We start from the raw sequence: 57671 nt of genomic DNA, 5'->3' as shown, positions 1-57671 counted from the left end.
GAAATCTGGACTGACGTCGATGGCGTGTATACCTGTGACCCGCGCCAGGTGCCGGACGCCAGGCTGCTGAAATCGATGTCCTACCAGGAAGCGATGGAACTCTCTTACTTCGGCGCCAAAGTTCTTCACCCTCGCACCATTACGCCCATCGCCCAGTTCCAGATCCCCTGTCTGATTAAAAATACCGGTAATCCGCAGGCGCCAGGAACGCTGATCGGCGCGTCCAGCGACGATGATAATCTGCCGGTCAAAGGGATCTCTAACCTTAACAACATGGCGATGTTTAGCGTCTCCGGCCCTGGAATGAAAGGGATGATTGGGATGGCGGCGCGTGTTTTCGCCGCCATGTCTCGCGCCGGGATCTCGGTGGTGCTCATTACCCAGTCCTCCTCTGAGTACAGCATCAGCTTCTGTGTGCCGCAGAGTGACTGCGCGCGTGCCCGCCGTGCGATGCAGGATGAGTTCTATCTGGAGCTGAAAGAGGGGCTGCTGGAGCCGCTGGCGGTTACTGAGCGGTTGGCGATTATCTCTGTTGTCGGCGACGGTATGCGCACGCTACGCGGCATTTCAGCGAAATTCTTCGCCGCGCTGGCGCGGGCTAATATCAATATCGTGGCGATCGCTCAGGGATCTTCTGAGCGTTCCATTTCTGTAGTGGTGAATAACGACGATGCCACCACCGGCGTGCGGGTAACGCACCAGATGCTGTTCAATACCGATCAGGTGATTGAAGTGTTTGTCATTGGCGTCGGCGGCGTCGGCGGCGCGCTACTGGAACAGCTTAAACGTCAGCAAACCTGGCTGAAGAACAAGCACATCGATCTACGCGTGTGCGGCGTGGCGAACTCAAAGGCGTTGCTAACCAATGTGCATGGCCTGAATCTGGACAACTGGCAGGCGGAACTGGCGCAAGCGAACGCGCCGTTCAATCTGGGACGCTTAATTCGCCTGGTGAAAGAATATCATCTACTCAATCCGGTGATTGTTGATTGTACCTCCAGTCAGGCGGTGGCCGACCAGTATGCCGACTTCCTGCGTGAAGGGTTCCATGTGGTGACGCCAAACAAGAAAGCGAACACCTCGTCGATGGACTACTACCATCAGCTACGTTTCGCCGCCGCGCAATCACGGCGCAAATTCTTGTATGACACCAACGTCGGCGCCGGTTTGCCGGTAATCGAAAACCTGCAAAACCTGCTGAATGCGGGTGATGAACTGCAAAAATTTTCCGGCATTCTTTCCGGGTCGCTCTCTTTTATTTTCGGTAAACTGGATGAGGGGATGAGTCTCTCACAGGCGACCGCCCTGGCGCGCGAGATGGGCTATACCGAACCCGATCCGCGCGACGATCTTTCCGGTATGGATGTGGCGCGTAAACTGTTGATCCTCGCCCGCGAGACGGGCCGCGAGCTGGAGCTTTCCGATATCGTGATTGAACCGGTGTTGCCGGACGAGTTTGACGCCTCCGGCGATGTGACCGCCTTTATGGCGCATCTGCCGCAGCTTGACGACGCGTTTGCCGCCCGTGTGGCTAAAGCTCGTGATGAAGGTAAGGTATTGCGCTATGTGGGCAATATCGAAGAGGATGGCGTGTGCCGCGTGAAGATTGCCGAAGTTGATGGTAACGATCCGCTCTTCAAAGTGAAAAACGGTGAAAACGCGCTGGCGTTCTACAGCCACTATTATCAGCCCTTGCCGTTGGTGCTGCGCGGCTACGGCGCAGGCAATGATGTGACGGCGGCGGGCGTGTTTGCCGATCTGTTACGGACCCTCTCATGGAAGTTAGGAGTTTAACATGGTGAAAGTGTATGCCCCGGCTTCCAGCGCGAACATGAGCGTCGGTTTCGACGTGTTGGGCGCAGCCGTCACACCCGTTGACGGCACGTTGCTGGGCGATGTGGTATCCGTTGAAGCAGCGGACCATTTCCGTCTGCATAACCTGGGGCGATTTGCCGATAAACTGCCGCCGGAGCCGCGTGAAAATATTGTTTATCAGTGCTGGGAACGTTTTTGCCAGGCATTGGGGAAAACCATCCCGGTGGCGATGACGCTGGAAAAAAATATGCCGATTGGTTCCGGGTTAGGGTCCAGCGCCTGTTCCGTCGTCGCCGCGCTGGTCGCGATGAATGAGCACTGCGGCAAACCGTTAAACGACACGCGTCTGTTGGCGCTGATGGGCGAGCTGGAAGGCCGTATCTCCGGCAGCATCCATTACGATAACGTCGCGCCGTGCTTTCTTGGCGGTATGCAGTTGATGATTGAAGAAAACGGCATTATTAGTCAGCAGGTGCCGGGCTTTGATGAGTGGCTATGGGTACTGGCTTATCCGGGCATTAAAGTTTCTACCGCAGAAGCACGGGCCATTTTGCCTGCGCAGTATCGCCGTCAGGATTGCATTGCGCATGGACGGCATCTGGCCGGTTTTATTCACGCCTGTTACTCGCGGCAGCCGCAGCTTGCCGCCGCGCTGATGAAAGATGTTATTGCCGAACCATACCGCGCGCGTTTACTGCCGGGCTTTAGCCAGGCGCGGCAGGCGGTGTCGGAGATCGGCGCGCTGGCGAGCGGGATTTCAGGATCGGGGCCGACGCTGTTTGCGCTATGCGATAAACCGGAGACGGCGCAGCGCGTCGCGGACTGGCTGAGCAAACATTATCTGCAAAATCAGGAAGGCTTCGTTCATATTTGCCGGCTGGATACGGCGGGCGCACGAGTAGTGGGATAATCAATGAAACTCTATAATCTGAAAGACCATAATGAGCAGGTCAGCTTTGCGCAGGCCGTCACGCAAGGACTGGGCAAACAGCAGGGACTTTTTTTTCCGCACGAACTGCCGGAGTTTAGCCTGACGGAAATTGATGAGATGCTCAACCAGGACTTTGTCAGCCGTAGCGCAAAGATCCTCTCGGCATTTATTGGCGATGAAATACCGCAGCAAATTCTGGAAGAGCGCGTCCGCGCGGCGTTTGCGTTCCCGGCGCCGGTAGCGCAGGTAGAAAGCGATGTCGGCTGCCTGGAGCTGTTCCATGGTCCGACGCTGGCCTTTAAAGACTTCGGCGGGCGTTTTATGGCGCAAATGCTGACGCATATCAGCGGCGACAAACCGGTGACGATTCTGACCGCAACGTCAGGCGATACCGGTGCGGCGGTGGCTCACGCGTTCTATGGCCTGGAAAATGTGCGGGTCGTCATTCTCTACCCGCGCGGTAAGATCAGTCCGTTGCAGGAAAAACTGTTCTGTACGCTGGGCGGCAACATTGAAACCGTGGCGATCGACGGCGATTTCGACGCTTGCCAGGCGCTGGTGAAACAGGCATTTGATGACGAAGAACTGAAAACGGCGCTGGGGCTGAATTCGGCTAATTCGATTAATATCAGCCGCCTGTTGGCGCAAATTTGCTACTACTTTGAAGCCGTGGCGCAACTGCCGCAGGGGGCGCGTAACCAACTGGTAATCTCCGTACCCAGCGGCAACTTTGGCGATTTGACGGCAGGACTGCTGGCGAAGTCGTTAGGCCTACCGGTGAAACGTTTTATCGCCGCCACCAACGTCAACGACACGGTGCCGCGTTTTCTGCATGACGGAAAGTGGGCGCCGAAAGCGACGCAGGCGACCCTGTCGAATGCGATGGATGTCAGCCAGCCGAATAACTGGCCGCGTGTGGAGGAGCTATTCCGCCGTAAAATCTGGCGTCTGACTGAGCTGGGCTATGCGGCGGTGGATGACACTACGACACAGCAGACGATGCGCGAGCTGAAAGCGAAAGGTTATATCTCGGAACCTCATGCGGCGGTAGCGTATCGGGCATTACGCGACCAGTTAAACCCTGGCGAGTATGGCTTGTTTCTCGGAACGGCGCATCCGGCGAAGTTTAAAGAGAGCGTGGAGTCCATTCTGGGAGAAACTCTGGCCTTGCCTGAAGCGCTCGCCGAACGCGCCGATCTGCCGCTGCTTTCACATCATCTGCCTGCGGATTTTGCCGCCCTGCGTAAGCTGATGATGACCCGCCAGTAACCATTGCGCCCGGTGGCGCTGTCGCTTACCGGGCCTATGGGGTGGTGTCGATTTGTAGGCCGGATAAGGCGTAACCGCCATCCGGCGATGTCGTTACTGCTCGTAGCGTTTAAAGACCAGCTCGTCTTGTGTGGAGGTTTCTTCATCAAAGAAATACCCTTCACGGTCAAACGCGGTGAGCTGTTCCGGCTTCGTTAAGCGGTTTTCAATAATAAAACGGCTCATCAGTCCGCGCGCTTTTTTGGCGTAGAAGCTTACCACCTTAAACTTGCCGTTTTTCTCATCAAGGAACACGGGCTTAATCAGTTCGGCATTCAGTTTCTTCGGCTTCACCGATTTAAAATATTCCTCGGAGGCCAGATTCACCACCACCCGATCGCCCTGCGCCTCAAGCGCTTCGTTGAGCTTATCGGTAATGATATCGCCCCAGAATTGATAAAGATCTTTGCCGCGCGGATTCTCCAGGCGAATCCCCATCTCCAGACGATAAGGCTGCATTAAATCCAGCGGGCGCAATACGCCATACAAGCCAGAGAGCATACGCAGATGCTGTTGAGCAAAATCAAAATCCGCGTCGTTGAACGTTTCCGCCTGTAGACCGGTATAAACATCGCCTTTGAACGCCAGAATCGCCTGGCGTGCATTATCCGGCGTAAAATGAGGCTGCCAGTCATGAAAACGCGTGGCGTTGAGATCCGCCAGTTTGTCGCTAATTCCCATCAGCCTGGAAATTTGCGGCGCCGAAAGCTGGCGGGCCTGTTGAATAAGCTGCTGGCTGTGATCCAACAGCTCCGGCTGGGTATAGCGGGTCGTGGCCAGCGGGCTTTGATAATCAAGCGTTTTTGCAGGTGAAATCAGAATCAGCATATTCAGTCCTTGCAGGGAATTTTCTGCGACTTTAGCAAAAAAACGCCGCAGAGTTGACCGATGGTTGCGATTGTCGGCTTAATCGCGCGATGCCGCATCCCAGGTATCTGGCGCCAGTTGTGGTTCGATATCCGGGAAGCGCCGCGGATCGAACTGCGGTCTTACGCCCAGTTTCCGTTGTCGCAGATAATCGCTGGCGAGGGTATACACCACCGGTGAGAGCAACAAAATCGCCGTCAGATTGGTAATGGCCATACAGGCCATGATCATGTCAGCGAGCTGCCATATCAGCGGAAAACTGATAAGCGTACCGGCGATAACCATGCCAAGCGTCGCAAGGCGTAATAGCCAGATGGCCTTTGCGTTATGTAACCGCAGAAAAAACAGATTGTTCTCGGCGTAAATATAGTTGGCGACGATAGAACTGAACGCGAACAGAATGACGATAAGCGCGACAAAACTGGCGCCCCATTCACCGGTCAACGAAACCATTGCATGTTGGAGAAGCTGAATGCCTTCTGTTGACGAGTGGGACGCGTGATTCCCCGCCAGCAGGATAATCATCGCGCTGGCGGTACAGATGATAATGGTGTCGCTGAATACGCCAATCATTTGCACAATCCCCTGCGCGACAGGGTGAGGGGGATACGACGTTGCCGCTGCGGCCGCATTAGGCGTTGACCCCATTCCCGCTTCATTAGAGAACATCCCACGCTGAAAACCGCTGGTAATAGCCTGAGTGAGCGTATATCCGGCTGCGCCTGCCGCGGCTTCCTGCCAGCCAAATGCGCTTTTGACTATCGAGGCGATAACGCCAGGCATTTGCTCAATATGCCAGAGGCAAATGAACACGCTGCCGGCGACCCACAATAACGCGATGAGGGGAATCAGCCATTGCATCAGGCGGGCGACGCCTTTTATGCCGCGAATGATAATTAACAGGGCACAGAACGCCAGAGCAATGCCGGAGATAAGCGGCGGAATGTTGAAGGCGAAATGGAGCGCGCGTGAGACGGCATTCGCCTGCACGCTATTAAAAATCAACCCGTAGGCGACGAGCAGAAAGAGGGCGAAAACCACGCCCATCCAGCGCATTCCCAGCCCACGCGCCATATACCACGCCGGGCCGCCGCGGAACTGGCCTGTCGGGTCACGTTCTTTATAAAGCTGGGCAAGCGAACACTCGGCGAAGGAGGTCGCCATGCCAATGATGGCCGAGACCCACATCCAGAATACCGCGCCGGGACCGCCTGCGGCGATAGCCAGCGCCACGCCGGCCAGATTACCGCTGCCAATCCGCGCCGCGAGGCTGGTACACAGCGCCTGAAATGACGTCAGGCCGCCTGGCTGCGGGCTAAGGCTGCCTTTCAGACTGCGGCTAAATTGGCGAATATAACGAAATTGAATGAATCCGGTACGCCAGGTAAACCAACATCCTGCGCCGAGCAGCAGGTAAATCATTACCGAGCCCCAGAGTATTTCGTTAATAAAACTGAAAAACTCAGGCATTAACGTCCCTCTTGTTGATGCCGTCACGCTTTGATGATCCTGTATAAGCGTGACCCATGATGTAGATGACCTTGTCAGACTAATATTAACGGCAGTTTACCATAAATACGGCGGTATCCTTTAATTGCGCATCAACCGTCGGCAGATACGCAAACAGTGCACAAGGGCAGCCAGGTGCATGTAGGCGGTTGCGCTGTGAGTGCGTCGTGTTATCATCAGGGTAGACCGGTTACATCCCCTAACAAGCTGTTTAAAGAGAAACTCTATCATGACGGACAAATTGACCTCCCTTCGTCAGTTCACCACCGTAGTGGCTGATACCGGAGATATCGCGGCAATGAAGCTGTACCAGCCGCAGGATGCTACAACTAACCCTTCTCTCATTCTTAACGCAGCGCAAATCCCGGAATATCGTAAGCTGATTGACGATGCTGTCGCCTGGGCGAAACAGCAGAGCAGCGACCGCGCGCAGCAGGTTGTTGACGCGACCGATAAGCTGGCGGTGAATATTGGCCTGGAAATCCTGAAGCTGGTGCCGGGGCGTATTTCTACCGAAGTTGACGCGCGTCTGTCTTATGACACTGAAGCGTCTATCGCCAAAGCAAAACGTATCATTAAACTCTACAATGATGCGGGTATCAGCAACGATCGTATCCTGATCAAGCTGGCGTCCACCTGGCAGGGCATTCGTGCAGCCGAACAGCTGGAAAAAGAAGGCATCAACTGTAACCTGACGCTGCTGTTCTCCTTCGCGCAGGCGCGTGCGTGCGCCGAAGCGGGCGTCTACCTGATCTCGCCGTTCGTAGGTCGTATTCTTGACTGGTATAAAGCCAATACCGACAAGAAAGACTATGCGCCAGCTGAAGATCCGGGCGTGGTTTCCGTAACGGAAATCTACGAGTACTACAAACAGCATGGTTACGAAACCGTCGTTATGGGCGCAAGCTTCCGTAACGTAGGCGAAATTCTGGAGCTGGCGGGCTGCGACCGCCTGACTATCGCACCGGCATTGCTGAAAGAACTGGCGGAAAGCGAAGGGGCGATTGAGCGTAAGCTCTCTTTCTCCGGCGAAGTCAAAGCGCGTCCGGAACGCATTACCGAAGCCGAGTTCCTGTGGCAGCATCACCAGGACCCCATGGCGGTTGACAAACTGGCGGATGGTATCCGTAAGTTTGCGGTAGACCAGGAAAAACTGGAAAAAATGATCGGCGATCTGCTGTAATCATTAACGCGTGGCCCTGATATGGGTCACGCTACCTCTTCTGAAACCTGTCTGTCCTTCCTTTCGCAGTGTATCATTCTGTTTAACGAGACTGTTTAAACGGAATAATTATGGATACCTTACGTATTGGCTTAGTTTCTATCTCCGACCGCGCTTCCAGCGGCGTTTACCAGGATAAAGGCATTCCTGCGCTTGAGGAGTGGCTCGCTTCTGCGCTGACCACGCCTTTCGAGGTCCAACGGCGCTTAATTCCTGATGAACAGGAAATTATCGAGCAAACGTTGTGTGAACTGGTCGATGAGATGAGCTGTCATCTGGTGCTGACCACTGGCGGTACCGGTCCGGCGCGTCGCGACGTCACGCCGGACGCGACCCTTGCCATCGCCGACCGTGAAATGCCAGGTTTTGGCGAACAGATGCGCCAGATCAGCCTGCGCTTTGTGCCGACCGCCATTCTTTCCCGCCAGGTGGGCGTTATCCGTAAACAGGCGTTAATTCTTAATCTGCCTGGACAGCCAAAATCGATCAAAGAAACGCTGGAAGGCGTAAAAGCGGACGATGGCAGCGTTAGCGTGCCGGGCATTTTTGCGAGCGTGCCGTATTGTATACAGCTGCTTGACGGGCCGTATGTCGAAACCGCGCCGGAAGTGGTTGCCGCTTTCCGTCCGAAGAGCGCCAGACGTGAGAATATGTCATCCTGACCGGAAGAGACTGATAGTAGGGTTATTCCTCCCGGTGCGGGAGGAATAAAAGAGATTTAGTGCGCCTCGCCGATTGGCAGAATAGTGCGGCCAAATTGCTCGTTTAGCACTTCACCCATCGCCAGATAAATAGCGCTGGCGCCGCAAACCAGACCAACCCAGCCTGCGATATGGATAATGGCTTCGTTACCGGTGATATTGCCGACCGCCAGCAGAGCGAACAGTACGGTCAGGCTCAGGAAAACAAATTGCAGCGCGCGGGCGGCTTTCAGCGTACCGAAGAACATAAACAGCGTGAACACGCCCCACAGACCTAAATAAGCGCCGAGTAGCTGAGCGTCAGGCGCATCCGTCAGGCCCATTTTCGGCATCAGCAGGATAGCGACCAGCGTCAGCCAGAACGAACCGTAAGAGGTAAAGGCCGTTAAACCAAAGGTATTGCCTTTTTTATACTCCAGCAGACCGGCAAAAATTTGCGCGATACCGCCGTAGAAAATCCCCATCGCCAGAATAATACCGTCCAGGGCGAAAAAACCGGCATTGTGCAGGTTAAGCAGAATGGTGGTCATGCCGAAGCCCATCAGGCCCAGCGGTGCCGGATTAGCCAACTTAGTGTTGCCCATAATTCCTCAAAATCATCATAATTGAATGGTGAAATAGTTTCCCAGAATAACGAGTTCCGTATTCGGGGCGCGGCATAATAATCAGGGGGAAGAGGACTGTCTATGATCTAATAAGGGGGAAAAGAAAATATTTCCCCCTGTGAGGGCATTCACGCCTGAACGGCTGCCATCATTCGTCGCAGGCAGGCTATTTGCAACACCGCCGGAATAGTCACGCGATACGCGCTGCCGCTCATCGCTTTGACGCCGTTTAACGCCGCGCCGACCGGGCCGCCAAGACCTGCGCCGCGCAGCAATCCGTGGCCCAGGATGCTCATTGCGGCATGGGTACGCAAAATGCGGGTAAGCTGGGTGGAAAGCAGGTGGGAGACCCCTTTTGCCAGACTGCGATCTTTCATGAGCAGCGGCAGCAGTTCTTCCAGTTCAGAAACTTTGGCGTCTACGGCTTGCAGAAATTCCTGCTTATGCGCCGCGTCCATCTTCTGCCAGGTATGACGTAAAAAATGCTCCAGCAGTTGCTGTTCTATTTCAAACGTCGACATGCTTTTATCTGCTTTGAGTTTTAGCCGTTTTGCGACATCCAGCAGAATCGCGCGGTACTGTTTTCCGTGTCCGCGCAATTTGTTGGCGATACTGTCGCCGCCGTAATGCTGAAACTCGCCGGCAATGAGCTGCCAGTTACGGCGGTGTTGCTCCGGGTGACCTTCCATCGCTTTGAACAGCTCGTTATGACTAAGGACGCTCGACAAGCGAGCCTTGCCCTTTTCGTTATGCGTCAGCAAACGGGCGAAATCGGCGAGTTGTTCTTCGCTACAATGCTGAAGAAAGTCTAAATCCTCGTCGTGTAAATAGGTGACGTTCATTTTCAGTCTGGCTTTTGGAATAGAAATAACAGCGATTAATCGTCGCCAATGACTTTAAGTCTCGCCATATCGGAAGAATTTACCGTATGGCCTGAGAAGGTAATCTTTGATACGCAGCGTTTGTTGTCGTTATCGCTATTAATATTGATCCAGCCTGTCGTCTGGCCCTCTTTGATTGAGGAAGGGACGTTCAGGCTTTGGCTGGCGCTACGCGCAGTTTTAAAATAGACGGATGCGCCGCTAAGTTCGATGTCGCCGTGATCCGCCGTGAGTTGAATGCGCTTCACGATGCGGCAGACGGGAATTTTCAGCGTGAGATCGTTCGTTTCATTTCTGGGCATGGCAATAACACCCAGTATTTTATGGTCGTTCGCGTGCGCGACGCTACTTAACGCCAGGCCGAAAAGCAGGCCGGCGGAAATCGTTAACACAGATCGCATGGAATTTCTCTTTGACGGGTTCAATAAGCAATTACCGTCTATCATACTCTGCTCATGGCAACGATTCAGTTTTGTAATCTTTTCTTTTTATTACAATTTTTCTGTGAATAGTATTCGTTGTTTAATTTATTTCATGAATGTTTGTTTGCCTGGTTTTCCATCGCGCCCTCTCGTCACTAAAAAATTTTTTCATCTCCCCCTTGATGACGTGGGTTACGACCCCATCTTGTAGTCAACCGCAGTGGTGAGTCTGAAAAAAAACGATTCAGGGTAGTTGAAACCGCACGTTTCGCCCTTATTACAGATTCACAACCACATGATGACCGAATTTTTAGTGGAGACGTTTAGATGGGTAAAATTATTGGTATCGACCTGGGTACTACCAACTCTTGTGTAGCGATTATGGATGGAACGCAGGCACGCGTGCTGGAGAACGCCGAGGGCGATCGCACTACGCCTTCTATCATTGCTTATACCCAGGATGGTGAAACTCTGGTTGGTCAGCCGGCTAAACGTCAGGCAGTGACAAACCCGCAAAACACCCTGTTTGCGATTAAACGCCTGATTGGCCGCCGCTTCCAGGACGAAGAAGTTCAACGTGACGTTTCTATCATGCCGTACAAAATCATCGGCGCCGACAACGGCGACGCATGGCTTGATGTGAAAGGTCAGAAAATGGCGCCGCCGCAGATTTCTGCCGAAGTGCTGAAGAAAATGAAGAAAACGGCTGAAGATTATCTGGGCGAACCGGTAACTGAAGCGGTTATCACCGTACCGGCTTACTTTAACGATGCGCAGCGTCAGGCTACCAAAGATGCTGGTCGTATCGCGGGGCTGGAAGTTAAACGTATCATCAACGAACCGACTGCCGCAGCGCTGGCTTACGGTCTGGATAAAGAAGTCGGCAACCGTACTATCGCGGTTTACGACCTCGGTGGTGGTACTTTCGATATCTCTATTATCGAAATCGACGAAGTTGATGGCGAAAAAACCTTTGAAGTTCTGGCAACCAACGGTGATACCCACCTGGGTGGTGAAGACTTCGATACCCGCCTGATCAACTACCTCGTTGACGAGTTTAAGAAAGATCAGGGCATTGACCTGCGTAACGATCCGCTGGCCATGCAGCGCCTGAAAGAAGCCGCAGAAAAAGCCAAAATCGAGCTGTCTTCTGCGCAGCAGACCGACGTGAACCTGCCGTACATTACCGCAGATGCCACCGGTCCGAAACACATGAACATTAAAGTGACTCGTGCGAAACTGGAAAGCCTGGTTGAAGATCTGGTGAACCGTTCTATCGAGCCGCTGAAAGTCGCACTGCAGGACGCTGGCCTGTCCGTGTCTGATATCAACGACGTGATCCTCGTCGGCGGTCAGACCCGTATGCCAATGGTGCAGAAAAAAGTGGCTGAGTTCTTTGGTAAAGAGCCGCGTAAAGACGTTAACCCGGACGAAGCTGTGGCTATCGGCGCAGCGGTACAGGGCGGCGTATTGACCGGTGATGTGAAAGACGTACTGCTGCTGGACGTTACCCCGCTGTCTCTGGGTATCGAAACGATGGGTGGCGTGATGACTCCGCTTATCACCAAAAACACCACCATCCCGACCAAGCACAGCCAGGTGTTCTCTACTGCGGAAGACAACCAGTCTGCGGTAACCATCCATGTGCTGCAGGGTGAGCGTAAACGTGCGTCTGATAACAAATCTCTGGGTCAGTTCAACCTGGATGGCATCAACCCGGCGCCGCGCGGTATGCCGCAGATCGAAGTCACCTTCGATATCGATGCTGACGGTATCCTGCACGTCTCCGCGAAAGATAAAAACAGCGGTAAAGAGCAGAAGATCACTATCAAGGCGTCTTCTGGTCTGAACGAGGAAGAAATTCAGAAAATGGTTCGCGATGCAGAAGCGAACGCTGAATCCGACCGTAAGTTCGAAGAGCTGGTTCAGACCCGTAACCAGGGCGACCATCTGCTGCACAGCACCCGTAAGCAGGTTGAAGAAGCAGGCGATAAACTGCCGGCTGATGACAAAACCGCTATCGAGTCTGCCCTGAACGCGCTGGAAACTGCCCTGAAAGGCGAAGATAAAGCCGCTATCGAAGCGAAAATGCAGGAACTGGCGCAGGTTTCCCAGAAACTGATGGAAATCGCTCAGCAGCAACATGCGCAGCAGCAGGCTGGCTCCGCTGACGCTTCTGCAAACAACGCGAAAGATGACGACGTTGTCGACGCTGAGTTTGAAGAAGTAAAAGATAAAAAATAATCGCCCTTTGAACGGGTAATTACTGGCACGGGCGAAGAGGTTTCCTCTCCGCCCGTGCATGCATGTTAAGGGCAGATAAAAAGAGATGGCGAAAAGAGATTACTACGAGATTTTAGGCGTTTCCAAAACAGCGGAAGAGCGTGAAATCAAAAAGGCGTATAAGCGCCTGGCCATGAAATATCATCCGGACCGCAATCAGGGTGATAAAGAGGCCGAAGCTAAATTTAAAGAGATTAAAGAAGCCTATGAAGTGCTGACCGATGCGCAAAAACGCGCAGCCTACGATCAGTATGGTCACGCCGCGTTTGAACAAGGCGGTATGGGCGGCGGATTTGGCGGCGGCTTTAATGGCGGCGCTGATTTCAGTGATATCTTTGGTGACGTTTTTGGCGATATCTTTGGCGGCGGGCGTGGTCGCCAACGTGCGGCGCGTGGTGCTGATTTGCGTTATAACATGGATCTCACCCTGGAAGAAGCGGTGCGTGGCGTGACCAAAGAGATCCGTATTCCGACGCTGGAGGAGTGCGACGTTTGCCACGGCAGCGGCGCGAAAGCTGGCACGCAACCGCAAACCTGTCCGACCTGTCATGGTTCTGGTCAGGTACAGATGCGCCAGGGATTCTTTGCTGTACAGCAGACCTGCCCACACTGTCAGGGACGCGGTACGCTGATCAAAGATCCGTGCCATAAATGTCACGGTCATGGGCGTGTTGAAAAGAGTAAAACTCTGTCCGTTAAAATCCCGGCGGGCGTGGATACCGGCGATCGTATTCGTCTGGCAGGCGAGGGCGAAGCGGGCGAGCATGGCGCACCGGCAGGCGACTTGTACGTTCAGGTCCAGGTGAAACAACACCCTATTTTCGAGCGCGAAGGCAATAATCTTTATTGCGAAGTGCCGATCAACTTTGCGATGGCGGCGCTGGGCGGTGAAATTGAAGTGCCGACGTTAGATGGTCGCGTGATGCTGAAAGTACCGAGCGAAACACAAACGGGCAAGCTGTTCCGTATGCGCGGCAAAGGCGTGAAGTCCGTACGTGGTGGCGCGCAGGGCGATTTGCTGTGCCGTGTGGTGGTTGAAACGCCGGTCGGTCTGAGCGAAAAACAGAAGCAATTGCTAAAAGATCTTCAGGAAAGTTTTGGCGGCCCGACGGGAGAGAAAAACAGCCCGCGTTCAAAAAGCTTCTTTGACGGCGTGAAAAAATTCTTTGACGATTTGACTCGCTAATCTTTTTCCCGTTGTATTTTTCTTCAGCCCGGGTGTATATCCGGGCTTTTTTCTGTCTGTACGCGCCCAGGCTTCTGTTAAACGCATCGTATCCTCTCATTTGTTGATATTTTGTTTTTACTGATAAACAAATTGATGTTAATCAGCAGTTTTGTATACGCTTATTCTTTAAAAAAACGTGATGTGATGACATTAATGATTGCTTTTTTAGATGCTGTGAATTGATTTATCTTGAGTATTATCTATATTGCTTTTTTTAGTTTCCGGAGGCAGACAGCGAATGGGATCGAAAGGTGCCAACAAGAGCTTTGATTATAATTTAATCAAAATTCTTGACGCTGTTATTTTGTCAGGAAATGCGGCTATGGCGGCAAAAAAGTTAGGCATTACACCGGCTGCCGTTTCTCTGGCGTTAAAGCGCCTGCAGAGTTATTACCCGGAAGAACTGTTTAGCAGAGGGAAAGGCGGGCTCATCCCCACAGCTAAGGCTGTCGACATTCACCAAAATTTCAGTCAGGTGATGAAACTGGTGGATGACACCTTTCTCTGTAATAGCAAAAAAGATGAAGCGTTCCAGATAACGTTATTAGGCAGTGATATTGTTGAAAGCTATTATCTTTCTCAGCTCTATAACAGCGATATATTTGACCGTATTTTGATAAATCATTTCACTGTCAGAAATATGAGTCGGGAGCATATCAGCGAACTTCTGTTTACTGCGCAAGGCGATCTGTTGATTAGTGCCGAACCTTTGCTGGAGTCCGGCATAGAGAATCAAATTATTGATAGTTTTAAATCATTTGTTTGTATCTGTAGCAGTAAACACATGCTGAGTACCCTCTCACAACTGTCGCTACATCATTTTTATTCTTCGCGTCATGCGTTATATCAGCCGGGGATGGGGGCTTCAGTGATATATCATGATAGCGAGTTATTTAAGGATGAGCTTTACTATACTGGCAGGCGTATTGTCGGCTATCGCAGTGATTCGATTAATGGTTTGATGAGCATGATCGAACGAACCTCATTGATTGCATTGATGCCTTTGAAATTAGCGCTTTTTTATAAAAACCATCGTAAATATGACATTAAATTTATTCAGCCTCCGCCCGAACTGGCTTTGAAGTCAGTTCAGGTCTATGCATCCTGGAATAAAAATAGTAGAAATATATCGACGATTAATGAGATGGTAAGTATGTTACAAACGCTTTCCTCCTTCCGTCGCTAATACACCTCATTTTTACGCTTTGATTTAATATGGTTTTAAATGATGTGCTTTGATTTTTACCCTTCTGACAGGGCGCTTACACTCCTTGTGTTAATTATTCATTTATAATGATTTCGGAGTGTTAAAATGTCTATTCCCAACCATGTGTCGACAACGGAAGTTGTGCTATTGGAGCTAGAGATCTTACTCACTATTATTTCGATTGGCGCGTGGGGAGGCTTTGTCAGCTATCTTTTACGCAAAGATAAGACAGAATATAATAGTTCTCATGAAAGTATTAAATATTGCTTAACGCAGATCGTGATTTCCTGCTTCACCAGTTTCTTGTTAAGCGCGATTGCAATCGAAAAAGAATGCAGTTTCAACATTGTTCTGTTGGCGGCAGGCTTAGGCGGTGTTTTCGCGAGTCCGATCTTAAAAATTCTTGGGCGGCGGATTAAAAAAATTATCGAAGGAAATAATTCAGATTAATTATCATTCGCAGTATCAGGCTCATCCGTGAGCCTTTTACGCGTTTTTTTTCAGCCGGGTCTAGGTCACTCTATTCTTGATCCAGCCATAAATAAATTGTTCGTTATTGTGGTTTTTCTCAGCAACGTTTAAGTAGTACGTGCCCTGACTGCAATTGAGGGCTTTCACCAAAACGGCTTCCCCTTCCTGGCCTCGCCAGGCCAAATAATGTTCGAGAGCGGCAAGCGTCCGCGGGCCAATATTGCCATCCACATGAATATCCGGGTAGCGTTTACCTTCGTGATTAAAGACGTTCAACCAGCGTTGCAGCCACGCGCTGGGGTGGTAAGCGCCTATGTTGACTGCCGCATCGCACAGCTCGAAGGAGACTGGCCACGATAGCGTCGAGATGACGTCAAAGCCTGGTTTTATCCAGTAATCCTCTTCGAGAATCGCGTAGGCTTCAGCGTGGGTCAGATCCCGCATATCGCCAGCATAGCCATGCGCTCGCGCCGTGGCTTCGGTAATGCCCCAATGGGTGGCGCCGCCTTTATCTTTAGGGTTAAATACGTAACCGCCTTCAAGCGCAATAATTCCATCTATAATTGGATTCATCTTCCCTTTCCTTCGCTTAGTGAATATGCAGATACATGAGAGAACCTAACGTTACTGAAAATACGGTCGTCAGGGCGGCGATGGTTTGCCGTACAATCTGTTTTTTTCTTCCCTTTGTTTCGCTATCCGTCGCGATAATGGCGATATCACTATTCACTTTGAGACCTTGTCTTGGAATGGTAATAAAAAGATCGTTAATACCAAGCGCTTTAAGGTCACGTCTGATCAAATAGAGAATCTGCGTTAGATTTGCATCATTAACATAGTGGCTTCGACTTCCCCATAACGCAGTGGTTATTTTTTGTCGCTCGATAATCTCCAGATGAGCATTCTCGATGATGAAACTGAGACATTTGGCTCTCATCGCAGTCATTTTAATAACCTGTGAATTTGAGACCGTCCTCAGTTCATATTTACCTTCATTGTAAATGCAGTTGCTATTAATGATATAAGTTTTCATAACGTCTTCCTTTAGAAATGTACATCCTGGTTGTCTGTGGTGACTATATTGTATGAGAAATGTCTTAATCCAATAAATGTCACTGGTTTTATTGTATTGTCATTGTCTATAGCGAGTGTAATCACATTATTTCATTGAAATTAAATGATATTTAATTACATGATAAATGATATTTACTATGCTCTCACCAGAACGGAGTAAGCGGGCGCTGAAAGGTATTGTTTTCTCTTCGATAGACGGTGTTGTTAACCTCATTTTTATGATTTTTATATCATCTAAAAAGATGATGTTTTGTGATTAGCTATTTTTTATGCCTGTAACGATTATGGACCCCGCAGAACGAGCTGCGACAATTTTGAAACGTAAAAGGAAATTTGAAAATGGCTACAAGCAAACTGATTCAAGGCGATACAATTACTGAAACTACTCATGCAGCGAATGGTTTTGACCCTGCAACAAGCGATGATAAAATAAGCTATACTTCCGCTCGTGTTGCGAAACCGGTATACAATAAATATAAAAATTCCACGACTAAACCGAAGGTATTCGGTTATTACACCGACTGGTCACAGTATGACAGCCGTCTGCAAGGCAATATGTCCCAACCGGGCCGTGGTTATGATTTAACCAACGTTTCACCGACGGCTTATGACAAACTGATTTTCGGCTTTGTTGGCATCACCGGTTTCAGAAAAATTGATAAAGAAGACCGCGACGTCGTAGCAGAAGCGGCAGCACAGTGCGGCAAAGTGAAATATGAGCCGACCTTCCTCGATCCGTGGGGCGATTTCCAGTCTTATATCAACCTGGGTTTTGAAACCAGCGGCTGGGATGTTGATCCGAAAACCGTGACCCAGGCTAACGCCAAAGGTATGCTGGGCGCGCTGCGTGATATGCAGGCAAAAGCGAAAGCCGCAGGTCACACGCTGGCGCTCTCCATGAGTATCGGCGGCTGGAGCATGAGTAACGGGTTCCACGAAACCGCCGCTTCTGACTCTTCTCGTAAAACCTTCGCCAAAGGCGTGGTGAAACTGTTCAAACAGTTCCCGATGTTCAGCGAAGTGGATATTGACTGGGAATACCCGAACAATGAAGGGGCGGGCAACCCGTTTGGTCCGGAAGATGGCGCTAACTACGCGCTGCTGATTGCCGAACTGCGTAAACAGCTGGATTCCGCGGGTCTGAGCAATGTGAAAATCTCTATTGCCGCTTCTGCTGTCACTACTATTTTTGACTATGCGAAAGTAAAAGATCTGATGGCTGCCGGCCTGTATGGCATCAACCTGATGACCTATGACTTCTTCGGTACGCCGTGGGCGGAAACGCTGGGCCACCACACTAACCGCAAAGCGCTGGAAGAGGGCGGCTGGGCTGTCGAAACTATCGTTGATCACCTGCTGGCGGAAGGTTTCTCCGCTGACCGTATCAACATCGGTTATGCCGGCTATACCCGTAACGCTCGTCAGGTAGAAATTGAATCCCTGTCGCCGCTGAAAGGTTCTTACAACCCAGGTTCTGGCGTTACTACCGGTTCCTTCGAATCCGGTACCAGCGAATGGTATGACGTCATTTATAGCTACCTGGATCTGGAAAACCAGAAAGGCCGTAACGGTTTCAACGTTTACACCGACCAGGTCGCTGATGCTGACTACCTGTATAGCCCGGAATCCAAACTGTTTTTATCCCTGGATACGCCGCGTACCGTCAAAGCAAAAGGCGAATATGCAGCGAAACTGGGCCTGGGCGGCGTGTTTACCTGGACTATCGATCAGGACAACGGCGTGCTGGTTAACGCCGTGCGTGAAGGTCTGGGTTATGAAATCGAATCTGAAGTTATCGATATGGAACCGTTCTACTTTGAAGGTATCAATGTAGAAAAAGATGAAGAGCAGAGCGACAGCGACGACGCGCAGAAGGTCAACCACGCGCCGAAAGCGGCGATTGAACTGCTGGTCGTAGGCGGATCTACGGTACAGCTGTCTGGCGCAGGTTCTTCTGATGAAGATAACGATGAGCTGTCCTTTAGCTGGGGCGTGCCTTCTCAAATCACTGTGGCAGACAAAACGGCTGAAATCATTGAGGTTGTGGTACCGGAAGTTAGCGAAAAAACAGCCTTCCAGTTCACCCTGTTTGTACGCGACTGCTACAACGAACCGTCCTCTCAACAGCGCTTTGTTCTGACGGCTGTGCCTGCGCTATCTCAGGTTCAACCGGAACCGGAAGAGGAAGAAGAGATTATCGTTCCTGTACCGGACGAGGAAGAAGATACCACGCCGGCTGAGGATGATACGTCAGCAGATGACAAAACGTCACCTTACGCGCAGTGGGATGCTTCTACCGTTTATGGCGCAAACTGGGGTTCTTTCGAAATCGTTAGCTGGAAAGGCCATAACTATCAGGTGAAATGGTGGTCTATGGGCGACCAGCCTGACCTGAACTGCGGTGTCGGCGGTGCATGGACCGATCTTGGCGCTTACTAATACACGGCATTAAGCACGATGTATTGGGCTTCATGATTCAAGCCCCGGTTTACCGGGGCTTTTCTCCACCAGGGACAGAGGAAGAGCAGACCATGACCATTTCCATCCATGCCAGCGCATTTGACGTCAACAGCTGGTATCAAAAAATCACCTTAACCTTCATCAATGAGAGCGGTAATCCGGTCGATATGAACCATGCCGCAATATCATTCACGGCTTCCGGGCACATCGATCCATGGGGAAATAGCGGCGGTACGCTCAAAGGGAACCTGCCGCTTACGCTGAATGAGAGTTCGTATGGCACGCTGGAAACTAACAACATCATCATTAATAACAGCGATGCATTACTTCTTCAGCCGGGCGAACGCGGGACGCTCTCTTTCAGCCTCGCGGCGACGCAGGTGCCGGTAAAAATGTCCGCCATCACCTTGACGCTGGCGTCATCGTCATCCGAAGACGCAGAGTCTGAAACCCCATCCGATCAGGAGACGCCAGCGATACCCGCCGCAGACGAACAACCCGCCGAACCCGATGTGCCGGAAAAGGACAATGACCTTCAGGAACGCGGCCTTACGCTTAACGTTAGCGAGTTGAATACCGCGAGTTGGTATCAACGCGTCACCTTTACGCTGACCAACCTCTACGCTCAGGCGGTAGATCTCAATCAGCTTCAACTGAATTTTACGGCCAGCGCGCACCCCGATCCCTACAGTCCGTTTCAGGGAACAATGCTGGGGAATCAGGCCGTGACGCTGGCCAGCGATGGGGGATGGCCCATCGAGAAGAATACCATCACCATTAATCATGACGGCGCGCTGATGCTGGCGGCGGGGGATACCGTCGAATTACAGTGCTATCTGGCTGCCACGCAGATGCCAGTTGCCATCAGCGATTTGAGCGCGACGTTGGCCCATGACCCTGCCCGTCAGGGAAAAATTTGTGTTCATTTTCCTGCCATGACGCAGACCGTGGCGCTCAAACCGGCGATTGAGCTGCTGTTTCCTGCCGGCGAAACCCGGCGCTTTGTCGGTGAGTGGGGAGAGGTTCTGACAATAAGCGATCTTAGCGCAGGAACGTATCGGCTTACCGTACCGGTACTGGCGAATGATGAGATGCAAATCGCGCCAGTCGAGTCCTCTTTTACCGTTACGCTGCAATCCGGCGGTGCCGCCGCGCAGGTCCAGGTATCCTGTCTGCCAATTGTCCGTTATGCCAGCGCGCGTCTGATGATTGACGCCCCTGCGCTTGGTCATGCGAAATTGACCGTTGATATCGCCGATACTACGCAAGCGGATGAGCGTACCGTCACGCTGATCGCCAACCAACCGCAGTTAATCACCCGGCTACTGGCGGGGCATCATTATACGGTCAATCTGCAGCCTGCGATGATTAATAACCGCTTTATATCGGCCCCCATACAGCTTACGGGGTTTATCCCTGCTGCGGCGCAGGTTGCCGAGGTTGCTGTCGCTTACCAACAGTCAGCGCTCGACACGGCGAGTTTCGTGACGGTGGATGCCACTATACTGGGTCTGCCCGATGGCGTCGCGCCGCAGCGTTATCTGTTCAGCAGCGGTAAATATCAATACTCATTAATGCTGGAGAGCGGCAGCGATCGGCAGACGTTGGCATTACGCTTTGCGCCCGGGCTGTATGATGTTCAGACGGACGACATTTTCATCGACAGCGTGCCGTGGCGCTGTGAACAGGCCGGGCCGCTACGGTTGTTGCAAAAGGTCAACCATGTGGCGCTGGAGTTTCTGCCCGGCGTGACGCTACAGGTAAAAGGTTGGCCTGATTACCTTGCTCATGGCGGCGTGACGGTTAACGCGCCAGAGACGGTTTCTCTTTATCGCGATATACCGTTTAGCGCGTTGTTTAAATACGATGGTTTTGACGGCGGCGGCGATCCGGTCCCGGCCGCGGAGGTTGACGTGAACGGGGATGGTTTTCTGGATTACGCGACGTTACCGATCCATAAAACCGTTGCGCTGGTGCGCCAGATAGAAAAAGAAGCCGGGCGTAGCGTCATGCCGGTAATGGTCATTTATACCGCGAATGCCAGCGGCGGTAGCGCGCTGGCGGATTTACAGGATGCGCAAAAGCTACGTAACCATTTTGGTAACTTTATTACCCAGTGTCTGGCAGCGCAGTCATACAAAGATGAGACGCATCCTGTCCCGGCCACCTTTGTGCTTAACCCGGATTTTCTCGGGGCGCTACAGCAAGGACCGTATGGCTATACCGTAGTACGGCAAAAAAACAGTGTGCCGGTGAATGCCCAACTGGCGGCGGCGATACAAGCATTACCGGCGATGGCTGGCTTTATCGCGCCTTCGTTGCCGACGTTTAGCGACGATCTCTACGGCTATATTCAGGCGGTGAACTATCTTGTTCGTCAGTTTGCCCCGGATGTGGCTTTTGGCTGGCAGACGAATGTCTGGGCGACAGGAACGGCGGACTGGGTGCTGCGCGATACCGCTGATCCGGTAGCTGAAGGGCAGGCGATCGCCGGATTTATTCATGAACTGGGCGTTTACAGCGGAGAATATGCGCCGGACTTTATTGCGTTTGATAAATTTGAGCGTGACTGTTTCAGTCCTGATGCGCTTGCCCACTATGGCTGGAATGCGACATGCTGGCTTAATTACCTGGCGATGGTCAAACAGGTGACGAAAGCGCTGCTGACGCCCGCCATGCTGTGGCAAATCCCAGGCGGCCATATGCCTACAGTAGAAGAGGGCGTCAGTAAAATCAGCGCTGCGCACTTTGCATCCGGCGGAACCTTTTTTATGGGTGACGCCCGCATTGGCAGCGATCCTGACACGCTCTCTTTGCAGCTACTCAATACGGCCTTAAATAGCGCGACTTACGGCGTCCCGACCGTCGGCGACTTTTTACGTAAAGATAAAGGGTATGACTGGGGCCAGATGCAGGCGCTGAACCTACCGGACTTTAACGTCTTTTCGATCTTATGGGGCGGTGGTTCTACTATCAGTATTACGACAATCCATTCTAACGGTGAAGACGGCGGCTGGCTGGCGGATAAAATGGTAGAGTATTATGCTGCTCCACGCTATTTCAGATAATATCACTGCTTATTTGCATTAATCTGGACTATTAGTTTGAGATTCGAAGGCGTGCTCTTTCGAATCTCTTTTCTTGCGCCCCCTGACCTCTCATTCTTTATGCGTAATTCGTTATTAATTTTCTGTAATCATTTTGTATTAAGAATTGTCTTAATCTTAAAAATATTGCGTATTAGTGCGTTGTGAATACAGAAATACTGCATAGTGATGTTATTTATTATTAATTTAAGTAATTTTTGAGAGGTTATACTGTGGCGCTACATTGAGTAGACAACCGTTAATGAAAAAAATGATGAACGACGCTTTTGCTAAAGATAATAATGAGAATTCATTACACTCTTTTCTTTTTTCTCAGCAGGCTAAACCTCACGCGGCGATTGATGCCTTATTTTCGGCCTTGTTGCCATTTGGTCAACCGTTTACGCTGGGTATCGGCGATGAGTTTTATTTACAGGCAAACGATGAACACTACATTGTATTACTGGAGTCAGGCGTTGTTTCTTTCTGTCATAATGACAAACGACTCCATATATCTTCATCGTTTGCGCCATCGGTCGTGGGTATGGTTGACAGCTATGGCGCTACCTATAACGTCCCCGCGCGACCGGAACACTTTTTGCTCGCAGAAACGGTTTGTACCGGTAGATTTGTTCGCCTGCCGGATTTTATAAAAATCGCCGATGAATGCGATTTGTGGCACGACGTGGCCCGTTGTCTGGCTTACCGTCTGATGGTGATGAGCGCGCGCGATCGTGAATTAGTCGGCGTCGATTCTTATCTGAAAGTTCGGGCGCTGCTGACTGAAATCTGGGCTTATCCACAGGCCTACCGGGAAAGCATTATCGTGTTGAATTTTATTCAACGGCGTACCGGGATATCGCGCAGTCGGACCATGAAGATTCTGTCTGAACTAAAAAAAGGCGGGTATATTCATATTGATAATGGGCGGCTGACGGCGCTCGGAAAACTGCCAGTGGCGTATTAATGTACTATACGCAACGATATATTTACATATCTCGACTGAATTTGCCTGATATCGTTAATAGAATGTTTTACTGAAGGTTGTTATGAAGATTATTTTTAAAAAGTCAATATGGCTAAAGGAGATAGGCCGAGCGACTGGTGTAAAGTTAATATAAAACAATAAGTTATGCTTGGTCCTATAAAACCAAATGTCGATGATTGCAACTTGCCGTTGGCTTGCTAATAATTAATAACATCGTTATCTCATTATAACGTAAAGATTAACTCACGACGTTGAGTGGCTGTTTTATTGCCTCTGACATTTATATCAGAACAAGAAGACACTTTTTTTCGCATAAGAAAAAGTCGTGATATTGCTGTGAAGAAATATCAGCAGCCGTTTCGTTAAAAAATCTGATTACCCTCATTTTTATATTTAAAAGGAGCTTGAATGAAAAAGCCTGTACTAGCATTAATGGTCTCTGCAATTGCCTTTGGCGGAATGTTGTCCACCGCGCAAGCGGATACTACAACCGTCACTGGCGGTACGGTAAATTTTGTCGGACAGGTCGTTGACGCCGCCTGTTCTGTTTCCGCTGACTCTGTCGATCAGACCGTGACATTAGGCCAGGTTCGCGCCAGTAAATTAACCGAGGCCGGTATGGTGGCGAATCAAAAAGAAGATTTCACCATTAAACTGGAAGACTGCGATACTCAGACCAGCCAGAATGCGGCGGTGATTTTTAATGGCCAACAGGACGCAAACCAGCCGGGGTCGCTGGCGAATACCGCTGGGGCAGGTTCGGCGACGAATGTGGCATTACAACTTTATGGACCAGATGGCCAGGCGCTGAATATCGGTGAATCGTCCAGTACTGTTACCTTGAACGATGGCGAAAACGTTGTTCCGCTTAGCGTGGATTATATCGCTACCGGTACGGCGACTGCCGGTAATGTTACCGCGACGGCGACATTTAGCATGGTTTATTCCTGATTCCTTATCGGGATTTTTTTCTCGTCTGTTGGGAGGCGAGAAAGGGGCGTTACGCGCGTCACTGCGCGTAACAAACCGACGGCATCAGGATATTACGCAGATGAAAAAAAACTTACCGATTTTCCTTCGATTATTGCTACTGCTGTCGGCGGCCGGCCTGTCGTTTGCCGCGCAGGCGGGAGGCATTGCGCTGGGCGCGACCAGGGTGATTTATCCGCAGGGAAGTAAGCAAACCTCCTTGCCGATTATTAATTCTTCTGCCAGCAATGTTTTTTTAATTCAGTCATGGGTCGCCAATGCCGATGGTTCACGCTCGACGGATTTTATCATTACGCCGCCTCTCTTTGTGATCCAGCCTAAAAAAGAAAATATATTACGTATTATGTATGTCGGGCCGTCATTACCGACCGATCGCGAAAGCGTATTTTATTTAAACAGTAAAGCGATACCCTCTGTCGATAAAAATAAATTGACCGGCAACTCCCTGCAAATTGCGACGCAAAGCGTGATTAAGCTATTTATTCGCCCGAAAAATCTGGCGGAGGCGCCAGCTCATGCCCCGTCGACGCTTCGCTGCCGTAACGAGCGCGGCCAGCTAACGATTACTAACCCTTCGCCGTACTACGTTTCGATGGTTGAACTGTACAGCGCGGGGAAAAAACTGCCGAATACTATGGTACCGCCGAAAGGCGCGATCACTCTCCCGGCGACGCCCGGCCAGGTATCTTTGCGCACGGTAAACGATTTTGGCGCAACGACGCCAGCACGCGTTTGTCCAGCTTCATGATGTTATGCGTAATCAGCTTTTCATGACGCGATATTACTCCAGCGTAACTAAACCCGTATTAACCCCGCTGGCGTTGGCTATCGCACTGGCGCCTGCGCCGGGGTGGGCGGAAAACTATTTCAACCCGGCATTTCTGTCTGACGACCCGTCTGCGGTGGCCGACCTATCTACCTTTTCCCGTAATGCCCAGGCGGCGGGGATGTATCGCGTTGACGTTTACCTGAACAATACGTTTCTCGCGACCAGAGACATTGCCTTCCAGGCGGTGAAGACGACGGGAAAAAGCGCGCCCACCGATGACAGCGGATTACGCGCCTGCCTGACGCCTGAAATGCTTAAAAATATGGGAGTAAACACCGGGGCGTTTCCACTGTTGGCGAAGGCGGCGGCGGGAAGTTGTCCGGATCTCGCCAGTGCGATACCGGCCGCCCGGACCCGCTTTGATTTTGCGCAGCAACGTCTCGACATTAGCATCCCGCAGGCGGCGATGGTTGCCAGCGCCAGAGGCTATATCCCACCGCAATACTGGGATGAAGGTATTAATGCGTTGCTATTGAATTACACCTTTACCGGCGCGAATAGTCAGGATCGGAGCCCAGGCGGCAGTGCGGAGAACAGCTATTTTCTTGGATTGAATAGCGGCCTTAATCTGGGGGCCTGGCGGTTACGCGACTACTCCACATGGAACGCGAATAGCGGCGATCAGAATAGCGACAGCGACTGGCAGCACATCAGTACTTATCTGGAACGTGATGTGGTCTTTTTGCAGGGAGAACTGACGGCAGGCGATAGTTATACCCCCTCCGCATTATTCGACAGCCTTCCTTTTCGCGGGCTACAACTGGCGTCTGACGACAATATGTTGCCAGACAGCATGAAGGGCTTCGCGCCGACCATTCACGGCATTGCCAGAAGCAACGCGCAAGTGACCATTCGGCAAAACGGCTACATCATCAATCAGCGCTATGTGCCGCCCGGGGCATTTACTATTAATGATCTCTATCCCACCGCCGCCAGCGGCGATTTGACTGTGGAAGTCAAAGAGTCCGACGGTTCTATTAATCGCTATAACGTGCCCTATTCCGCCGTGCCGATTCTACAACGAGAAGGGCGGCTGAAGTATGCGGCGACGGTGGCGGAGTATCGTAGCGATAGTAGTCAAAAAGAGAAGGTGAAATTCAGTCAGGCGACCTTGATATGGGGGTTACCGCATGGTTTTACGCTGTATGGCGGAACACAACTTTCCAGTCATTATCACGCGCTGGCGATCGGCAGCGGCGCAAATCTGGGCGACTGGGGCGCGGTGTCGCTGGATGTCACCCAGGCTACCAGTACGCTGGCGGATAATAACACCTACCAGGGGCAATCGCTGCGTTTCCTGTATGCCAAATCGCTTGCACAGTCAGGAACCAATTTACAGCTTATGGGCTATCGCTATTCAACCTCGGGCTTTTACACGCTGGATGATACCACGTGGAAACGGATGAGCGGCTATGACGATGACAGTCGGACTGACAGCGATAAAAGCAGGCCGGAATGGGCGGATTATTACAATCTTTATTATACCAGGAGGGGGAAAGTACAACTCGATATCAATCAACAGCTAGGCGGGTTGGGATCGCTTTTTATTACCGGCAGTCAGCAAAGTTACTGGCACACTGATGAAAAGGATTCTTTGTTGCAGGTGGGATACAGCGATACGCTGGCGGGTATTGCATGGAGCGTTTCTTACAACAATAACAAATCCGCAGGCGATGCGGAGCGCGATCAAATTTTCGCGCTGAATATCTCGGTGCCGCTAAGTCAATGGCTGCAACACGATGATGAGGTCACGCGCCATCACAATGTTTACGCTACCTTTAGCACCAGTACGGACAAACAGCATAACGTTACGCAGAATGCGGGCCTTAGCGGCACACTGTTGGACGAAAACAATCTTAGTTACAACATACAGCAAGGCTATCAGAATCACGGTATTGGCGAAAGCGGCGCCGCCAGCCTGGAATACGATGGCGCGAAAGGCAACGCCAACATTGGCTATAACGTTAGCGATAACGGCGATTACCAGCAGGTGAATTATGGCCTGAGCGGCGGCCTGGTGGCGCACACGCATGGAGTGACGCTAAGCCAGCCGCTGGGCAATACCAATATTTTGATTGCCGCGCCGGGCGCAGCCAATGTCGGCGTTGTCGACCAGCCGGGTATTCATACGGACGCGCGTGGCTATGCGGTGGTGCCGTATGCGACGACATATCGCCAAAACCGTATGGCGCTGGACGTTAACGCCATGGCTGATGATGTCGATATTGATGACGCGGTGACTCGCGTTGTGCCGACCGAAGGCGCGCTGGTTCTGGCCAGCTTTAAAGCGCGGGTTGGCGCGCGTGCCCTGGTAACGCTGAATCATAACGGTAAGCCTGTACCCTTTGGCGCAACGGTGACGGTGAATGATCGCCATGCGGAGGCGATTGTTGACGAGGCCGGGGAGGTCTATCTTTCCGGGTTGTCAGCGCAAGGCGTTCTGCACGTTCGCTGGGGGAACCTGCCGGATCAACAGTGCGTCGCGTCCTATCATCTCTCTTCCTCCCGTCAGATTCTGAGTCGACAACATGCGGAGTGTCATTAAATGAAAATACCTCTTTTATTTGCTCTGCTGGCGGGAAGTGTCGTATCGCAGTACGCCTTCGCAGACGTGTGTAAAAACGTTAACGGCGTGCCTTCCAGTATTAATTACGATTTAACGACCACTCTGACGGCAGAACAAAACCAGGTGGGAAAGACGGTTCAACTGGAAAAAAGCCAGGAAGTTAATGTACAGGCGGTGTGTCCCGCCGGCGCGTCGACCTATAGCCAGACTTATCGCTCCTATGTGTCGCCATATCCGGTCGTAGAAACGAGCGGTAACTGGAAATATTTAAAGCTGGACCCGGACTACCTGGAAGGCGGAATGCGAATTGAGGATTCTTCGGCGGGCGATATCTATCCGCCAATGAACAACGTTCTGATGGGATATGATGAAAATGTGAAAGCGGGTCAACCGTTTTACGTTCGTGACTCAAATCTGGAGTTTCAGCTCAAAATTGTTAAACCGTTCGTCGGCACGGTGAATATTAGTCCTAAGACTATGTTCAATGTTTATGTCATGACCGCCGCAGGCGATCCGCTGACAGATGTCGTATACAGCATTCTTTATAGTGGAACGGTGACCGTACCGCAAAGCTGCGAAATCAACGCCGGACAAACGATTCTGGTGAATTTCGGCGCATTATACAGCGGCAATTTCAACCATGCAGGCCAAAAGCCGGAGGGGGTACGAGCGAAAAAATTCAGCGTACCGGTAAAGTGCAGCGGTCTGGATTCGCAGGTCAATTTAACAATGCGTCTTATCGCTACGCCGGATAGCCACTTTCCCCAGGCTATCGCTTCGGATAATGCCGATGTCGGCGTAGTGGTCGAAACCGATGAAGGAAACGCGCTTATCCCCAATGATGTACAGAGCGTCGCGCCTTTTATCACCGATAGCGCCGGACGCGCTAACATCACATTGCAAGCCTACCCGGTAAGTACAACAGGCGAAACGCCTGCGGAAGGGGCATTTACCGCACTGGCCAGCCTGCGAGTGGACTTTGACTAAATGAACAGATCACACTGCGCTCTTTTTGCCATGGGACTAATGCTGTGTCCGCAAATCAATGCCAGCGCTGACGACCTCGCTTATAACCTCGAATTTACCGGCACTATTGTGGCGCAAACCTGCGACATAGATATCTCCAGCCTCAGTCAAAGTATTGATTTAGGACAGTTTGCGGTTGGCGATTTTCCTTCGACAGGAACAACGACAAAATTTAAGCCCTTTAATATCAACCTCAAAAATTGTTCCCGAGGAATTGCCGGGGCGAAGATCTGGTTTACCGGCGAACCCGATCCGGACAATCCCGCGCTACTGGCGATAACCGATACCGGAATGGGAAGCGGAAACATGTTAGCAAGCGGGGTTGGGGTGGAAATTCTGAATGATGATCAGGATACCATCAGTATCAATAATGCCGACTCGGTGGTCTATCCGTTGAAAGCCGGACGCAACACGCTGTCTTTTTATATTCGCTATAAATCGACCCGGCCGACGGTCACGTCCGGGAACGCGACGGCGGTCATGTATTTCGATATGCAGTATGAATGAGGAGCCATCGTAATTATGCGTAACGATATCCTGTACGGCATCGGGATGCTGCTGGCGGCATCCGGCGTCCAGGCGCACGATGGCCGGGTCTATGTCTCCGGAACCATCACGGACAATACGTGTTCGCTCTCTCCAGGCTCGGAAAATATTAACGTGGCGATGGGCGCGGTTTCTCAACGGCAGTTTTATCGCGCAGGCGACGGTTCCGCATGGCAACCTTTTGCTATCGATTTACAAAACTGCGGCAGCACTGCCAGCGGCGTAACGGTCAGTTTTAGCGGTGCGGCGGACAGTCGTAATACGGATTTATTGGCGCTTACCGCAGGGGAAAGCGACGCTTCAGGCATTGGGATTGCGCTTTATGATCAAAATAAAACCTTAATCCCACTGGGGCAGGAGAGTGATGTGGTAACGCTCAGTCCGGGCCAGGCGTCGGCGCATCTGCAATTTTACGCGCGTTATCTTGCCGATGGCGGCAAGATAACGCCCGGGGACGCCAATGCCTCCGCAACCTTCATTCTTGCCTATGAATAAGTTCTTTTTACGCTGCGCGATATATTGGTGCTTGCTTCCCATATCATGGGCGCAGGCTGGCGTGGTAATTGGCGGTACTCGCTTTATCTATCATGCGGGCGCCCCGGCATTAAGCGTACCGGTAAGTAACCATTCAGAAGCGTCCTGGTTAATTGATACGCATATTTTACCTGGTGGCCGCTGGCCTGGAACCAAAAACGAAGGGAATATCACGCCCTTCGTGGTCACGCCGCCATTATTTATGCTTTCAGCGCGCCAGGAAAACTCAATGCGGGTGGTTTATACCGGCGGACCGCTACCCGCCGACAGGGAAAGTCTGTTTACCTTGAGTATCGCCGCTATTCCCTCCGGTAAACCGGAAGCGAACCGTGTACAAATGGCGTTTCGTTCGGCTTTAAAATTGCTCTATCGCCCTGAGGGACTCGCTGGCAATCCGCAGCAGGCCTACCGGCATCTGATCTGGTCGCTTACCCCCGATGGCGCGACGGTACGCAATCCGACACCCTATTACGTTACGCTCTTTTTATTACGCGCTAACGAGCGCGCCCAGGACAATGCCGGGGTTGTGGCTCCCTTTGCAACGCGTCAAACGGACTGGTGCCGGCACACGGTTCGCTGCACTGTGCGCTGGCAAAGTATTAATGACTATGGGCGGGTAATGCCAGCGCAAACCGTGGATCTGACGCGTATTCATTAACCTATTTTTCAGGCGTCTCCCGATAGCGGGAGGCTTTCCGATCTTATCGAACGAGACTTTTATTATGTATTATCACGCGTTAAAACTTTCCCGACTGGCGATGTTGACGTTGGCAGGCGTTGCCGTATCCGCCTCGGCAATCGCCGCCGATTCTGCCCCGACGTCGCAAATTGGCCCGACGGCGGAAGCCTACATCGTCAGTCATCCGGATAAAGTGGGAGAGGTGGTGGCAACGTACTTGGCCGAACATCCGGAATTTTTGGTCGCCGCCAGTGAGACGTTGCATCAGCGTCAGCAGATTGCGCAACAACAGGCGTATGTTCAACTGGCATTACAGTATCGTGCTGAGTTGCTCAGCAGCAGCAGTCCTTCCGTTGGGCCCAACGAGGCAAAAGCGGCGGTGGTGATGTTCTTTGATTACCAGTGCTCGTGGTGCAGCAAAATGGCGCCTGTGGTCGAAAACCTGATTAAGGCGAACCCGGATACCCGGTTTATTTTCAAAGAGTTTCCTATTTTTTCCTCCCGCTGGCCGGTATCCGGACTGGCGGCCAGAGTCGGCGAACAGGTATGGCTTACCCAGGGCGGGGCGAAATATCTCGACTGGCATAATGCGCTTTATGCCACAGGGAAGGTGGAAGGCGCGTTAACGGAACACGATGTCTATACCCTGGCGCAACATTATCTAACGCCGACGCAGCTGGCCGCCGTAAAAGAAGCGCAAAGCAGCGGTGCAGTACATGATGCGCTCCTCACTAACCAGGCACTGGCGCAGCATATGGACTTTAGCGGCACGCCTGCTTTTGTCGTCATGCCTCAGACGCAAAACGGTGATGTAAAACGGGTGACCGTGATCCCGGGAAGCACGACTCAGGATATGTTGCAAATGGCGATTCAGAAAGCGAAGGGGTGATATTCGCTCAGAGGAGAACGCACAGGAGTGAAAGTAAAATGAAGTCTATGCGTTGCGTCATACCGGTGATTTTACTTTCCTTTATCGTTCATGAAGGGACAGCGAAACCGACCGCTCAGATTCATTTTATGGGATCGGTTGTTGAGGCAGGCTGCTGGAATGACGTGGGAACCTTAGAAATTCAATGCCATAATAAAGAGGGAGTTGAACGTTATATTATTGTCGAGAATATTATCACGCCGATATCGTCTCCTCATGCAACGGTAAAACGAGATTATTTGGATGAAGATAAGCAATTAACAGTGCTACGCATTGTCTATGACTGAACCGCGTAGCAGACCGCAGATGGTGTCCCGTCAGTGTCGTGTGAGGATATTATGAAAAATGTTCTCACCTTCCCGGGACACGGTCTACAGACTTTATCTTCAGATAAACGGCGCTAAAAAGAAAAGCACGATCAATAAAAAAAGAGTGGGAATACCAATGGATATAATTTTATTACATCGGTGAGTATGATATTGAATAGCTTGTGGCGGTATGTCAGCAGCGTCAATGATAAATCTTTCATCGATTTTTATCCCCTGTCTGGGGAGCGTAACGAACAGTTCGAAAAGCCCGATTTGTTGTAAATCTCGTCGCAGCAGATAAAGAAGTTGCGTCAAATTAGCATCGCTAACAAATTGACTTCGCTCTCCCCAAACTGCGTACGCGACACCTTCACGGATAATCAATTCCTGATGTGCGTTTCCTATTAAATAGCTCAGGCACCGGGCCCGCATAAATGTCATTTTGAACGCTGCATTGCTGCGCAAGGACGTGATTTCCCTTAATGATTCATTGTAAATAAACTCATTATTTATTTTATGCTGTCTCATGATTACTCCATTTGTGCTTTCAGGCCATGACATCCCACTTGTTCCGTATAGTCAGCATCGTTGCAACGTGTCCGCTATGCTATGAGCAAGGATAGGTTGGGGCGACAGGCCTGAAAAATCAACTGTCATTAAATTGGCTAAATTGTTTAAGTGAAATAAATGTTATTGTTTTTGTATTCTTTCTATAAGCATGTTGATTCTGTTTTATCAATATTTAATGAGGTATGCATATAACGTGTCGTTTAAGGATTCTCAAACCATGTTTTTGAGCGGTAAATAATATTTATATCATTATTTTTTATTCAGTTGATGAGAACTGTCTGTTGTGATTCATTAATTTGAAAATGCGGTTAGTTACAAAAAAGGACATGAAAATAATATTTTGCCACCGTTTATGCTTAATTTTATTAAGTGGTGCTATGATTTTAGGTTAAGCATTTTTATGTGCTTGAATGATAATTTATGTTACCTGGTATAACGTTTATTTCGGCCTATTGGTCGGTCTTATGGATGCTATAGGATATAGGTAAAAAGAACTAAATAAATATTCGATGATGACTTGCTTTCTCAGGATGAAATTTTATGAGAAGATGGCGATATAAAATATTTTTATGATTTTTTTTGTTATTGCGTTATACATGATAACTATGCTGAACATCTTCGGAATATTACGTTGGACGGGCAGAGAAATTGCCTCTGCATTGCAGAAGTCTCATAACGTATAGTCTGGAGAGCATTATGTATGTAAACCAACAGTCCTCACTCGCCATGCCTGCACCAAGAGCGCCGATGAATCAGAAAATTGATACCGATAACGCGATGGTGCAAAACCATAACGCCATATACCAACAGCTCCTCGACCAAATTCGTGAGGACAATACATATACACATGCCGTTATTACCCTTAATCCTTATGGCACCGCGCCGTTAAGCCTTTATCCTGGTGTCTGAGTTGAAAGCAGCGAACCGGGTATCGTGGAGTTTCTGGTTTTTGACAACGGTAATTATCGTTTCCGCGAAGATAATATCAATCTGCCGCCACCGGGTAACGACCGCATGAGAGTTGTTTTATTTACTGATGTCGTCAACACGCATGGTGTGATCCGGAACGATGTTATTGATATGTTCCATATAATCAGCAATTGCCTGCGAGGTTTACAGCCCTTTAATGTCTTTGACATTTTTACCTTTCGTGAAGTCAAATCCGCCACGGCCTTTACCGATAAAGGAGTCAGCGCGACGGTACTGAATGTCTTGTCTGCGACCTGTTTACCTTTGATATCAAATTCGACAATACGCTGTCCCAGCGGTTTTGTGTTGTAGTGTTTGAATTTGGCCGTTTTCGACACATGCAGCATGCCGTTCTTCGGATCGGCTGCATGAGACATCATCGCCTTCAGATCGTTACCGCTAACTTCCACGTTCATTACGTCGTTAGTAAAAGGATACATACTCAGAACATCGACCATCAGGTAATCATCGTCATATCAATAATGGTGTGATGGAGGGCACCGTTGTAGTGATGGCTGAGCTGGCAGGTTTTCAGGTATTGCTTACAGCGATAGAGTTGCACTCCTGAGGGGGAAATGACCGTTCGGATCACCCCCTGAGTTACGGAACAGCGGGGCAAATCACATCAATCTTTGCTATCAGTTATCCAAAAGGTAAAGCTTAGTACAACACTAAATCTGCGGTATGACCTAAAAAGATGAAGTGTTGATTTAATAATAAACATTGAGTTATTTTTTATAAAAAAACATTTCTCGACACATTATTTTTAAATAATTTTATCCTGCGTGATGTGAGATTTATATCACTATTCTATAACTAGATTTGGTTAAACTTCGACACCGGAGTAAAACATATTCATTGATGAATAAAATATAACTATGGGAAATATATTCAATGTCTCTGATAAAGCGAACAGTATTATTTAGTCTCTTACTTACAATATCTACTGTTTTTAGCCATTCTGTACATGCACTGGAATATAAGAATTCATTTGGATCAATTAATGCCGGTTATGCTGACTGGAATAGTGGATTCGTCAATGTACATCGTGGGGAGGTGTGGAAAGTAACTGCTGACTTTGGTGTCAACTTCAAAGAGGCAGAATTCTATTCATTTATTGAAAGCAACGTGTTAAATCACGCGGTTGCTGGAAGAAATCATACTGTTTCTGCCATGACTCATGTACGACTCTTTGATTCAGATTATACTTTCTTCGGTAAGATATATGGTCAATGGGATAACTCATGGGGCGATGACCTCGATATGTTTTATGGAGCGGGGTATTTAGGTTGGAGCGGGAGTTGGGGGTTCTTCAAACCCTATATTGGTCTGCATAATCAATCTGGTGATTATGTCTCGCAGAAATATGGGCAGACAAGCGGCTGGAATGGCTATGTTATTGGCTGGACTGCAGCCTATAATTTTAATTTATTTGGTGAAGATTTTGTTTTATCTGACTGGAATGAAATCGAACTAGATAGAAATGACGCTTATACGGAGCAGCAATTCGGTCGAAATGGATTAAATGGTGGATTAACACTGGCATGGAAATTTTATCCCCGCTGGAAAGCTACTGTGACATATCGTTATTTCGCGAACAAACTAGGTTATGACGGATATGGAGACCAGATGATTTATATGGTCGGATATTCATTTTAAATAAAATCAAAGGAGTTGAAATGAAAAAAACAGTCATTGCCAGCATGATTGGACTGGCGCTTTGTGCGACAAGTACGTTATCTGTCGTGCACGCGGCTGCCGAAAAACGCCCGAACTTAGTTTTTATTGTGGCAGATGATCTTGGCTATGGTGATTTGGCGACTTACGGTCACCAGATAGTGAAAACCCCGAATATTGACCGCCTGGCGAAAGAAGGGGTCAAATTCACTGAATACTATGCGCCGGCTCCTTTGTGTTCTCCTTCCCGCGCCGGGATGTTAACAGGCCGTATGCCCTTCCGCACCGGTGTACGCTCCTGGATCCCTGAAGGTACTAATGTTTCTATTGGACGTAACGAATTGACCATAGCCAATCTGCTGAAACAGCAGGGTTACGATACCGCGATGATGGGTAAACTGCATCTCAACGCCGGGGGCGATCGTACCGATCAGCCGCAGCCGAAAGAGTTAGGTTTTGATTACTCGCTGGTGAACCCGGCTGGCTTTGTGACCGATGCTACGCTGGATAATGCCAAAGAGCGCCCGCGTTACGGCGTCGTCCACCCAACCGGCTGGATGCGTAACGGCAAACATATTGATCGTGCCGATAGCATCAGCGGCGAATTTGTCAGTTCTGAAGTGGTGAACTGGCTAGATAACAAGAAAGACGACAAACCGTTCTTCTTATACGTTGCCTTTACGGAAGTTCACAGCCCGCTGGCCTCGCCGAAAAAATACCTTGATATGTATTCACAATACATGAGCGAATACCAGAAGCAGCATCCCGATCTGTTCTACGGCGACTGGGCGGATAAACCGTGGCGCGGTACCGGTGAATATTACGCCAATATCAGCTATATGGATGCGCAAGTCGGCAAAGTACTGGATAAAATTAAAGCGATGGGGGAAGAAGATAATACCATTGTCATCTTCACCAGTGATAACGGCCCGGTGACGCGTGAAGCGCGTAAAGTCTACGAGCTGAACCTCGCAGGCGAGACTGACGGTCTGCGCGGACGTAAAGATAACCTGTGGGAAGGCGGTATTCGCGTTCCGGCAATTATCAAATACGGTAAACACATTCCACAGGGCGTCGTTACCGATACGCCGGTGTATGGTCTGGACTGGATGCCGACGCTGGCGAACATGATGGATTTCAAACTGCCTACTGATCGTACATACGACGGGCAATCGCTGGTTCCGCTGTTGGAGCAGAAAACGTTAAAACGTAATAAGCCGCTGATCTTCGGTATTGATATGCCGTTCCAGGATGATCCGACCGATGAATGGGCGATCCGCGACGGCGACTGGAAGATGATCATCGATCGCCAGAATAAACCTAAATATCTCTATAACCTGAAAAAAGATCGGTTCGAAACGCTGAACCAAATTGGCAAACAGCCTGAAATTGAAAAACAGCTGTATGGCAAGTTCCTGAAAATGAAACAGGACATCGATAACGACTCATTAATGAAAGCCCGTGGCGACAAACCAACGCCGGTGACCTGGGGCTAAAAGGATAATTATAAAAAATTAAGTATGCCACTTAGGGCTCTGCCCGCCTGATTCAGCGCCCTCGTGCTGAGTCAGGTTCTTTTATTTTAGGGATACGGAAAATATGCAACGGAAAAGCTGTCAGGTAATGATCAAACCGACCGGGTCGGTGTGTAATCTTGATTGTAAATATTGCTTCTATCTGGAAAAGGAAATGCTCTATCCCGATAGAAAAAACCATTACAAGATGACGGAAGAAACGCTGGCGTTGTTTGTGCAACAGCATATTGCGGCGCAGGATGTGGATGAAGTGATTTTTGCGTGGCAGGGTGGGGAACCGACGCTGATGGGGCTGCCATTTTACCGCCAGGCGGTAGCGCTCCAGCAACGTTATGCTAATGGAAAAGCCATCGTTAATACTTTTCAGACCAATGGCATTCTGATTGATGATGAATGGGCGAGATTCTTCAGGGCGCATGACTTTCTGGTTGGTATTTCGATTGATGGCGATGCGGCGCTGCACGACGAATGGCGGGTAACTCGCGCAGGGCAACCTACCCATCATAAAGTTGAACAGGCGATAAAATGCCTGGCGAGTCATGGCGTTGAATTTAATACTCTCACGGTGGTGAGTCAGAGCAATATGCTGCACCCACAGCGGGTTTATGCGTATCTGAAATCTATCGGCAGCCGCTATATGCAGTTTATTCCGCTAGTGGAAAGAGCAGCAAATAAAGACGGAATGCTGGCGCATCCGCAGGACGAGCAAACCGCAGTAACCCCCTGGTCAGTGGACGGATTACAGTTTGGAAAGTTCCTGAATGCCATTTTTGATATCTGGATCCGCGAAGATATTGGTGATATCGGCATTCAACTCTTTGAACAAACGCTGGCGGCATGGTGTGGACTCCCCCCTCAGGTTTGCGTTTTTGCGCCCGTTTGCGGTAGCGCTTTTGCAATGGAAATGAATGGCGATGTGTATAACTGCGATCATTTCGTTTACCCGCAATATAAGCTCGGCAATATTAACGACACGCCGCTACGTCAGATGAATAATAGCGCGAAAAACCAGCAGTTTGGTCTCGATAAAAGCCGCACGATGGCGCAGGAATGCCATACCTGCCCGTGGCAATTCGCCTGTTATGGCGGTTGCCCTAAACACCGCTTTTTGCCTTCGGCTTGCGGACCGATGAAGCAAAACTATCTTTGTGCCGGCTATCAGTGCTTTTTCTCTCATACCGCGCCGATGATGAAAGCGATGAAAACCCTTTACGTAAATAACCTGTCACCGGCGGAGATCCGGTCTGTTTTTTTTAAGTAATGCTCAAGGAGGAACGCATGTTTGCCAATATTAATGTGGACTGCTGTAAAACGCCGGGATGTAAAAATCTGGGCGTGTTGAACAGTCCGGATTATGTCCGCCAGGGAAAAGATGTTCTTTGTCGGGAATGTGGTTTCCTGTTTCCTGTTATTTCCGCTGGGGCGTTAAATCTTTTTCGCCACACGGTAAACCGGGGATGGAAAGGCCTGGTCAAACAGTGTCCTGCCTGCGGCAGCACCTCATTAAAGAAATACGGCTTCTCGACTCAGGGCGAACACCGCATGGCGTGTAGTCAGTGTCGGAAAACGTTCATCGTCCCCGAAAAGGCAAAAAGCGATTGCCGACAGGACGAGCTGGCAACCCTAATTGAGGAAGGGACGTCGCTTGCCGGGATCCGCTCACAGCTGAAATTAGACAGCACAGGCCTTAACCGGGCGCTGTTTAAACTATCCCGTAATGCAAACCTTGCCGAGCGATGCCAGCAGTTTCCGGCCTTCGATATCGCACTCAGCACCCGCGCTTTCCGGGTGAACTATAACGGTGGAGACAGCAGCCTGTATGTTCTGGTGACGGCAGAAGAACAAAGCGGAAGGGTGGTGGCGATTTTGTCAAATTATTCAGCACAGCCGCTGGATAAAGCCTGGCAGTATCAGTCGTATTATGAAGAACGGCTACCTCCGGGAACGCTGGCGCATATGGTGCAACGTAAGGAAGCGATTACAGCGCGCCGCGAAACTTTATTTGATATCGATTACGGCCCGGCCTCGTTATATAAGAATGACTCCGGAATGATCGTAAAGCCGGTGTTGCCTGCCTACCGCCATTTTGAACTGGTGCGGATGCTGACGGACGAACGCTCCTTAAACGTTCAGCATTACCTCGATCATGAATGCTTTATTCTGGGGGGATGCATGATGGCGAATATGCCGCATGTCCATCAGGGCCGTTGCCATATTTCATTTGTCAAAGAACGCGGTACGACGCCGCTGCAAAAAGATATTCCGCCACGCCTGTTTTTAAGCGGCGGTATCCGTAACAATGTCTGGCGTACTTTTTCTACCCGCGATTATGCTATGGCGGTGTGTAATCTCACCGGTAATAAAAAAATTACCCAGCAACGTTATGCTACGTTACAAGGCGCGACGGCGTTCATTAATTATCTGTATGCGCATCCTTTTTTGGCGCAGCTTAATCGTCTGTCACCGGCAAATGTGACGGCAACGCTGGATTATCTGAAGTATGAATATAATCAATCCCGTAAGGTCGGATAACGCATCGCATGCCGTGTGATAGAGCTGAGTCGATGGCTTTTGATTATCAGCCCAACCCTCTCCAGCGTATCTATTTCGTTGTTCCAGCAAGGAACGACAACGATATACTGGAGAGATCATGGGGCCGTTCAAACATCAAAAGAATACGCTTCCTGCCCCGTGTCTTGCCGTCAATCAGAGGCTTGATAAGCAAAATGCGATGGTGCTCAACCATACGGCGATTTATGAGCACAGCCTCAGCCAGATTACAGAAAGTAATACAGTACAAAATGCGCTGATTATTCTTAATCCGCTTATGGCCGCGCCATCTCTTGCCAGCCTGGCGAGAGCGATATTATCGATCCGCAGGCGGGCAGCGAGGCGATGGGGCTGCTAATTTTACAAGAGATTGCGCCTACGGAGAAAACCGTGCTTTTTGAAGCGACCATGACGTCAGGTTACTACAAAAACGCGGAAACGAACGGGGAAGGCTATCGCTACGATATTACCAGTTTCCGGGTGTATAAAATGGATCTGTACGCGTAGCGGTCTATCATCAATGACTGACTGCACTAAAAAAGTCCGGCGTAAGTCGGACTTCATTTCGTAAAAAACGAGCTATTCATCATATATAATCTAATTTTAACGATGAGTCAGGCGAGGTAAGATAGTAGATTCGAAGAATTCACCTGATTGAGAGAATAAAAAGTGAAACATCTGCACCGATTTTTTAGCAGCGATGCCTCTGGGGGCATCATTCTCATCATCGCCGCTGCGCTGGCTATGCTGATGGCCAATATGGGCGCGACCAGTGGATGGTATCATGATTTTCTGGAGACGCCGGTTCAGCTACGGGTTGGGGCGCTTGAAATCAACAAAAACATGCTGTTGTGGATCAACGATGCGCTGATGGCCGTGTTTTTCCTGTTGATTGGCCTGGAAGTTAAGCGCGAACTGATGCAAGGCTCGTTAGCCAGTCTGCGCCAGGCCGCTTTTCCGGTGATTGCCGCCATCGGCGGGATGATTGTACCGGCATTGCTCTATCTGGCCTTTAACTACTCCGATCCGGTCACTCGCGAGGGCTGGGCTATTCCTGCCGCGACGGATATCGCCTTTGCGCTGGGCGTGTTGGCGCTGTTGGGCAGCCGGGTTCCGCTGGCGCTGAAAATATTCCTGATGGCGCTGGCGATCATCGATGATCTCGGCGCCATCGTTATTATCGCACTGTTTTATACCAGCGATCTTTCTATCGTCTCGCTGGGCGTGGCGGCGTTCGCGATTGCCGTGCTGGCGCTGCTGAACCTGTGCGGCGTCAGACGGACAGGGGTATATATTCTGGTCGGGGCAGTGCTGTGGACGGCGGTACTGAAGTCCGGCGTTCACGCGACGCTGGCAGGCGTCATTGTCGGCTTCTTTATTCCGCTGAAAGAAAAACACGGTCGCTCGCCGGCGAAGCGTCTGGAGCATGTTCTGCACCCGTGGGTCGCGTACCTGATCCTGCCGCTCTTCGCTTTTGCGAATGCCGGCGTTTCTCTTCAGGGCGTCACGATTGACGGTCTGACCTCCATGCTGCCGTTGGGAATTATTGCCGGTCTGCTGATTGGTAAGCCGCTGGGGATTAGCCTGTTTTGCTGGCTGGCGCTGCGTTTCAAGCTGGCGCATCTGCCGCAGGGGACCACTTATCAGCAAATCATGGCGGTCGGCATTTTGTGTGGCATTGGCTTTACGATGTCCATCTTTATCGCCAGCCTGGCATTTGGCAATGTCGATCCGGAACTTATTAACTGGGCGAAATTGGGCATTTTGATTGGTTCATTGCTCTCCGCAGTGGTGGGGTATAGCTGGTTGCGCGCGCGTTTGAACGCGCCGGCATAATCAGTACGAAGGAAAGGGGGAGCGATGTATCGCTCCCTTGCGACATTGAACAGGGAGAGGAATGAGCATGTCTCATATTAACTACAACCATCTTTATTACTTCTGGCATGTCTATAAAGAAGGTTCTGTCGTGGGTGCCGCAGAGGCGCTTTTTCTGACGCCGCAAACTATTACTGGTCAAATTAAAGCCCTGGAAGAGCGTTTACAGGGGAAGCTATTTAAACGTAAGGGACGCGGTCTTGAACCCAGCGAACTGGGCGAGCTGGTTTTTCGCTATGCGGATAAAATGTTTACGCTAAGCCAGGAGATGCTGGATATCGTCAATTACCGCAAAGAATCAAACCTGTTGTTTGATGTCGGCGTCGCCGATGCTTTATCCAAGCGTCTGGTCAGCAGCGTTCTGGATGCGGCGGTGGTGGTGGATGAACCCATACATCTGCGTTGCTTTGAGTCGACGCACGAAATGTTGCTCGAACAGCTCAGCCAGCACAAGCTGGATATGATTATCTCCGACTGCCCGATAGATTCCACGCAGCAGGAGGGGCTATTCTCAGTCAAAATCGGCGAATGCAGCGTCAGTTTCTGGTGTACGAATCCGCTTCCTGAAAAAGCGTTCCCTGCCTGCCTGGAAGAGCGACGGTTGCTGGTGCCGGGACGGCGCTCAATGCTGGGACGTAAGTTGTTGAACTGGTTTAATTCGCAGGGGTTGCAGGTTGAGATCCTCGGTGAATTTGATGACGCGGCCTTAATGAAGGCGTTTGGCGCGACGCACGATGCGATTTTTGTGGCGCCGAGCCTTTATTCGCTGGATTTTTATGCCGATGAGTCGGTAATAGAGATTGGGCGCGTGGAGAATGTCATGGAAGAATATCATGCGATTTTTGCCGAGAGAATGATCCAGCATCCGGCGGTGCAGCGTATTTGCAATGCGGACTACTCGGCATTGTTTAAACTACAGTAGACGTACCTACCGTAATACTTCCGGCTGCGGAACTAGCCCGCAGCCGGAATCATTCTACAAGTTCAGTAGGCTACGGTACTGCCCACCTTCGCGGATAAACACCGGAATTCTGTTCAGTGGCGTAGCGTACTGCAGCGTCTGCCCTCCTGAATAGCTTTCACCGGTCGCAAGATCCGTCCATGTTTCCCCTTCCGGTAGCCAGATATCACGTTCGCGCATACCTTCATGCATGACGGGGGCGATCAGCAGGTCAGGACCAAAACAATACTGGTCGGTGATTGCCCAACTTGTTTCCTGTTCGGGGAATTCAAAGAACAGGGGGCGCATCACTGGCGTATTGTGCTTATGGGTTTCCTCCATCAGCGCTTTGATATAGGGCTTGAGTTTTTCTCGCAACGCCAGGCAACCTGTCAGTACCTCGCATACTTCCTCACCGTAGCTCCAGACCTCGTTCGGCGCACCTGTAGGGCATTGAGCAATGCCATCCCGGTACGGTTGCGCGGGTAAAATCTGCGGATCGCGGTTGCCGTGCAGACGCATCACCGGGCTAAAGACGCCCCACTGGAACCAGCGAATTAGCAATTCATGGAATTTCGGGTCGTGAATATTACCGCCATGGAAACCGCCAATATCCGTCGTCCACCACGGTATCCCCGCGATTCCCATATTGAGTCCGGCGGCAAACTGGTTGCGCAGCGATCTAAACGAGGAGTGAATATCCCCTGACCAGACCAGCGCGCCGTACTTCTGACTGCCGGCCCAGGCGCAGCGTAGCAGGTTGATAACCTGGTCTTCGCCATCAGCTTTCATGCCGTCAAAAAAGGTTTTAGCGTACATACGTGGGTAGATATTGCCCACTTCCAGTACCGGCCCGGCATGGTAGCGATAGTTGTCGTAGTCGTAAACGCTGAACTCAGGTTCGGCTTCATCTAACCAGAATAACTTCACGCCTTTATCGTAATAGTTGCGTTTGGCTTTGCCCCAGACGTAGTCGCGCGCGCCCGGATGAGTCGCATCAAAGTAAGTGGTATTGCCGAGGAAATCCATATTGATCGGCAAGCCACGTTCCGTTTGTACCAGCCAGCCGTTTTCGCGCATCTCCCGATAGCTTTCGGTACGGTTATCCACCGTCGGCCAGACGGAGACCATCAGCTCAATTCCCAGCGATTTCAGCTCGGCAATCATGGCATCAGGATCGGGCCAGTCGCGCGCATCGAACATCCAGTCACCCTGATTCGGCCAGTGAAAGAAGTCGATTACGATCACTGAGATAGGCAGATTGCGGCGCTTATATTCGCGGGCGACCTCCAGCAGCTCTTCCTGCGTACGATAACGGAGTTTGCACTGCCAGAAGCCCATGGCGTAGTCCGGCATCATCGGCGGCGTGCCGGTAGCCAGCGCGTAAGCCCGGCTAATTTCTGCCGGGGTATCGCCAGCCGTGATCCAGTAGTCCAGCTGTTCGCTGACCTGCGCTTCCCATTCGGTAACGTTTTGGGCAAAGGTTACGCGTCCGACTGCCGGGTTGTTCCATAAAAATCCGTAGCCCAGACTGGAGAGCATAAACGGTACTGAGGCCTGGGAGTTACGTTGCGCCAGCTCAAGCACGCATCCTTTGAGATCCAGGTTGGCCTGTTGATACTGCCCCATGCCATAAATTTTTTCCCCTTCGGTGGCTTCGAAGCGGGCTTTCAGTGAATATTTCCCACCCTGAATAGGGCGGAACTCGCGTCCCTCAAGGTTGAGTGCGCTAACGTACTGGCCGTGAGATGATTCATCCTCGCCAATTTCGCCCCGCAGGCGCCAGAACTCCTGCAACAGGGGTTTGTGTGGATGGCGGTAAAAGGTAACTTGTCCTTTTTGATTGACGATAGCGATAATTTTGCCGTTGGTCAGCGTTGCCTGGTGGTGCTCATAATCAATGTGGCACTGACTTTCTGCGACTGGCTCAGTCAATGCCCAGTCTTCATTTCTCATTACCGGCAGATGACGGCCGCTGCGTACGCGCAGGCTGTTCTCGCCCCAGGGTTCAATCCATAAATAGCGATCGTTTTGCTGCCAGACCAGACGACGCGGGTCTTGTTGCATAAATGGCATGGTGGTGCCTCCCATATTCGAGGGTGAAGGTAAAGAACGTTATGAGTTGACGGTTTCCAGATCGTGGCGAATCTTCTCTTCCATCGCTTCGTATTTGCGAAAGAAAAGTAGTGGGATCGCTGCGAGTGCGAAGAGTAGGGCGGGTGCCCAGATAAAGGCCCAGATAATGCCCTCCAGACCCGCAGCACTCTGGGCATGGTTGGGGACATAGCCAAAACTGTTCATGATCCAGGCGGCGAAAGCGGTGCCGAGGCCACTACCCATCTTGATGCAGAAGGTACTGCCGAAGGCGATAAGAATGCCGGTAGCCTTAATACCGGTCTTCCAGGCGCCGAAATCGACGGCGAAGCCCAGCATGGCAAACGGCATTGAGCAGGCGATACCGCTGCCGATATTGCCGAGTATCCAGGCGGCGATGAGGAAAGTAATGTTGTCCGCTGCCAGCCACATCATGACGCCGCCAAACGTGGCGACCAGCAGACCGCCTACCCATATCCAGGTTTTAGCCAGGTATTTGCTAAAGAAGGGGATAGCGATGATAAACAGGATCTGAATCGTCGCCAGGCTGTTAATCAGCGGTACCAGATCTTTACGGTCGAGGTTGTAGGTCAGATAATAGACAATGGTCGTGTTGCGCTGCTGTAGGGCAATCCAGAAGATCAGATTAGCCAGCACCATCAGGATCCACGGCCAGTTACCTTTCATCGCCGCGAAACTTTTTTTCATCGGCAACTTAGGTTCATGCTGTATTTTATCCGTATCCATTTCACGAATGTTTTTAAACGCAAAGAGCGTTAGCGCGCAGGATATAATGGCAAACGTAATTGCCGTATAAATAAAACCAGCGTGATCATCACCGTTACCTAAAAAAGCGACTAACGGCAAGGCGGTCGCGTTCATTAATAAAACCCCAATTTGTCCACCGGTCATTCGCCAGGAATTTAAAACCAGTCTTTCCTTGGGAGATAAGGTCATCAGGGGTAATATTGCACTGAGTGGTGTATTAAGTCCGGTAAATAGAATGCTGGCAATCATATAAGATATTGCTGCATAGATGGCTTTTCCTGTCATACTGATATCAGGAGACCAAAATGACAGCGCGCTGAATACCGCAAAAGGCAGCGGTAACCATAAAAACCAGGGACGACATTTACCGTAGCGTGAACGCGTTTTATCGATGATGATCCCCCATATGGGGGCATCTATGCCATCGATAATACGCGCCAGCAGCAGGATAACGCCTGCTACGGCAAGGCTAATGCCCGCAACGTCTGTGTAGAAATATAAAATGTACGTTGAACCGAAGCAGTACAGCAGATTACCCGCCACATCCAAAGAGCCGTAGCTAATACGCTGTAGTAAAGACAATGATGCTGACCCGGAAGGCTGGGTATCCTCAATGACAGAACTCATAATGATAACTCCGATATTGGTACGATACGCCCAGAAAAACAACCTCTACTTTCTAAGCAAGTTTTGAATATTATTTTTATGTCGTTTTTGAATTTAACCTCAGATTAAAATGAGTAAGTAAGGTGTACATGAAAAGTAGTTAACCCGACGGCATCAATCAATTATTAAATCTTACATCAGGATTGCGTTTATTAGTTTTTGAATGAGCGATGTTTTTATTTGCTAAGGTGGTCACAGTTTTTTCAGTAATGAAATAAGAAAAGGAAAACAGTGAAAGAAAATAACTTTCAAGTATTACGTGACTGAGGGAGGGGTAGCTGAAAAAATAGGCTGGTCAGGAAGAGCGTGAACGAGTGAGGTCAGAGCCAGCGGTTGTCGAGCAAAACGGCAGATAGCAGGCATAAAAAAACCCGCTTTACGCGGGTTTTTCTACAAAGCTGATAACAAGCAGGCGATTAAGCCAGTTTGTTGATCTGTGCAGTCAGGTTAGCTTTATGACGTGCAGCTTTGTTTTTGTGGATCAGACCTTTAGCAGCCTGACGGTCCACGATCGGTTGCATTTCGTTAAATGCTTTCAGTGCAGCAGCTTTGTCGCCAGCTTCGATAGCTGCGTATACTTTCTTGATGAAAGTACGCATCATAGAGCGACGGCTTGCGTTGTGCTTACGAGCCTTTTCAGACTGAACGGCGCGCTTCTTAGCTGATTTGATATTAGCCAAGGTCCAACTCCCAAATGTGTTCTATATGGACAATTCAAAGGCCGAGGAATATGCCCTTTTAGCCTTCTTTTGTCAATGGATTTGTGCAAATAAGCGCCGTTTAAATTGCAGCACTCGTTGCGTAGTGATGGCGCAGGATTCTACCAGCTTGCGTGCTGTGAATACAGCCTTTCCATGAGAAAAATTGCATTAAGCGGCGGGTTTTGGGGCGGAGTTTGCCGCATGGCGATGAAAAGCATCTTCTTTATGTTTCATCAGGGCAATAGTCGGTTAACCTTGACCGCTGTACAAGGTATACTCTTGCGATTTTCACTGTTTTGAGTCAGACATGAAGCTGATACGCGGCATACATAATCTCAGTCAGGCCCCGCATGGGTGTGTGCTGACCATTGGTAATTTCGACGGCGTACATCGGGGGCATCGCGCTCTACTGCAGGGTTTGCAGGAAGAAGGACGCAGACGCGGTCTGCCGGTGGTGGTCATGATTTTCGAACCGCAGCCGCTGGAGCTGTTCGCGACGGATAAAGCGCCCGCTCGCCTGACGCGCCTGCGTGAAAAACTGCATTACCTTGCGCAGTGCGGCGTGGACTATGTGCTGTGCGTGAAATTCGATCGCCGCTTTGCCGCTTTGACGGCGCAAACGTTTATCAGCGAACTGCTGGTGGAGCGACTTGGCGTGCAATTTCTTGCCGTCGGCGATGATTTCCGCTTTGGTGCTAGCCGCGCGGGCGATTTCTTGTTATTACAGAAGGCGGGGGCGGAGTATGGTTTTGCGGTTTCCAGCACCCAAACCTTTTGTGAAGGCGGCGTGCGTATCAGTAGTACCGCGGTGAGACAGGCGCTGGCGGAAGATAACCTGGCGCTTGCCGAAAGCCTGCTGGGACATCCCTTTACTATTTCCGGGCGTGTCGTTCATGGCGACGAGCTGGGACGTACCATTGGCTTCCCGACGGCGAACTTACCGCTGCGCCGTCAGGTCTCCCCGGTCAAAGGGGTCTATGCGGTGGAAGTCACCGGGCTTGGCGATAAGCCGTTACCCGGCGTAGCGAACATTGGCACTCGTCCAACGGTGGCTGGCGTGCGTCAACAACTGGAAGTGCATCTGCTGGATGTTGTAATGGACCTCTACGGTCGCCATATAGATGTAATACTGCGTAAAAAGATACGTAATGAGCAGCGATTTGCGTCGCTTGATGAGCTAAAAGCGCAAATCGCACGCGATGAGTTAACGGCCCGCAAGTTTTTTGGGCTAGCCGGGCAGGTGTAACCCTGACGGTGTTTATCAAACCGAAATACGGAACCGAGAATCTGATGAGTGACTATAAATCGACCCTGAATTTGCCGGAAACAGGGTTCCCGATGCGCGGCGACCTCGCCAAGCGTGAACCGGGAATGCTGGCGCGTTGGACCGATGATGATCTGTACGGCATCATTCGTGCGGCCAAAAAAGGCAAAAAAACCTTCATTCTGCATGATGGCCCTCCATATGCGAATGGCAGCATTCATATTGGTCACTCAGTTAACAAGATTCTGAAAGACATTATCGTGAAGTCCAAAGGACTGTCGGGATTTGACTCGCCTTACGTGCCGGGCTGGGACTGTCACGGTCTGCCTATCGAGCTGAAAGTCGAGCAGGAGTTCGGTAAGCCGGGCGAGAAATTCACTGCCGCTGAATTCCGCGCTAAGTGCCGCGAATATGCCGCTACGCAGGTTGACGGCCAGCGTAAAGACTTCATTCGTCTGGGCGTGTTGGGCGACTGGTCGCATCCGTACCTGACTATGGACTTCAAAACCGAAGCCAACATCATCCGTGCTCTGAGCAGAATTATCAAAAACGGTCATCTGCACAAAGGCGCTAAGCCGGTGCACTGGTGCGTTGACTGCCGTTCCGCGCTGGCGGAAGCGGAAGTTGAATATTACGACAAAACGTCACCGTCTATCGACGTGGCGTTCCGCGCCGTCGATCAGGATGCGGTGAAAGCGAAGTTTGGTCTGCCGGGTGTGAGCGGCCCTGTGTCGCTGGTTATCTGGACCACCACGCCGTGGACTCTGCCGGCTAACCGCGCCATCTCCCTGGCGCCGGACTTTGATTATGCGCTGGTGCAGATTGACGGTCAGGCGGTGATTCTGGCGAAAGATCTGGTTGAAAGCGTCATGCAGCGTATTGGCGCGGCTGAATACACCATTCTCGGCACCGTTAAAGGCGCGGAGCTGGAACTGCTGCGCTTTACCCATCCGTTTATGGGCTTTGACGTGCCGGCGATCCTCGGCGATCACGTCACCCTGGACGCCGGTACCGGCGCGGTACATACCGCCCCTGGTCACGGCCCGGATGACTACGTGATCGGTCAAAAGTATGGCCTGGAAACCGCTAACCCGGTTGGCCCGGACGGCACTTACCTGCCAGGCACATATCCAACGCTTGACGGTGTTAACGTCTTCAAGGCGAACGATATCGTTATTGAACTGCTGAAAGAAAAAGGCGCGCTACTGCATGTCGAAAAAATGCAGCACAGCTATCCGTGCTGTTGGCGTCACAAAACGCCGATCATTTTCCGCGCGACCCCGCAGTGGTTCGTCAGCATGGATAAAGAAGGGCTTCGTCAACAGTCCCTGAAAGAGATCAAAGGCGTTCAGTGGATCCCGGACTGGGGTCAGGCGCGTATTGAATCAATGGTCGCTAATCGTCCTGACTGGTGTATCTCACGTCAGCGTACCTGGGGCGTACCGATGTCGCTGTTCGTGCATAAAGAAACGCAGGAGCTGCTGCCGATTGAGCGTACTCTGGCGGCGATGGAAGAGGTGGCGAAACGCGTCGAAGTTGACGGTATCCAGGCGTGGTGGGATCTCGACCCGAAAGAGATCCTCGGCGAAGATGCTGATCAATACGAGAAAGTTCCGGACACGTTGGACGTTTGGTTTGATTCCGGTTCCACCAGTTACTCCGTGGTTGACGCACGTCCGGAATTCGCCGGTCATGCTGCCGATATGTATCTGGAAGGGTCTGACCAGCATCGCGGCTGGTTTATGTCCTCCCTGATGATTAGCGTGGCGATGAAAGGCAAAGCGCCATACCGCCAGGTACTGACTCACGGTTTCACCGTTGATGGTCAGGGGCGCAAGATGTCCAAGTCCATCGGTAACACCGTGTCGCCGCAGGATGTGATGAATAAACTGGGCGCGGATATCCTGCGTCTGTGGGTAGCGTCTACTGACTATACCGGCGAAATGGCGGTCTCTGACGAGATCCTCAAACGTGCTGCCGACAGCTATCGTCGTATCCGTAATACCGCGCGCTTCCTGCTGGCGAACCTCAATGGCTTCAATCCGGCCACCGATATGGTCAAACCGGAAGAGATGGTGGTGCTGGACAGGTGGGCGGTGGGCTGCGCGAAAACGGCGCAGCAAGAGATTCTGAAGGCATACGAAGCTTACGACTTCCATGAAGTGGTACAGCGCCTGATGCGCTTCTGCTCCGTTGAAATGGGCTCGTTCTACCTCGACATCATCAAAGACCGCCAGTACACCGCGAAGGCCGATAGCGTCGCGCGTCGTAGCTGCCAGACTGCGCTGTATCATATCGCAGAGGCGCTGGTTCGCTGGATGGCGCCGATCATGTCCTTCACGGCTGATGAAATCTGGGGCTACCTGCCGGGCGAGCGTGAAAAATATGTCTTCACCGGCGAATGGTACGACGGGTTGTTTGGCCTGGAAGAGAATGAAGAATTTAATGACGCATTCTGGGACGATGTCCGCTATATCAAGGACCAGGTCAACAAAGAGCTGGAAAATCAGAAAGCCAATGGCATCAAATCGAACCTGGAAGCAAAAGTGACGCTGAAATATGCTGACGATGCTAACGGTACGATCAAGAAGCTAAAACTGTTGGGTGAAGAGGTCAGATTTATCTTCATTACTTCCCAGTTCGTGATTTCTGAGCAAGCGGGGGGTATTGATGATGAAAATATTCAGTACAATGCTGGTAATACGACAGTTCAGGCAGTGGTAACGCGTGCCGAGGGTGATAAGTGTCCGCGCTGCTGGCACTACACTACTGATGTCGGCAAGGTGGCGGAACATGCAGATATCTGCGGACGCTGTGTCAGCAACATCGCCGGTAATGGCGAACAACGTAAATTTGCCTGATGAGTAAACCACTCTGTTCAACAGGACTACGCTGGCTATGGCTGGTAGTAGTCGTGCTGATTATCGATTTGGGCAGCAAATACCTGATCCTCCAGAATTTCGCTCTGGGGGATACGGTAGGGCTGTTCCCGTCGCTTAATCTGCATTATGCGCGTAACTACGGCGCGGCTTTTAGCTTCCTGGCGGATAGCGGCGGCTGGCAGCGCTGGTTCTTTGCCGGGATTGCGATAGGTATCTGCGTAATTCTTTTGGTGATGATGTATCGCTCGAAAGCGACGCAGAAGCTGAATAACATCGCTTATGCGTTAATCATCGGCGGCGCGCTGGGTAACCTGTTCGACCGCCTGTGGCACGGCTTTGTTGTCGATATGATCGATTTTTACGTCGGCGACTGGCATTTCGCGACGTTCAACCTTGCCGATAGCGCGATCTGTATCGGCGCGGCGCTGATTGTACTGGAAGGCTTTTTGCCGAAGCCGACAGCGAAAGAACAGGCATAAGCGTAAATACCGGGTAGCGCTTATCCGGTTTTGTAGGCCTGATAAGCGCAGCGCCATCAGGCAAACGTGGTGCCGGATGGCGGTGAAAACGCCTTATCCGGCCTACGGTTTTATCGTTCTTTGTGCCTCCGGGCAAAACACGTGAGCAATTTGCATGTCTAAATCCGTACAGAGCAACAGCGCGATCCTCGTTCACTTCACCCTGAAACTGGATGATGGCTCAACGGCGGAATCTACCCGCAATAACGGCAAGCCAGCCCTGTTCCGTCTTGGCGATACCTCGCTTTCCGAAGGTCTGGAGCAGCAGCTTCTGGGGTTGAAAGAAGGGGAAAAGAAAGCGTTTTCGCTGGAGCCTGACGCCGCGTTTGGCGTCCCCAGTCCGGACTTAATCCAGTATTTCTCGCGCCGTGAGTTTATGGCGGCGGGCGAACCGGAAGTCGGGGCGATTATGCTTTTTACCGCAATGGATGGCAGCGAAATGCCTGGCGTGATTCGCGAAATCAACGGCGACTCGATTACCGTTGATTTTAACCATCCGCTGGCCGGGCATACCGTTCACTTTGATATTGAAGTGCTGGAAATCGATCCGGCGCTGGAGGCATAAACATGCAGATCCTGTTGGCCAACCCACGCGGTTTTTGCGCCGGGGTAGACCGCGCTATCAGCATTGTTGAAAATGCGCTCGCTATTTACGGCGCGCCAATTTACGTTCGGCACGAAGTCGTGCATAACCGCTATGTAGTGGACAGCCTGCGCCAGCGCGGGGCGATCTTTATAGAGCAAATTAGCGAAGTGCCGGATGGCGCCATTCTGATCTTCTCCGCTCATGGGGTTTCCCAGGCGGTGCGTAACGAGGCGAAAAGCCGCGATCTTACCGTTTTTGACGCCACCTGCCCGCTGGTGACGAAAGTCCATATGGAAGTGGCGCGCGCCAGCCGTCGCGGTGAGGAATCTATTCTCATCGGCCACGCCGGGCACCCGGAAGTGGAAGGCACCATGGGCCAGTACAGCAACCCGGAAGGGGGGATGTACCTGGTTGAGTCGCCAGAGGACGTCTGGACGCTGAATGTCAAAAATGAAGGCAAGCTCTCCTTCATGACGCAAACCACGCTTTCCGTGGACGATACGTCCGATGTGATTGATGCGCTGCGTAAACGCTTTCCGAAAATCGTCGGCCCGCGCAAAGACGATATTTGCTATGCCACTACTAATCGTCAGGAAGCGGTGCGGGCGCTGGCGGAGCAGGCTGACGTGGTGCTGGTGGTCGGCTCGAAAAACTCTTCTAACTCTAACCGATTGGCGGAACTGGCCCAACGGATGGGAAGAACCGCGTTTCTTATCGACGATGCGGCGGATATCCAGGAGGCGTGGGTGAAAGAAGCCGCCTGCGTCGGCGTCACTGCTGGCGCTTCCGCGCCGGATATTCTGGTGCAGAATGTTATTGCGCGTCTGCGCGAGTTTGGCGGCGGCGAAGCCGTCACGCTTGAGGGGCGCGAAGAAAATATTGTTTTCGAAGTGCCGAAAGAGCTGCGTGTGGATGTTCGTGAAGTCGAATAAGATTTCACAATTCAGAAATCTGCCTGATGACGCTACGCTGACCAGATCTTAAGGATTTCTTTTGATATTCAATGTGCGACAGGAAAAATAAGGCGTAGTCGTCATCCGGTGCTAATGCCCCACCTTTTTGCTATTCATCTGAAAAACCAGCACAATCGTTGCTGGTTTTTGGGTTGTAATACCTACAGGGATAAGGGAAATGGGCAAAATAAAATATGGATTGCCAACGTTACTCGCCATCGGCTTTTGGATGGACGCGGCAAGCGCCACGGTGCTGGAGCTACCCGCCTGGGAGCGAAACTATACCGGGACTATCGCGGGGAAACCGGTAAACGTTAATATCACGCGATTTGGTAACTCTCTTAATGGATATTACTGCTATGAACCTTGCAATCAGCACAAGGCAGTGATTGTTCTACGCGGCTCACTCCAGGATAAAGAGGTGCATCTTGAAGAACGCGTGAAGGCGCTTTCGGGTTACTGGAATGCGGAAATCTCCAGTAGTGAGATTAAAGGCGAATGGACGTCCGCAGATAAAAAACGACATTTTCCTGTTGCCCTTATCTACCTCAAACCTAAAAACTCCCCTGATATTGTGCTGGTCACGAACACGAATGATGCAGGGGGTTACGACCCTTCCAAAGAGATTGATTGCGGCAATACGCCTGCCATTTCGGCGATAAAATTATACCGTGATGGTAAACTCATACAGACCTTAGATACCGCCTCGGTGGGCACTTGTAGCCCGTTTATGCCTCAATGGGGGGATGTCAATTTTGATGGCTACCCGGATCTGTCGATTGTAACAGAGTTACTTGCTGGGCCGGATGCTCCAGTACAAACATGGCTCTATGACCCCGCCAAACAGCGTTATGTTGATGCGCCAGCGTCTTATCAGGAAATCACTTCACCAGAGATCGATGCTGAACATAAACAGATTGTCAGCTATTGGCGCGGCGGTTGCTGCAGTCATGGCGTCAATGTGTATCGCTGGAAAGGAAAAACGATTGAACTGATCGATCGCGGTGAAAGCTACTTTCAGCCTGTGATCAGTAAAGGCAAAATGTATAACTGCTACATGATACCTTCCTACGCTGATGGGCGTATTATTTATCCGCTAGTACGTAAAAATGGTCATTTGACGCCGCCTCTTAGCCTTGATGGGACGTGTCAACCTTTTTGGCTAATCGGTAATGTTCGTACCGTGATTCAGGCAGAAAAACCCGGCGCTGAGCCCGAATCGCTTGAGATTCAGTGGCAGGAAAACAAAGCATCGCCAGGGCGTTTTTGCCCATTAGTTCCGTTTATCGAAGGTGATAAGCTAAGTCCGCGTCTGGTGACGGATGACGATGTGCCTGATACCTGTATCAGTCGCGCTGAGTATGAAGATATAAAACAATAGGTCAGGAGAGCGTTAATGACAGCATCCCTACACATTATTCTTGATACCGATCCGGGCATTGATGACGCGGCTGCGATTGCCGCTGCGCTGTTTGCCCCCGAGCTTGATCTGCAACTGATAACCACCGTCGCTGGCAATGTTTCCGTTGAAAAAACGACCCGTAATGCGTTGCAGCTTCTGCATTTCTGGAACAGCGATATCCCACTTGCCCAGGGGGCCGCGACACCGCTGCTGCGTCCGTTACGCGATGCGGCATACGTCCACGGCGAATCCGGTATGGAAGGCTATGATTTTGTCGACCATCAGCGCCAACCGTTGGCGAAGCCTGCGTTTATCGCTATCCGGGATGTGTTGATGAACGCCCCGGAGCCCATGACATTAGTGGCGATTGGGCCATTGACCAATATTGCGTTGCTACTGATGCACTATCCGGAGTGTGCGTGTAACATTCGCCGTCTGGTGTTGATGGGCGGTTCCGCAGGGCGCGGCAATTTTACGCCTAATGCTGAATTTAACATTGCTGTCGATCCGGAGGCCGCGGCGCTGGTGTTCCGCAGCGGTCTGGAGATTGTGATGTGTGGGCTTGATGTCACGAATCAGGCAATGCTCTCGCCAGATTTTCTGAATAAACTGCCCGCGCTGAATCGCACCGGTAAGATGTTACACGGCCTGTTCAACCATTATCGCAGCGGTAGTATGCGCACTGGCGTCCGGATGCACGATCTCTGCGCTATCGCCTGGCTGGTGCGTCCGGAGCTTTTTACCCTGCAATCCTGTTTTGTGGCCGTAGAAACGCAGGGGCAATATACCGCCGGTACCACGGTGGTAGATATTGAAGGGCGTCTGGGGCAGCCCGCCAACGCGCAGGTGGCGCTGGCGCTGGATGTGGACGGTTTTCGTCAGTGGGTGGCTGAGGTGTTTGCCTATGCGCCGTAATTACATGTTGGCGCCATAATCTCATACTTTGCCGCGATAGAGTCTCTCCGGCCTGCCCACTTTCCCGTAGCTGATCTCCGCTTCGAGAAAGTTATTTTTCACGCCTTGTTCCAGATAGCGTCGGGCAGTGGTTTTACTGCTGCCCAGAATTTGCGCCAGAGTGTCTGCTGTATGTACTGCCTGCGGGTCGGCGAATATTTGTCGTACCCGGTTGAAGGTGTTTTCATCAATTCCCCGCAGTCCGCTATTCGGTTCTGCGGTTTGTTCTTTGGCCTGGATATTAAATAAGGCATCAACGTGCGTCTGGTTTGCCTGCTCACTGGAACGTAACGAACTGCGGTAACGGGTGAACCGCTCCAGGGTATGCTGCAGGCGCTGATAATGTACCGGCTTAATCAGATAATCGAATACGCCCATGCGTAAGGCATCGCTGATGGTATCCATATGATTGTCGGCGGTAATGAAAATAATTCGCCCCGTGTAGTTGGTGCTGATGGTATGACGAATTAAATCGATCCCTTTGCCATCGGGTAAAAAATTATCCAATAGAATTAACTGTGGTTGATAGAGGCGTATTTGCTTCTTTGCACTTTCCAGTTTGTCTGCGATGCCGACGATTGAAAACTGGGGAAAAAGCTTGATGGTATCCACCAGGATTTCCGCTAGCATCGGTTCGTCTTCAACGATGAGTGTCGTAATGCTATCCATGTTATTCTTCTCTGGTAAAAGGGATATAGAGGGTAAAAATGGTGCCAAAAGGATTATTGTTATCGACGATAATGTCGCCATTGGCCTGCTTGACGTAGCTGTGCACCAACCATAATCCAATTCCGTGATCGCCGTTGTTGTGGGTGGTCACTCCACGCTCGAAAATATGCTGGCGGATATTTTCGTCAATACCACATCCCTGATCGGCAACTTCAATAATGACTTCATTACCTTCGCTATTGATCAGGCACTCAATCTGTCGCGAGCCTTCGCTATTGAGCAGGGTGGCGTTATAGGCGTTGTCCAATAAATTGCCAACAATCGAAATCCATTCATTATGCGAGAGCGATGACGGCAGGTGTTCAACAAAGCTTGAAGGATCGAAAATCAGCTCCAGCCCCAGCTCTTTTGCCCGATAATATTTACCGATTAATAGCCCCGCAAGGTGGTGGTCGCGGAAATTATGGGAAATAAAATCGAGTACTTTCTGGTGGCTTTCCGACTGCTGCTGAATCAGCGCCAGCGCATTATCGTAGCGCTTCAGGAACAGCAGTCCGGCAATGGTGGAAATAAGGTTGCGATGCTCATGCTGCACGGCGCGCAGGTTATCGGCGTATTGCCGCACCTGACTTAACTGCAGGCTGAGTGTATTGATATCGTCTTTGTTGCGAAAGCTAATAACCCAGCCCTGAGGCTGGTTGTCAATAATGACCGCCATGCGACTGGCGATGACTTTCATTTGGTTAAAGGTGACGATCTCATCTTTTTTGTTTTTTTGCGGCGCATCGTAAAAGAAGGCCTCCGGCAACACGACATGGTGGATTGCATAGCCAATGAGTTCAGACTCCGGTTGGCTCAGATTCAGTAAGCGGCGAGCCGTTTGGTTAATAGCGGTAATACGGTGATGGGAGTCAATGGCGATCAACCCTTCAAATACCGACTCAAACAACACGCTTTGCTGAATTAATAGTTGTGAAAGCTGCTGCGGCTCCATGTTAAGCATCTGCTTTTTAATATGCAGCGAGAAGCGGCGGGCGCAGTACAACAGTACCAGCAGCAGTAACGCCATCGGGAACAGCAACGAGCTGATTTGTAAGTTAAGCCAGCTCTCCAACTGTTCCAGAGTATAGCCGACGGAAACAATACCGATGACTTTACCGGTACTGTCCTGAATCGGGGATTTACCACGTAAGGAAGAGCCTAATGAACCTTTGCGCACCGATACGTAGCTTTTAGCGTTATACAGAGCGTCGTCGCTATCACCGCCCTCCATATATTTGCCGATCTCATCCGGGTTGACGTGATACAGTCGCTGACCTTTTTCGTTGCCAACGGTAATGTAAGTCGCGTCCGAAAACGAGCGCATTGGGTCAATCAGCGCTTTGATGCGTGACAAATCATGCGCCTCTACGGCTTCAACTAATTCTGGCATAGCGGATATTTGCATTGCCTGAATAAGCGCACGTTGGCCCACCTGATAATGCAGGCGCTCTTTCGTGATATCGGTCAGATACCAGGTGATTGCCAGCATCACGATGGTGGATGTAAACAGGATCAGTAGAAATATCCGGTTTTGAAACGAGCGTCTGGCAAACCAGCGTGTAATTTCCCGTATAAACATATTGGTATTTAGATATTTAATTACGGTATTTTCTTGCATTCGGCATCACCGGAACCTGAACCAGTTCATACTTACTTTTCTTTCAGAAAAAATTTGGATGAAAATGGGATACGACATGCGTATCCCATCCACTATTACATCGCCAGCACGTATTTCAGCATCACCCCGGCGGCAATCGCCGAACCGATAACCCCCGCCACGTTCGGCCCCATCGCGTGCATCAGCAGGAAGTTCTGCGCGTCTGATGCCAGCCCCACTTTGTTCGATACGCGGGCTGCCATCGGCACCGCCGACACCCCCGCCGAACCGATAAGCGGGTTGATTTTGTTCTTACTGCACAGGTTCATCAGCTTCGCCATCAGCACCCCGGCCGCCGTCCCGATACCAAAGGCAATCACACCCAGCAGCAGAATGCCCAGCGTCTGCGGCTGCAGGAACTTATCCGCCACCAGCTTCGCGCCCACCGACAGCCCGAGGAAAATGGTGACGATATTAATCAGCCCGTTCTGTACCGTGTCGCTCAGACGCTCCACCACGCCGCTTTCACGCATCAGATTGCCAAAGCAGAACATCCCCAGCAGCGGCGCGGCGTCCGGCAGCAGCAGCGCCACCAGCAGTAACAGCACCACTGGGAACAGAATCTTCTCCCGCTTACTCACCGTGCGCAGCTGCACCATGCGGATTTTGCGCTCCGTCTCCGTGGTCAGCGCGCGCATAATCGGCGGCTGGATTAACGGCACCAGCGCCATATACGAGTACGCCGCCACCGCAATGGCCCCCAGCAGCTCCGGCGCCAGTTTGCCCGACAGGTAAATGGCCGTCGGACCGTCCGCGCCGCCGATAATGCCGATGGCCGCCGCCTGCGGCAGGGTGAAGCTGATAAGGCCGAAGTAGTTCAGCGTCAGCGCCCCCAGCACCGTGGCGAAGATACCGAACTGCGCCGCCGCGCCGAGCAGCAGGGTGCGCGGGTTGGCCAGCAGCGGGCCGAAGTCGGTCATCGCGCCGACGCCCAT

At 51.0% G+C, this 57671-nt stretch carries 51 protein-coding genes and 3 pseudogenes (1 of these 54 running past the window's edge); 38 read left to right on the top strand and 16 right to left on the bottom strand.

Annotation, left to right across the window (positions count from 1 at the left end; translation table 11 throughout):
* The 3 genes in view from thrA to thrC are tightly spaced (at most 3 nt apart) and all read left to right on the top strand, a layout consistent with a single transcriptional unit that may run on beyond the window.
* On the top strand, nucleotides 1–1794 hold the 3' portion of the coding sequence (gene thrA, locus ABVN44_RS06600; protein WP_023232158.1) for a bifunctional aspartate kinase/homoserine dehydrogenase I. It extends 669 nt beyond the left edge of the window; 1794 of the gene's 2463 nt are visible here — the last part of the coding sequence; its start codon lies beyond the left edge, outside the window; its stop codon occupies nucleotides 1792–1794.
* Between the two features lies 1 nt (nucleotide 1795).
* Complete coding sequence (gene thrB / locus ABVN44_RS06595; RefSeq protein ID WP_000241685.1) at nucleotides 1796–2725, top strand: homoserine kinase; 930 nt, start codon at nucleotides 1796–1798, stop codon at nucleotides 2723–2725.
* 3 nt (nucleotides 2726–2728) lie between these two features.
* On the top strand, nucleotides 2729–4015 hold the full coding sequence (gene thrC / locus ABVN44_RS06590) for a threonine synthase (RefSeq protein WP_000781110.1): 1287 nt from the start codon (nucleotides 2729–2731) through the stop codon (nucleotides 4013–4015).
* A gap of 93 nt (nucleotides 4016–4108) precedes the next feature.
* On the opposite strand, the gene yaaA is transcribed toward thrC, so the two are convergent.
* Together yaaA and ABVN44_RS06580 are read right to left on the bottom strand one after the other, a co-directional pair.
* Entirely contained in the window at nucleotides 4109–4882 is a 774-nt protein-coding gene (yaaA, locus tag ABVN44_RS06585; RefSeq protein ID WP_000906175.1) for a peroxide stress protein YaaA, read from the bottom strand.
* A 78-nt stretch (nucleotides 4883–4960) separates the two neighbouring features.
* Nucleotides 4961–6391: a sodium:alanine symporter family protein gene (locus ABVN44_RS06580; RefSeq protein ID WP_001113819.1), complete on the bottom strand. Its 1431-nt coding sequence runs from the start codon at nucleotides 6389–6391 to the stop codon at nucleotides 4961–4963.
* 268 nt (nucleotides 6392–6659) lie between these two features.
* On the opposite strand from ABVN44_RS06580, the gene tal reads away from it, so the two are divergent.
* Nucleotides 6660–7613, top strand: a complete 954-nt coding sequence (gene tal, locus ABVN44_RS06575; protein WP_000130175.1) for a transaldolase — start codon at nucleotides 6660–6662, stop codon at nucleotides 7611–7613.
* 110 nt (nucleotides 7614–7723) lie between these two features.
* A complete protein-coding gene (gene mog / locus ABVN44_RS06570) occupies nucleotides 7724–8314 on the top strand; it encodes a molybdopterin adenylyltransferase (RefSeq protein ID WP_000380373.1) in 591 nt (196 codons plus the stop codon).
* A gap of 56 nt (nucleotides 8315–8370) precedes the next feature.
* On the opposite strand, the gene satP is transcribed toward mog, so the two are convergent.
* The 3 genes from satP to ABVN44_RS06555 all read right to left on the bottom strand — a co-directional run bounded on the left by satP (nucleotide 8371) and on the right by ABVN44_RS06555 (nucleotide 10240).
* Nucleotides 8371–8937, bottom strand: coding sequence for an acetate uptake transporter (gene satP / locus ABVN44_RS06565; RefSeq protein WP_000528525.1), 567 nt, complete (start codon nucleotides 8935–8937; stop codon nucleotides 8371–8373).
* A gap of 149 nt (nucleotides 8938–9086) precedes the next feature.
* Nucleotides 9087–9800 carry an acidic protein MsyB gene (msyB, locus tag ABVN44_RS06560; protein WP_001103477.1) on the bottom strand — a complete coding sequence of 238 codons (714 nt, stop codon included), beginning with the start codon at nucleotides 9798–9800 and terminating at the stop codon, nucleotides 9087–9089.
* A gap of 35 nt (nucleotides 9801–9835) precedes the next feature.
* On the bottom strand, nucleotides 9836–10240 hold the full coding sequence (locus tag ABVN44_RS06555; protein ID WP_001258086.1) for a DUF2541 family protein: 405 nt from the start codon (nucleotides 10238–10240) through the stop codon (nucleotides 9836–9838).
* 348 nt (nucleotides 10241–10588) lie between these two features.
* On the opposite strand from ABVN44_RS06555, the gene dnaK reads away from it, so the two are divergent.
* From dnaK to ABVN44_RS06535, 4 genes are all read left to right on the top strand, one after another.
* Entirely contained in the window at nucleotides 10589–12505 is a 1917-nt protein-coding gene (dnaK, locus tag ABVN44_RS06550) for a molecular chaperone DnaK (RefSeq protein ID WP_000516125.1), read from the top strand.
* 85 nt (nucleotides 12506–12590) lie between these two features.
* Nucleotides 12591–13730: a molecular chaperone DnaJ gene (dnaJ, locus tag ABVN44_RS06545; RefSeq protein ID WP_001119009.1), complete on the top strand. Its 1140-nt coding sequence runs from the start codon at nucleotides 12591–12593 to the stop codon at nucleotides 13728–13730.
* Nucleotides 13731–14010: 280 nt separating this feature from the next.
* Nucleotides 14011–14958, top strand: a complete 948-nt coding sequence (locus tag ABVN44_RS06540; RefSeq protein WP_023232157.1) for a LysR family transcriptional regulator — start codon at nucleotides 14011–14013, stop codon at nucleotides 14956–14958.
* A 126-nt stretch (nucleotides 14959–15084) separates the two neighbouring features.
* Nucleotides 15085–15429 carry a phage holin family protein gene (locus ABVN44_RS06535; RefSeq protein WP_000026889.1) on the top strand — a complete coding sequence of 115 codons (345 nt, stop codon included), beginning with the start codon at nucleotides 15085–15087 and terminating at the stop codon, nucleotides 15427–15429.
* Nucleotides 15430–15489: 60 nt separating this feature from the next.
* Here the strand turns inward: ABVN44_RS06535 and ABVN44_RS06530 are convergent, their stop codons facing one another.
* Entirely contained in the window at nucleotides 15490–16023 is a 534-nt protein-coding gene (locus tag ABVN44_RS06530) for a glycoside hydrolase family 108 protein (protein WP_001068132.1), read from the bottom strand.
* 16 nt (nucleotides 16024–16039) lie between these two features.
* Nucleotides 16040–16483 carry a transcriptional regulator gene (locus ABVN44_RS06525; protein ID WP_000860681.1) on the bottom strand — a complete coding sequence of 148 codons (444 nt, stop codon included), beginning with the start codon at nucleotides 16481–16483 and terminating at the stop codon, nucleotides 16040–16042.
* A gap of 380 nt (nucleotides 16484–16863) precedes the next feature.
* Between ABVN44_RS06525 and ABVN44_RS06520 the strand changes: the two genes are divergently transcribed.
* The 12 genes from ABVN44_RS06520 to ABVN44_RS06465 all read left to right on the top strand — a co-directional run bounded on the left by ABVN44_RS06520 (nucleotide 16864) and on the right by ABVN44_RS06465 (nucleotide 31443).
* On the top strand, nucleotides 16864–18963 hold the full coding sequence (locus tag ABVN44_RS06520) for a glycosyl hydrolase family 18 protein (RefSeq protein ID WP_023232156.1): 2100 nt from the start codon (nucleotides 16864–16866) through the stop codon (nucleotides 18961–18963).
* Nucleotides 18964–19055: 92 nt separating this feature from the next.
* Nucleotides 19056–22052 (top strand): hypothetical protein, encoded by a 2997-nt coding sequence (locus tag ABVN44_RS06515; RefSeq protein WP_023232155.1) that lies wholly within the window; start codon nucleotides 19056–19058, stop codon nucleotides 22050–22052.
* Nucleotides 22053–22332: 280 nt separating this feature from the next.
* The gene (locus ABVN44_RS06510; protein WP_000738619.1) at nucleotides 22333–23037 is read left to right on the top strand and encodes a winged helix-turn-helix transcriptional regulator; all 705 of its coding nucleotides are present in this window, start codon (nucleotides 22333–22335) and stop codon (nucleotides 23035–23037) included.
* A 429-nt stretch (nucleotides 23038–23466) separates the two neighbouring features.
* A complete protein-coding gene (locus ABVN44_RS06505; RefSeq protein ID WP_023232154.1) occupies nucleotides 23467–24009 on the top strand; it encodes a fimbrial protein BcfA in 543 nt (180 codons plus the stop codon).
* Nucleotides 24010–24109: 100 nt separating this feature from the next.
* On the top strand, nucleotides 24110–24796 hold the full coding sequence (gene bcfB / locus ABVN44_RS06500) for a fimbrial biogenesis chaperone BcfB (protein WP_000739906.1): 687 nt from the start codon (nucleotides 24110–24112) through the stop codon (nucleotides 24794–24796).
* A 4-nt stretch (nucleotides 24797–24800) separates the two neighbouring features.
* Complete coding sequence (gene bcfC, locus ABVN44_RS06495) at nucleotides 24801–27422, top strand: fimbrial usher BcfC (protein ID WP_048349004.1); 2622 nt, start codon at nucleotides 24801–24803, stop codon at nucleotides 27420–27422.
* Nucleotides 27423–28430 (top strand): fimbrial protein BcfD, encoded by a 1008-nt coding sequence (locus tag ABVN44_RS06490; protein ID WP_000701245.1) that lies wholly within the window; start codon nucleotides 27423–27425, stop codon nucleotides 28428–28430.
* On the top strand, nucleotides 28431–28976 hold the full coding sequence (locus ABVN44_RS06485) for a fimbrial protein BcfE (RefSeq protein ID WP_001082038.1): 546 nt from the start codon (nucleotides 28431–28433) through the stop codon (nucleotides 28974–28976).
* Between the two features lie 15 nt (nucleotides 28977–28991).
* Complete coding sequence (locus tag ABVN44_RS06480) at nucleotides 28992–29510, top strand: fimbrial protein BcfF (RefSeq protein ID WP_001243233.1); 519 nt, start codon at nucleotides 28992–28994, stop codon at nucleotides 29508–29510.
* Entirely contained in the window at nucleotides 29476–30207 is a 732-nt protein-coding gene (gene bcfG / locus ABVN44_RS06475; RefSeq protein ID WP_001135034.1) for a fimbrial chaperone BcfG, read from the top strand. The genes ABVN44_RS06480 and bcfG overlap by 35 nt, the downstream gene beginning before the upstream one ends.
* Before the next feature lie 64 nt (nucleotides 30208–30271).
* Nucleotides 30272–31117 carry a DsbA family protein gene (locus tag ABVN44_RS06470; protein ID WP_000291393.1) on the top strand — a complete coding sequence of 282 codons (846 nt, stop codon included), beginning with the start codon at nucleotides 30272–30274 and terminating at the stop codon, nucleotides 31115–31117.
* A gap of 38 nt (nucleotides 31118–31155) precedes the next feature.
* Entirely contained in the window at nucleotides 31156–31443 is a 288-nt protein-coding gene (locus ABVN44_RS06465; protein ID WP_000839833.1) for a hypothetical protein, read from the top strand.
* 99 nt (nucleotides 31444–31542) lie between these two features.
* Here the strand turns inward: ABVN44_RS06465 and ABVN44_RS06460 are convergent, their stop codons facing one another.
* Nucleotides 31543–31992 carry a transcriptional regulator gene (locus ABVN44_RS06460; RefSeq protein ID WP_039517481.1) on the bottom strand — a complete coding sequence of 150 codons (450 nt, stop codon included), beginning with the start codon at nucleotides 31990–31992 and terminating at the stop codon, nucleotides 31543–31545.
* A gap of 789 nt (nucleotides 31993–32781) precedes the next feature.
* On the opposite strand from ABVN44_RS06460, the gene ABVN44_RS06455 reads away from it, so the two are divergent.
* Nucleotides 32782–32943, top strand: a complete 162-nt coding sequence (locus ABVN44_RS06455) for a hypothetical protein (RefSeq protein ID WP_001658456.1) — start codon at nucleotides 32782–32784, stop codon at nucleotides 32941–32943.
* A gap of 117 nt (nucleotides 32944–33060) precedes the next feature.
* On the opposite strand, the pseudogene ABVN44_RS06450 reads toward ABVN44_RS06455, so the two are convergent.
* Both ABVN44_RS06450 and ABVN44_RS06445 read right to left on the bottom strand, forming a co-directional pair.
* Nucleotides 33061–33455 (bottom strand): annotated as a pseudogene (locus ABVN44_RS06450) (5'-nucleotidase C-terminal domain-containing protein); the annotation flags it as partial.
* Between the two features lie 14 nt (nucleotides 33456–33469).
* Nucleotides 33470–33642 (bottom strand): annotated as a pseudogene (locus ABVN44_RS06445) (IS1 family transposase); the annotation flags it as partial.
* Between the two features lie 255 nt (nucleotides 33643–33897).
* Here ABVN44_RS06445 and ABVN44_RS06440 point away from each other — a divergent pair.
* From ABVN44_RS06440 to nhaR, 8 genes and pseudogenes are all read left to right on the top strand, one after another.
* Nucleotides 33898–34662 carry an outer membrane protein OmpK gene (locus ABVN44_RS06440; protein WP_000052612.1) on the top strand — a complete coding sequence of 255 codons (765 nt, stop codon included), beginning with the start codon at nucleotides 33898–33900 and terminating at the stop codon, nucleotides 34660–34662.
* 20 nt (nucleotides 34663–34682) lie between these two features.
* Nucleotides 34683–36176, top strand: coding sequence for a sulfatase (locus ABVN44_RS06435; protein WP_000754367.1), 1494 nt, complete (start codon nucleotides 34683–34685; stop codon nucleotides 36174–36176).
* A gap of 103 nt (nucleotides 36177–36279) precedes the next feature.
* Nucleotides 36280–37476 carry an anaerobic sulfatase maturase gene (locus tag ABVN44_RS06430; protein WP_001519625.1) on the top strand — a complete coding sequence of 399 codons (1197 nt, stop codon included), beginning with the start codon at nucleotides 36280–36282 and terminating at the stop codon, nucleotides 37474–37476.
* Nucleotides 37477–37493: 17 nt separating this feature from the next.
* Complete coding sequence (locus ABVN44_RS06425; protein ID WP_393954255.1) at nucleotides 37494–38747, top strand: cytoplasmic protein; 1254 nt, start codon at nucleotides 37494–37496, stop codon at nucleotides 38745–38747.
* A 118-nt stretch (nucleotides 38748–38865) separates the two neighbouring features.
* Nucleotides 38866–39123: a hypothetical protein gene (locus ABVN44_RS06420; protein ID WP_000528983.1), complete on the top strand. Its 258-nt coding sequence runs from the start codon at nucleotides 38866–38868 to the stop codon at nucleotides 39121–39123.
* Nucleotides 39045–39272 (top strand): annotated as a pseudogene (locus ABVN44_RS06415) (arylsulfatase); the annotation flags it as partial. The gene ABVN44_RS06420 and the pseudogene ABVN44_RS06415, both read left to right, overlap by 79 nt.
* A 162-nt stretch (nucleotides 39273–39434) precedes the next feature.
* Nucleotides 39435–40601, top strand: coding sequence for a Na+/H+ antiporter NhaA (nhaA, locus tag ABVN44_RS06410; RefSeq protein ID WP_000681340.1), 1167 nt, complete (start codon nucleotides 39435–39437; stop codon nucleotides 40599–40601).
* A 61-nt stretch (nucleotides 40602–40662) separates the two neighbouring features.
* Nucleotides 40663–41562 carry a transcriptional activator NhaR gene (nhaR, locus tag ABVN44_RS06405; RefSeq protein WP_000062872.1) on the top strand — a complete coding sequence of 300 codons (900 nt, stop codon included), beginning with the start codon at nucleotides 40663–40665 and terminating at the stop codon, nucleotides 41560–41562.
* 54 nt (nucleotides 41563–41616) lie between these two features.
* Here nhaR and ABVN44_RS06400 read toward each other — a convergent pair whose 3' ends face one another.
* The 3 genes from ABVN44_RS06400 to rpsT all read right to left on the bottom strand — a co-directional run bounded on the left by ABVN44_RS06400 (nucleotide 41617) and on the right by rpsT (nucleotide 45788).
* Nucleotides 41617–43656 (bottom strand): TIM-barrel domain-containing protein, encoded by a 2040-nt coding sequence (locus ABVN44_RS06400; RefSeq protein WP_001647565.1) that lies wholly within the window; start codon nucleotides 43654–43656, stop codon nucleotides 41617–41619.
* Between the two features lie 39 nt (nucleotides 43657–43695).
* Complete coding sequence (locus ABVN44_RS06395; RefSeq protein WP_000099989.1) at nucleotides 43696–45069, bottom strand: MFS transporter; 1374 nt, start codon at nucleotides 45067–45069, stop codon at nucleotides 43696–43698.
* A gap of 455 nt (nucleotides 45070–45524) precedes the next feature.
* The gene (rpsT, locus tag ABVN44_RS06390) at nucleotides 45525–45788 is read right to left on the bottom strand and encodes a 30S ribosomal protein S20 (RefSeq protein ID WP_001518655.1); all 264 of its coding nucleotides are present in this window, start codon (nucleotides 45786–45788) and stop codon (nucleotides 45525–45527) included.
* A gap of 105 nt (nucleotides 45789–45893) precedes the next feature.
* Between rpsT and ABVN44_RS06385 the strand changes: the two genes are divergently transcribed.
* The 8 genes from ABVN44_RS06385 to rihC all read left to right on the top strand — a co-directional run bounded on the left by ABVN44_RS06385 (nucleotide 45894) and on the right by rihC (nucleotide 54329).
* The gene (locus ABVN44_RS06385) at nucleotides 45894–46109 is read left to right on the top strand and encodes a DUF2575 family protein (RefSeq protein WP_001726890.1); all 216 of its coding nucleotides are present in this window, start codon (nucleotides 45894–45896) and stop codon (nucleotides 46107–46109) included.
* Nucleotides 46110–46116: 7 nt separating this feature from the next.
* Nucleotides 46117–47055, top strand: coding sequence for a bifunctional riboflavin kinase/FAD synthetase (gene ribF / locus ABVN44_RS06380; RefSeq protein ID WP_000767311.1), 939 nt, complete (start codon nucleotides 46117–46119; stop codon nucleotides 47053–47055).
* 44 nt (nucleotides 47056–47099) lie between these two features.
* Nucleotides 47100–49934 carry an isoleucine--tRNA ligase gene (gene ileS, locus ABVN44_RS06375; RefSeq protein WP_023232148.1) on the top strand — a complete coding sequence of 945 codons (2835 nt, stop codon included), beginning with the start codon at nucleotides 47100–47102 and terminating at the stop codon, nucleotides 49932–49934.
* Nucleotides 49934–50434, top strand: a complete 501-nt coding sequence (lspA, locus tag ABVN44_RS06370) for a signal peptidase II (protein ID WP_000042736.1) — start codon at nucleotides 49934–49936, stop codon at nucleotides 50432–50434. The genes ileS and lspA overlap by 1 nt, the downstream gene beginning before the upstream one ends.
* 154 nt (nucleotides 50435–50588) lie before the next feature.
* The gene (gene fkpB, locus ABVN44_RS06365) at nucleotides 50589–51038 is read left to right on the top strand and encodes an FKBP-type peptidyl-prolyl cis-trans isomerase (protein WP_000047269.1); all 450 of its coding nucleotides are present in this window, start codon (nucleotides 50589–50591) and stop codon (nucleotides 51036–51038) included.
* Nucleotides 51039–51040: 2 nt separating this feature from the next.
* The gene (gene ispH / locus ABVN44_RS06360; RefSeq protein WP_001166428.1) at nucleotides 51041–51991 is read left to right on the top strand and encodes a 4-hydroxy-3-methylbut-2-enyl diphosphate reductase; all 951 of its coding nucleotides are present in this window, start codon (nucleotides 51041–51043) and stop codon (nucleotides 51989–51991) included.
* A gap of 199 nt (nucleotides 51992–52190) precedes the next feature.
* A complete protein-coding gene (locus ABVN44_RS06355; protein ID WP_023232147.1) occupies nucleotides 52191–53393 on the top strand; it encodes an XAC2610-related protein in 1203 nt (400 codons plus the stop codon).
* Between the two features lie 15 nt (nucleotides 53394–53408).
* The gene (gene rihC, locus ABVN44_RS06350) at nucleotides 53409–54329 is read left to right on the top strand and encodes a ribonucleoside hydrolase RihC (RefSeq protein WP_023232146.1); all 921 of its coding nucleotides are present in this window, start codon (nucleotides 53409–53411) and stop codon (nucleotides 54327–54329) included.
* Nucleotides 54330–54350: 21 nt separating this feature from the next.
* Here rihC and ABVN44_RS06345 read toward each other — a convergent pair whose 3' ends face one another.
* The 3 genes from ABVN44_RS06345 to ABVN44_RS06335 all read right to left on the bottom strand — a co-directional run.
* On the bottom strand, nucleotides 54351–55037 hold the full coding sequence (locus tag ABVN44_RS06345) for a response regulator (RefSeq protein ID WP_000377415.1): 687 nt from the start codon (nucleotides 55035–55037) through the stop codon (nucleotides 54351–54353).
* Nucleotide 55038: 1 nt separating this feature from the next.
* Nucleotides 55039–56658 carry a sensor histidine kinase gene (locus ABVN44_RS06340; RefSeq protein WP_023216942.1) on the bottom strand — a complete coding sequence of 540 codons (1620 nt, stop codon included), beginning with the start codon at nucleotides 56656–56658 and terminating at the stop codon, nucleotides 55039–55041.
* Between the two features lie 134 nt (nucleotides 56659–56792).
* The coding region (locus ABVN44_RS06335) for a sodium ion-translocating decarboxylase subunit beta (protein ID WP_393954254.1) at nucleotides 56793–57671 on the bottom strand (879 nt) is incomplete at its 5' end.

Source organism: Salmonella sp. SJTUF15570 (assembly GCF_043357055.1).
GTDB lineage: Bacteria > Pseudomonadota > Gammaproteobacteria > Enterobacterales > Enterobacteriaceae > Salmonella > Salmonella enterica.
The sequence above is the reverse complement of the archived record's forward strand: the minus strand, read 5'-3'. Positions and strand labels throughout refer to the sequence as shown.

Coding starts and splice junctions, on each gene's coding strand:
- thrB (WP_000241685.1), top strand. CDS start 1,796: ATGGTGAAAGTGTATGCCCCGGCTTCCAGCGCGAACATGAGCGTCGGT.
- thrC (WP_000781110.1), top strand. CDS start 2,729: ATGAAACTCTATAATCTGAAAGACCATAATGAGCAGGTCAGCTTTGCG.
- yaaA (WP_000906175.1), bottom strand. CDS start 4,882: ATGCTGATTCTGATTTCACCTGCAAAAACGCTTGATTATCAAAGCCCG.
- ABVN44_RS06580 (WP_001113819.1), bottom strand. CDS start 6,391: ATGCCTGAGTTTTTCAGTTTTATTAACGAAATACTCTGGGGCTCGGTA.
- tal (WP_000130175.1), top strand. CDS start 6,660: ATGACGGACAAATTGACCTCCCTTCGTCAGTTCACCACCGTAGTGGCT.
- mog (WP_000380373.1), top strand. CDS start 7,724: ATGGATACCTTACGTATTGGCTTAGTTTCTATCTCCGACCGCGCTTCC.
- satP (WP_000528525.1), bottom strand. CDS start 8,937: ATGGGCAACACTAAGTTGGCTAATCCGGCACCGCTGGGCCTGATGGGC.
- msyB (WP_001103477.1), bottom strand. CDS start 9,800: ATGAACGTCACCTATTTACACGACGAGGATTTAGACTTTCTTCAGCAT.
- ABVN44_RS06555 (WP_001258086.1), bottom strand. CDS start 10,240: ATGCGATCTGTGTTAACGATTTCCGCCGGCCTGCTTTTCGGCCTGGCG.
- dnaK (WP_000516125.1), top strand. CDS start 10,589: ATGGGTAAAATTATTGGTATCGACCTGGGTACTACCAACTCTTGTGTA.
- dnaJ (WP_001119009.1), top strand. CDS start 12,591: ATGGCGAAAAGAGATTACTACGAGATTTTAGGCGTTTCCAAAACAGCG.
- ABVN44_RS06540 (WP_023232157.1), top strand. CDS start 14,011: ATGGGATCGAAAGGTGCCAACAAGAGCTTTGATTATAATTTAATCAAA.
- ABVN44_RS06535 (WP_000026889.1), top strand. CDS start 15,085: ATGTCTATTCCCAACCATGTGTCGACAACGGAAGTTGTGCTATTGGAG.
- ABVN44_RS06530 (WP_001068132.1), bottom strand. CDS start 16,023: ATGAATCCAATTATAGATGGAATTATTGCGCTTGAAGGCGGTTACGTA.
- ABVN44_RS06525 (WP_000860681.1), bottom strand. CDS start 16,483: ATGAAAACTTATATCATTAATAGCAACTGCATTTACAATGAAGGTAAA.
- ABVN44_RS06520 (WP_023232156.1), top strand. CDS start 16,864: ATGGCTACAAGCAAACTGATTCAAGGCGATACAATTACTGAAACTACT.
- ABVN44_RS06515 (WP_023232155.1), top strand. CDS start 19,056: ATGACCATTTCCATCCATGCCAGCGCATTTGACGTCAACAGCTGGTAT.
- ABVN44_RS06510 (WP_000738619.1), top strand. CDS start 22,333: ATGAAAAAAATGATGAACGACGCTTTTGCTAAAGATAATAATGAGAAT.
- ABVN44_RS06505 (WP_023232154.1), top strand. CDS start 23,467: ATGAAAAAGCCTGTACTAGCATTAATGGTCTCTGCAATTGCCTTTGGC.
- bcfB (WP_000739906.1), top strand. CDS start 24,110: ATGAAAAAAAACTTACCGATTTTCCTTCGATTATTGCTACTGCTGTCG.
- bcfC (WP_048349004.1), top strand. CDS start 24,801: ATGCGTAATCAGCTTTTCATGACGCGATATTACTCCAGCGTAACTAAA.
- ABVN44_RS06490 (WP_000701245.1), top strand. CDS start 27,423: ATGAAAATACCTCTTTTATTTGCTCTGCTGGCGGGAAGTGTCGTATCG.
- ABVN44_RS06485 (WP_001082038.1), top strand. CDS start 28,431: ATGAACAGATCACACTGCGCTCTTTTTGCCATGGGACTAATGCTGTGT.
- ABVN44_RS06480 (WP_001243233.1), top strand. CDS start 28,992: ATGCGTAACGATATCCTGTACGGCATCGGGATGCTGCTGGCGGCATCC.
- bcfG (WP_001135034.1), top strand. CDS start 29,476: ATGCCTCCGCAACCTTCATTCTTGCCTATGAATAAGTTCTTTTTACGC.
- ABVN44_RS06470 (WP_000291393.1), top strand. CDS start 30,272: ATGTATTATCACGCGTTAAAACTTTCCCGACTGGCGATGTTGACGTTG.
- ABVN44_RS06465 (WP_000839833.1), top strand. CDS start 31,156: ATGAAGTCTATGCGTTGCGTCATACCGGTGATTTTACTTTCCTTTATC.
- ABVN44_RS06460 (WP_039517481.1), bottom strand. CDS start 31,992: ATGAGACAGCATAAAATAAATAATGAGTTTATTTACAATGAATCATTA.
- ABVN44_RS06455 (WP_001658456.1), top strand. CDS start 32,782: ATGAATCAGAAAATTGATACCGATAACGCGATGGTGCAAAACCATAAC.
- ABVN44_RS06440 (WP_000052612.1), top strand. CDS start 33,898: ATGTCTCTGATAAAGCGAACAGTATTATTTAGTCTCTTACTTACAATA.
- ABVN44_RS06435 (WP_000754367.1), top strand. CDS start 34,683: ATGAAAAAAACAGTCATTGCCAGCATGATTGGACTGGCGCTTTGTGCG.
- ABVN44_RS06430 (WP_001519625.1), top strand. CDS start 36,280: ATGCAACGGAAAAGCTGTCAGGTAATGATCAAACCGACCGGGTCGGTG.
- ABVN44_RS06425 (WP_393954255.1), top strand. CDS start 37,494: ATGTTTGCCAATATTAATGTGGACTGCTGTAAAACGCCGGGATGTAAA.
- ABVN44_RS06420 (WP_000528983.1), top strand. CDS start 38,866: ATGGGGCCGTTCAAACATCAAAAGAATACGCTTCCTGCCCCGTGTCTT.
- nhaR (WP_000062872.1), top strand. CDS start 40,663: ATGAGCATGTCTCATATTAACTACAACCATCTTTATTACTTCTGGCAT.
- ABVN44_RS06400 (WP_001647565.1), bottom strand. CDS start 43,656: ATGCCATTTATGCAACAAGACCCGCGTCGTCTGGTCTGGCAGCAAAAC.
- ABVN44_RS06395 (WP_000099989.1), bottom strand. CDS start 45,069: ATGAGTTCTGTCATTGAGGATACCCAGCCTTCCGGGTCAGCATCATTG.
- ribF (WP_000767311.1), top strand. CDS start 46,117: ATGAAGCTGATACGCGGCATACATAATCTCAGTCAGGCCCCGCATGGG.
- ileS (WP_023232148.1), top strand. CDS start 47,100: ATGAGTGACTATAAATCGACCCTGAATTTGCCGGAAACAGGGTTCCCG.
- lspA (WP_000042736.1), top strand. CDS start 49,934: ATGAGTAAACCACTCTGTTCAACAGGACTACGCTGGCTATGGCTGGTA.
- fkpB (WP_000047269.1), top strand. CDS start 50,589: ATGTCTAAATCCGTACAGAGCAACAGCGCGATCCTCGTTCACTTCACC.
- ispH (WP_001166428.1), top strand. CDS start 51,041: ATGCAGATCCTGTTGGCCAACCCACGCGGTTTTTGCGCCGGGGTAGAC.
- ABVN44_RS06355 (WP_023232147.1), top strand. CDS start 52,191: ATGGGCAAAATAAAATATGGATTGCCAACGTTACTCGCCATCGGCTTT.
- rihC (WP_023232146.1), top strand. CDS start 53,409: ATGACAGCATCCCTACACATTATTCTTGATACCGATCCGGGCATTGAT.
- ABVN44_RS06345 (WP_000377415.1), bottom strand. CDS start 55,037: ATGGATAGCATTACGACACTCATCGTTGAAGACGAACCGATGCTAGCG.
- ABVN44_RS06340 (WP_023216942.1), bottom strand. CDS start 56,658: ATGTTTATACGGGAAATTACACGCTGGTTTGCCAGACGCTCGTTTCAA.